Here is a 57,310-nt window from a genome sequence, read left to right as displayed (position 1 = left end):
GGTGCTCGAAAATGGTCAGGTGTCTCTCAACTGGACCCGCACGAACCTCAACACGGTGATCGGTCGCGCAGTGCAGGCGGCGGGGCAGGCCGGCGATGCGCCGATGCTGACCATTCGTCGCAACGAGGTGGGAGAACATATTGCCATTGAAACAGATGCGGATCGATTGGCGCAGGTGTTCATCAACCTGATCGCAAATGCGCGCAAATACTGTGACGCCGAGGCGCCGGTTTTGACCATCACCGCGCGGCGTTTGGGCAATGACGCGGTCCAGATTGATTTCATCGACAACGGTGCAGGCATCCCGCGCGACAAACAGGCGATGATTTTCGAAAAATTTTCGCGCCTGACGGACCACGCCAAGGCGGGTGGCGCGGGCTTGGGCCTCGCGATTTGCCGCGAGATCATGACCAACCTTTCGGGGTCGATTTCCTATCTCCCCGGACAGGGCGGGACGGCTTTCCGTATCGACATGCCGCGTAAACGTCTGCGCACGCGCACGAAGTAGGTTCGAAATCCTTCTTTCTAAAGGGTTTATTTACCTACACGGGGCAGGATCAGGTCAATCGATCCGCCATAAGAGACCAATAGGACGACAGGCATGTCCGACGAAGCCGTCATTACAGCGCTCAGACGCAAGGCAGGGGTCGGTCGCGCCCCGCCAGAGGTGCAGCCGATGTCTGCGCCCAAAGCGCTGCGTTTGGCGGTTGCGCGTGCGGCCGAGGACACAATCGGCCTCATCGCGCAGGTCACCGGCGTGGCCGAGGACCGTAGCGCGATTTCGCGATTGGCGGGTCAAATGCCCGAAAGTGGACTTTTGTTCCTATTGGAGGGGCCGGGCGGGGCGACCGGTCTGGCCGCATTCGATCCCTTTGCGGTGGCGGCAATGGTCGAACAGCAAACCACAGGTGATGTCCTCAAACGTGCGCCGGAGGTACGTGAACCTACCGCTACCGATGCCATGATGTGCACGGACATCACGCAACAGATACTCGAACTTTTTGCAGACTGCCTCACAGAGGCGGAAAATCCCCCCGATGTCGCGGGCTATAGCGTGTCGAGCCAATTGAGCGAAGCCCGCTCTATCGGGTTGGCTTTTGAAGATGTGCCCTATCGGCTCTATCGCGTTTCACTGTCGCTCGGCCACGTTGCACGTGAGGGGGAGATGATCCTCGTGTTTCCGTATCAGGCACCTCAGGAAAACGCCAAAGCACGTGAATCAGATGTCTGGGAGACGGCTTTTGAAACGGCGGTTCTGGGCAGTGCGGCGCGTCTTGACGGTGTTCTCCATCGCTTTGAATTGCCGCTAACCGCCGTGATGGAACTAGAGGCGGGGATGCTGTTGGGGCTCCCTGCCGCAGCGCTCGGTCGCGTTGAAGTTCTCGCGGACGATCGTGTCGTCGCCTGCGCGCGTTTGGGGCAGATGAACGGGCATCGTGCGCTGCGCCTATGCCCTGCGCCTACTGATGATGATGAGGCTCCCGCGCTGGTGGGGTCCGCATTGCACGCCGATGCGCGCGTCCCATCGTCGATTGGCGCGCGCGGTCAGTTGGATACGCCAGATGCAGCGTGGGACGGGGCGCAGACCGCAGGTGGCGAAGCCGACGCCATGGTTGGGTTGGATGAACTGCCAAGCATCGGGGCCGATGCGCCGTCTGCTGACGCCAATGAGCTCGGGGAATTGCCCGAAATTGGGGACCTGCCTGCAATGGGCGACCTCCCACCTCTCGATGATTTCCCGCCAATGGGCGATTTGCCTGACATTGGTGATTTTCCGCCGATGGGCGATCTTCCCGATATCGAATAAAGTGGCTTCTTGACCTAAGGGAAGTTGTCCGATTGACTTGGGTCAAGGCCTTCAGCCCGCGTGGGCGCGATGCTCGTTCGACATCACGAGGAGATGGCGATGACCGACCACACACATAGGCATTCCCAATTGGTGGCACGCCTTGCCGAATTGCGGGCGCGTCTGGTGGAAATTGATGAAGAGCTGGACTCACATCAGTCAAAAGATTGGACCGAACTGGCGACCGAACGTGAGTCTGACGAAATGCTCGAAAGCATGGGGCAGGCGGGTCAGCAGGAGATCGCGAAAATCGAAGCCGCGCTGGTCCGTTTTGATCGGGGGGATTACGGCATCTGCCAGAAGTGTGGCGATCAGATCAGCGACGCCCGCCTGGATGTATTGCCCTACACGCCGCTGTGCAAATCCTGTGCGGCCGCGAGCGCAGACCAACGTAAGTAAATTGTGAAATTTTTGGAGGAAGTCATGAAACGAAAATCTGACACTGAAATCGACGACATCGTAGACGAATTGGTGGACAATGAATCGACGGCCAAGGCGTTGAAGAAAAAGCTTCACAATACGTTCGACGAAGACGCCGCCCGCTATCAGTCGGCAAAAGCAAAGAATGCGGACGACGACGACCTTTGGGATAATATGCCAGTCTAGCGGCATAGTTGCGCGATAGGGCCCGTGATAATGGGCGCTTGATTTCCCGGCGGTGCCGACGCCATTATGGCGCAACAAATGAACAAGCGCGGAATAGATGATGAGCGCGGCAGGGCAGGTCGAAGTTACAAGGCAAGGGCAGGTGACGGTGGTTCGTATGGCCGATCCGCCTTCCAATGTGTTGTCACGCGCGATGCGACACTCACTGCGCGCCGCCATAGAGGCGGCGGAAGCGGACGAGGCCTGCAAGGCGATTGTTCTGGGCGGTGTCGGGGCCTCATTTTCAACGGGAAGCGATCCGACCGCGCCTGACACCATGGCGGACGACGAGGATTTGGTCGCGCTATGCGCGCGTATCGAGGCCTGCAGTAAACCTGTTGTGTGTGCGTTGCACGGCCTCACATTGGAGGCGGGTCTGGGGGTCGCTCTTGCGTGCCACCATCGTGTCATGTCGGCCGGCGCGCAGATCGGGGCACCCGATATCACCATCGGCATGGTTGCAGGCTGCGCGACAACGCAGCGATTGCCGCGTCTCGTGGGGGCGGCAGCTGCGCTCGATCTACTCTTTGTCGGGCGTCCGATTGACGCCGCAACGGCCAAAAAGATCGGATTGGTGGATGCGGTTGCTAAATCACGCGCTGGCGAGGCGGCGATTGCGGCGGCCTTGGCCCTGATCGCAAAAGGTGGTGCGCCGCGCCGGACCAGCGAGATTTCCACTGGTTTAACGGATGGCGCCGGGTATCTGAAAGAAACCGCAAAGCGGCGCGCCGGAGCCCCGATCCATCAACGGGAAACCTTCGTCCAAATTGTCGAATGCGTTGAAGCTGCACTGTTGATGCCGTTCGAGGCGGGGGTAGCGCGCGAAACGCTCGCCCGTGCGCAATGCCGCGATAGCAGTAAAACCAAGGCGCTCAAATATGCGCTCGCAGCCGAGCGAATGACCCTATCGCCGGAGGGACTCGATCCTTCGCTAGCGGTTGTGGTGGACCGGGTCGGGATTATAGGGGCGACCCCCGTGGCTTTGGGGATCACGCTCGCGGCGTTGGACAATGGGCTACAGGTCCGTCTGGCGGCTGCAGATGCCGAGCGCACGCGGAAAATCAAGGCGCAGGTGGTTGACGCCTATGCACGCGCCGAAGAGCGCGGCCAGATCACGCCAAAGGTGCATGCTGCGCGCATTGCGTCGTTTTTTGCCGAACCGGGATTGGAAGATTTCAATACCGCGCAGGTGGTTATCGAGGCCACGGCTCTTCCAACGGATCAGCGGGCGCAACTCCTCGCCACGATTGAAAAGCGGATCGAGGATGAAACCGTCCTCGCCACGGTTACTGATGGCGGTTTTGACACGCTGATCAAAGGTTTGGCGCACCCGTCGCGTTTCGTCGGTCTGCATTTCTTTGCGCCGGTTCAGGCGTTGCGGGCGCTCGAACTGGTCCATCACCAAAATACCTCGGCGGAGGCGTTTGCAACGGCGCATGAATTTGCCCGTCAACTCGGCAAACTGCCCGTGGTCACAGCGCCTAGTGAAGGCCTCGTGGCCAACCGGATCGAACGTGCCGTCTGGGCGGCAATGGATGTGACCTTGCTGCTCGGTGCGCGGCCTTTGGACGTTGATCGTGCGATGCGGGCCTTGGGGTTTCCCATCGGGCCCTGTGCAGCCGTTGATATGCTCGGGCTGTCCTATGTGGGCGGGGCGGTTGCGAACTATCTCGCAGAGGCGGGGCGGACGGGACGTGCGGCGCGGGCGGGGTTCTTTGACTATAGCGACGATGGCGACGCCCGATTGCCCGGGCAGGACGATGACGCGGCGGTTGCCTTGATTGCGCAATTGCGTGAGAGCGCAGAAATCCCCGAACACCGGCTATCGCAGGAGGATATTCAGGACCGGTTGCTATTGGCTATGGCCAACACGGGTGCGCAGCTGTTGAGCGAGGGCGTTGTTGACCGACCCGCCGAGATCGACGTGGCGATGTTAATGGCCAAGGCGTTTCCGCGCTGGTTGGGTGGGCCGATGGAAGTGGCCGATCTCATGGGGTTGGCGACGGCTGAGCGTAAACTGCGCGGCTTTGCGGATATGGCCCCCGAAATCTGGACGCCCGCGCCATTGTGGCGCGAGTTGATCAAGAACGGTGCCAAGTTCTCGGACCTGAACGATATCTGATGGTTGTGTCGCATTCTTGAGGTCATTTTGGGCCGCGAGAACACCACTCTTTCGCTGAGCGGACTAATTCCTTTCAACCCCTTGATCGAGATCAAGGAATCACCGCTCCCCGCGGGCTATTCCAGTTATTGAGTGCAGCGGTCCGTGTCAGCAGTCAGGCCAGCATCGTTGCAATCCTCCCGCGGGCACCCTTCCGATCGTCCGCGCCGTATCCTGCCCTTTGTGCGTGGGTAGAATACCAGACTGGCGTCGTGGGATTTGCGTTTCTCCCTCGACGCCATTTTTCTTTTTGGGAGTACTGCGTGCCATCTTGGGAACCAGGCGTTCCAAGGGATGAGAGACTGTTCAAGGTGTCGGTTGGTTCCGATGCCCCTTTTGCGTGTTGAACAGAAGCTGACGCAGTGATCTTACGCTTCGCCCGTTGGGTGCACATACAGAAAGGGCGGGCGCTCCTTTCCCGACACATTGCCTTTTTGCGACCGCGGGTTTGCGCATTGGTGCGATGGACACGGCACCGCGCCACGCTAAACTGGGGCCGAAGAAGAGCAGGAGCCTATGGTGCAGTTTGATCCCGATGCGATTGGCGAAATTGCCCTGAAATGGCACCGCGAGGGGCGCGGAGCGGTGTTGGCAACTGTTGTCCAGACATGGGGCAGTGCGCCGCGACCTGTGGGCAGTCAGTTGGCCGTGTCCGGCGCGGGCGAAATCGCGGGGTCTGTGTCAGGTGGATGCGTCGAAGGCGCGGTTGTCGTCGAGGCGTTGGAGCTGTTGGAAAATCCGTCTGCCAAGATGCTCGAATTCGGGGTTTCTGACGAAGACGCCTTTGCCGTCGGTCTGGCCTGCGGCGGCACGATCCGTGTGTTTCTCGAACCCGTCGGGTCGGTCCTTTCTGAGGAAATTCTTGGAGCGATTGTGTCAGCGCAGGCTGTGCGCCGCCCCGTGGCCTATGTGGTCAATACTGCGTCGGGGGAGGGCCATGTGGCAGGGCGGGACGCATTTCCCGACCGCTTTTTGCGCGATCAATCGGGGTTTGAGGACGACGGTGAGACCTTTGTCGCCGTGCATAATCCGCCGCCGCGTTTGGTTGTCGTCGGTGCGGTTCACATCGCGCAAAACCTGCTGCCGATGGCCCGTGGCGCAGGGTTCGATGTCACATTGATCGACCCGCGCGATGCCTTTGCGTCCCGGAGCCGTTTTCCCGATGAGGCGATTAGCGACGCGTGGCCTGATGAGGCCCTGAACGCGCTCGCTCTGGATGCACGCACGGCTGTTGTCACCTTGACCCATGATCCAAAGCTCGACGATCCGGCGTTGATGGTCGCGCTGACCTCTTCGGCCTTTTATGTGGGATCGCTCGGATCCATGCGCACCCATGCGAAACGCGTTGAGCGGTTGTCAAAGGCCGGTCTCACGCAGGCGCAGATCGCGCGGCTACATGCGCCAGTGGGATTGGATATCAAGGCCCGCTCTCCCGGCGAGATTGCGGTATCGATCCTCGCAGAGGTGATTGCGGTCATGCGCGGTGCAGCGGAATGATTTTCTCAGAGCGCGCGGTTGGCGCATCTATCGGAACGATCCTTGGCCATTCTGTGCGTCTGCCTGACGGCGGGCGAATTGGAAAAGGCACGTTGATCGACGTGGAGCAGATCGATGCGTTGCAGAGGGCGGGAATACTGCATGTGACTGTGGCCGAATTGGAGCCGATGGATGTGGGCGAAGATCAGGCCGCCGAGGCGGTGGCCCGCGCGATCGTTCCCGCGCCCAAGGATGCGAACCTGAAATTGACCCGCGCGCATTCGGGGCGTGTGAACCTCGTGGCGACGGCACCTGGTATTGTGGGGTTGGATGCGGCTGCCCTGACCGAGCTCAACGCTCTGGATGAGAGCGTGACGGTCGCGACTCTGCCTCAATATCAACGTGTTATGGCGGGTGATCTTGCCGCCACGATCAAAATTATCCCATTTGCGGTCACCCGCAGTATTCTGTCGCATGCCTGTGAAATCGCACGCGGTAGCCTGCGTGTGCGCGGTGTGAAGGTGCGCACGGCGAGCCTGTTTGAAACGGTTATTGATGGCGATGTGCGCGGCAATAAAGGCGAGGCGGCGACGCGGGAGAGGCTTGCGCGGCTCGGAATGGATCTTATCCAAACCGAACTCGTGCCGCATGATGCAGAGGCGCTGGCCGAGGCGCTGGTCGCGGCGCAGGGTGATATCATCCTCATTCTGACCGCATCCGCGACGGTTGATCGCGCGGATACCGCGCCGCGGGCGTTGGAGATGGCAGGCGGTGAGGTGACGCGTTTTGGTATTCCGGTTGACCCGGGAAATTTGTTGTTTGCGGGGCATATGGGGGCGGCGCCTGTCATCGGTTTGCCAGGATGCGCGCGCTCTCCTGCCCTGAACGGGGCGGATTGGGTTTTGGAGCGTCTGGTGTGTGGCGTGCCGATTACGGATCGTGATATCGCGATGATGGGTGTCGGAGGCCTGTTGAAAGACGTCGTTGCGCGTGGTGCGCCGCGTCGCATCGACTAAGGTTCAAAAGACGTCTGCGCACACAGGCGGGTGTCGAAAATCGTGCTACACAATCGCCACAGGCTGTGGTGGAGTGGCGGCACGAATTAGGGAGATCGCAATGGAAAACCTCACGCTGAGTGTGAATGGCGCGCCGATTTCGGGCGATGTGGAGGGGCGGACCCTTTTAGTTGAGTTTTTGCGCGCTCAGGGCCTGACCGGCACGCATGTGGGCTGTGAAACCAGCCAATGTGGCGCCTGTGTTGTCCATCTCGACGGTGCACCTGTGAAAGCCTGTTCGATTTTCGCCCTTGAGGCCGAGGGCAAAGCCGTTTCCACGATCGAGGGTGTGGCAGATGGCGAGACGCTCGACCCTGTTCAGGCCGCGTTTCGCGAACACCACGGGTTGCAATGCGGGTTCTGCACGCCCGGAATGGTGATGACGACAAAGGCGCTTTTGGCCGAGACGCCCAAACCCACTGTCGAAGAGGTTCGCGCGGCCTTGGAAGGCAACCTGTGTCGCTGTACCGGCTACCATAATATTGTCAAAGCTGTCCTTGCCGCCTCTGGTCAGGACGTCAGCGATATCGCGGCGGAGTAGAGCGACATGTATAATTTTGACCTGATCCGCCCCAAATCGCTCGACGAAGCTTTATCCGCCCTCGCGGGGGAAGAAGCTCAGGCGCTGGGGGGAGGGCAGACGCTGATCCCGACGCTCAAGGCGCGGTTGGCGATGCCTGAAACGCTGGTGTGTTTGCTTGGCGTGCCCGAAATAACCGGGATTTGTGATGGCGACGACGGGCGGTTGTGCATCGGTGGGGCGACGACCCATGCCGCGGTTGCGCAGAACGACCGCTTTGCGGCGCTCGCTGCGCTGGCAGGGGATATTGGCGATCCAGCCGTGCGCACGCGCGGCACGATCGGCGGGTCGGTTGCCAACAATGACCCCTCCGCCTGCTATCCGGCGGCTGTTCTGGCCTGCGGGGCGGATGTGTGCACACAACATCGCGCCATCCCTGCGGATGACTTTTTCACCGGCCTCTTCGAGACGGCGCTTGAGGAGGACGAGATCATCACAGAGGTCCGTTTTCCCGTTCCCGATCGCGCAGCCTATGTGAAGTTTGAACAAACCGCCTCTCGCTTTGCGCTAGTTGGCGTTTTTGTTGCCGATTTCGGCGGAGATGTTCGGGTGGCGATCACCGGTGCGTCCGGGGAAGGCGTGTTCCGTTGGGGCGACGCCGAAGCCGCGCTTTCGGCGGATTTCCGGCCAGAGGCGCTGGACGGGTTGGAAATCGACGGTGAAGACATGCTCTCCGATAGTCACGGTTCCGCCGTTTACCGCGCCCATCTGTGCGGTGTCATTGCCAAACGGGCGGTGAAGGCGGCGCTTGGCTAAAACGCGGCCAAACAACGACAGCAAATTTTGAGCTACAGGTGACATGGGCCTGACCGTGCGCGTGGCCATTGTTGCCGCTACCTATGGCTGCGACGCATGGGCGGTTTTGCTCTGCAATGGACGCAAACCTGCCATGAGAGTCGCCGTGGTTTGATCCATCTCAGATATTTTGCGTCCGCGTCAGGGCAATGTCGCCGCATAGACAGGCACAAGGAGCCGTTCGAATGTCTCTCCCGCTTTCCGATGCTGCTCTCACCACGCTCGCCCTCGCGCTGGCCGGCACGCTGGGTCTCCTTTTTGGCAAGCTTCAGGTCCGAAAGGTGGGACTGGGGATTGGCGGGGTGCTGTTCTCCGGCATTCTCATCGGTGACTTGGCCGCACGAGCGGGGATCGGGTTCGACGAGCACGTCCTGCATTTCATACGGGAATTCGGGTTGATCCTTTTTGTATATACAATCGGGATTCAGGTCGGTCCTTCCTTCTTTTCGTCTTTTGCGAAGTCGGGATTGAAATTCAATCTGGCCGCCATGGGAATTGTGTTCACCGGCGTTGCTGTCACCTTGGCGATTTTTGCGATCACGGACCTGCCGTTGCCGGTTCTGGTCGGTATCATGTCGGGGGCGGTCACGAACACGCCCGGATTGGGCGCCGCCCAGCAGGCGCTTTCCGATGTGGGCCTGTCCGCGGATGAAATTGGTCTCACGGGCATGGGCTACGCGATGGCCTATCCTTTCGGCATTCTGGGCATTCTTATCACCATGTTCACGGTGCGCTTTGTGTTGGGAATTCGCATCGAGGCGGAAGAGGCGGCGTATCGTGCCGAAAGTGAGACCGGAGAGGCTTCGTTGCCGGCGATCAATGTGGAGGTCACCAATGCGAACTTTGATGGTGTGCCGCTCGGGTCTGTGCCCGACCTCTTCGACGCGGGCGTGATTGCATCGCGCATGAAAAAACGCGGCGAGTTGGTCGTGCCGACGCGCGAGCAGGTCGTTCACCTCGGCGATAGCCTGCACATTGTCGGGCCCGCTGAAAAACTGGCCGCGATGGTGATGATTCTCGGTCGGAAAACCGATCAGGCCCTCACTACCAAGGGATCGCGACTGACGTGGCAGCGACTGGTTGTTACCAAACAGAAGGTGCTGGGGCGGTCGCTGAGGGAACTGGCGTTGGTTGAGCGAAACGGCGTGACGATTTCGCGGATCAACCGGGCGGGCGTCGAATTGCCTGCGCAGGCAGGGGCCACATTGGCCTTTGGCGATATCGTGACGGTCGTCGGGACACCGCAGGAAATCGAAACTGTGCGCGAACGTTTGGGGGACGAAAAGGCCCGCCTCGACGAGGTGAATTTCCCCGCGCTTTTCTTTGGAATTTCGCTCGGGGTTCTGCTCGGGTCGATTCCCTTGGCCATTCCCGGACTGCCTGCGCCCTTGAAGCTCGGGTTGGCGGGGGGGCCGCTGATGGCCGCGATTATCCTCGGTCGGATGGGGCATCTCGGCCCGTTCACATTTGCGATGCCACCGACGGCCAACCATGCGTTGCGCGAATTCGGGATCGTTCTGTTTCTGGCTGTGGTCGGGATCGTCGCCGGTGACCGGTTCCTCGACACAATCCTGAACGGCGACGGGTTGTCGTGGATGGGCTATGGCGTTGCGATCACGGCGATACCGCTATTGGTTGTCGGTTTCGTGGCGCGGGTGTTCGCCAAGTTCAATTATCTGTCGCTATGTGGCGTGCTCGCCGGATCGATGACGGACCCGCCTGCGTTGGCCTTCGCGGTGTCGATGAGCAACTCTGGCGCGGCCTCGGTGGGATATGTGTCGGTTTATCCGCTGGTTATGTTCCTGCGTATCATGATGGCGCAGGTGCTCGTTCTCTTGCTCTCCGGCGTGGCCATGTGATCGCCACCACAGGGCGTGCGCAAAGAAAAACCCCCGCTCCGAAAAGGGCGGGGGTGATCATTTTCGCAAAGGTCGATGTGGTAGCGTCAGCCTTTGGCAGGCAACGGGCCAACCATCATGACCATCTGGCGGCCTTCCATCTTCGGCATGTTTTCGATCTTGCCGATTTCCTTCACGTCGTCTGCAACACGTTCAAGAAGCTGACGTCCCAGATCCTGGTGCGCCATTTCACGGCCACGGAAACGCAGGGTCACTTTGACCTTGTCGCCGTTTTCAAGGAACTTGAAGACGTTGCGCATCTTCACGTCATAGTCGTGCACATCGGTACCAGGCCGGAATTTGACCTCTTTGATCTCGATGATCTTCTGTTTTTTGCGGGCCTCGGATTCGCGCTTTTGCTGTTCGTATTTGAACTTTCCGAAATCCATGATCTTGCAAACTGGCGGCTCGGCGTTCGGCGAGATTTCGACGAGATCGAGACCGGCAATTTCGGCAAGTTCCATGGCGCGCGTGGGGGTCACCACGCCGTGGTTTTCACCCTCGGCTCCGATAAGACGAATTTCCGGCGAGCGAATGCGATCATTGATGCGCGGTCCGGTGTCTCTGGTCGGCGGGGCGTTGTGGGGTCTACGGGCTATGGTGGGCTCCTATTGGTTGTTTCTGTAATTCTGCGCGAAAATAGGGCGAAAGCCCCGTGCTTTCAACTGCCTTTTGAGCCGCATTCCGCAAGGGGGAAGCGGGCAGGGTATATCCCCTTTTCTTTGGCAGCGCAGCATGCCATATCGCTGGCTAGGGAAACACGATTTTTCCCAAAGAAAAACGAGGAAAAGTCTATGCAAAAACGAATTCTTGCTGGTGCCGTAATCACTGGTCTCGCGCTTAGCCTTGCAGCTTGCAAAGAAGAAGAAACAGCCGCCGAAACTGGCAATGCAGCCGCAACTGCGGTTGAAGAAGCCAGCGAAGGTGTGGCCGGTGTTCTTGAAAGCGCAACCGACGCTGTGACCGATGCCGCCGAAGGCGCCGTTGAAGCAGCCGGTGATGCTGTTGAAGCCGCTGGTGAAGCCGTTGAAAATGCAGCTGACGCTGTGACCGTAACCGCAGGCGATGCCGCTGCTGCTGCAACCGAAGCAGCTGGTGACGCGCTTGAAACCGCGGGTGACATGGCTGACACAGCTGCCGAAGCTGCAGGCGATGCCGTTGACGCTGCGGGTGATGTTGCGGGCGGTGCAGCCGATGCTGCCGCAGATATGGCAACCGATGCCGCAGATGCCGCGTCCGATGCAGTTGATGCTGCTGCGGGTGCTGTCGATGCAGCCGGTGACGCCGTTGCCGAAAAAGCAGGCGACGCAATGGAAGCTGCTGGCGATATGGCCGAAGGTGCTGCAGATGCGGCTGGTGATGCGGTCGACGCGACTGTGGATGCCGCTGGCGATGCAGCCGACGCTGTAACCGATGCCGCGACCGACGCAACTGAAGGCGCAGGCGACATGGCTGCCGACGCGACCGCGATGTCTTTTGATCCAGCTGCTGCTGCGGAAGTGTTCTCTGCCGAAGGTTTCGACCTCGACAAAGCCAAAGCGATGCTCGAAGTGTCCCCGCTGGACGACAAATCCAAAACCACGATTTCTACTGCGCTTGAGCGCGCGTCGGGCCACCCCGATCTGCTCAACGCCGTTCTGGAACGTGTACGTTCGCTTCTGAGCCTCTAAGAGAGCTTTCAGACACCTAACGAAAAGCCCCGCCAAATCGGCGGGGCTTTTTGCATTCCTAGTCAGTGATTTATGGCGTTTAGTTAATCTACGAACGCCTTCTCAACGACGTATTCCTTGGGTTCCGAATTCGCGCCCTCGCGCAGACCAAAACCATCAAGGATGGCCATGATGTCTTTGTTGAAGGCGAGGTTGCCGCAGACCATGCCGCGGTCAGTTTCAGGGTTGATCGGGTCGATGCCGAGATCTTTGAACACCTTGCCCGAGCTGAGATTGTCCGTGACGCGCCCCATGTGGTGGAACTCTTCACGGGTCGTTGTCGGGTAATAGCGCAGCTTGCCCTGTTCGATTTCCGACAGCATCTCGTCGGACTTAATCGTTTCGACCAATTGGCGCCCGTATTCCAGCTCGCTCACCTCACGGCAGGTGTGCATCAGAATGACTTCGTCGAACTTCTCGAACACTTCGGGGTCGCGCATCAGAGAGGCAAAAGGGGCAATGCCCGTTCCAGTGGCAAAGAACCACAGACGCTTGCCCGGCAAAAGCGCATCGACGACCAGCGTGCCGACCGGTTTGGGACGCAGAATGATCTGGTCGCCCGGCTGGATGTGCTGGAGGCGCGATGTCAGGGGGCCATCCTGCACCTTGATCGAGTAGAATTCGAGGTGGTCTTCCCATGACGGCGAGGCAATGGAGTAGGCGCGCAGGAGCGGTTTCGGTTTCCCCGTCTTCGGGTTCACATCGCCCATGAGTCCGATCATCACAAATTCACCGGAGCGAAAGCGCAGGGTTTGAGGGCGCGCGACGGTGAATGAGAACAGGCGGTCGTTCCAGTGTTTTACCTCGAGTACCTCGGCGGCATCGGGCAATGTGGGAACGGGTTTGGATTTCATTTCGGTCACGGCGGTTTGCTCGGTCATTGCGGAATTGGACCTCTCTTAAAGGGTGTGTTCAATGCATCTTTGATTTGCATCAGACGAAAGAGGCCACAGTGTCGCGGCCCTTTTGGCGTGTCAGGCGGTGTTGCGCAAGCGGGCGCGGTAGTCATGCGACGCCCAGTCCGCGCGAAATTGCCATTGCTCTTGGGGTTGGCGGGCCGCGAGGTCGTCCGAAATTTCCACTTCGTCAAACCCGGACCGGCGCGCCATTGCGTATTGATCGGCGATCACATGGCCACGTGCGCGCAGGCGACCGGTAAAACCGTATGTGCGCAAGAGCCGGGCGAGCGTGAAGCCGCGGCCATCCGAAAAGGAGGGGAAATCGATGCGGATCGCATCTGCCGAAAGGTGGGCCGACAAGTCCTCGGGCGCAGTATCCGATGGCAAATCGAGCCATTGTGCGCCGAAATCGTCGGCGACGAAGCCATTGTCTGTAACGATGACACTCATGCGGCGTCTCCTTTTGCGTCTGCGGGCATTGGGCCGCGCACGATTTTGCCATCCACAAAGTGAATGCCGCACTCCGATTTTTCCGACCCGCGCCAGCGACCCGCACGGGGGTCTTCTCCGGCGGCGACCGGCGATGTGCAGGGCGCACAGCCGATGGACGGATACCCCTTCGCTACCAAGGGGTGGCGGGGCAGGCGGTTGTTGATGATGTAGTCCTGAACGTCTTCGGGGCCCCAATGGGCGAGCGGGTTCACCTTGATGCGGGCATCAAGTTCATTCTCGAAAAAATCGAGCGTGACGCGGTTGCCGCCCTGAAACCGTTTGCGCCCGGTGATCCAGGCGTCAAAGCCGGAAAGGGCGCCGTGCAGGGGCCGTGTTTTGCGCAGATCACAGCAGGCATCCGTGTCCGTGCGGTGCAAAAGCCCCTCTGGATCATGCGCTGCAAGGCTCGCAGGTGCGGGCCGGATGCGCCGGATATCGCGCAGGTCGAGGCGCGAGATCAGATCGAGTTGATACTCCACCGTTTCGGGAAACAGCATTTCGGTGTCGATGAAAATGACCGGCGTGTCCGGCTTCATCACCGAAATCATGTGCAGCAGGACCACAGATTCCGCGCCAAAGGACGAAACGAGCGCGATGCGCCCCAGTTCTCGGTCACGCAGCGCCAGTTCCAGCACCGAAGTGGCGGAGTGGTTGGCGTACCGGTCATTCAGGCGCTCGACCCGCGTCTGAACGGTGCCGAATTCTTCGCGCAGGAGCGCTGCGTTATGCGGCATCGGCTTTGGCCTCTTCCTTAGGCGGGTATAGCGCACCTTTGAATGGCTCCATGCCGAGGCGACGATAGGTCTGCAGGAATGTCTCCTCGTCACTTTCACGCAGGTCGAGGTAGGCATAGATCAACCGCTCAATCGCGGGCACGATTTCGTCATAGGCAAAGCCCGGTCCGGTGCGTTCGCCGATCACGGTCGTTTCCGTACCGTCGCCGCCGAGCGTGATCTGGTAGTTCTCCACACCTGCGCGGTCGAGACCAAGGATGCCGATGTGCCCGACGTGGTGGTGACCACAGGCGTTGATGCAACCGGAGATTTTGATCTTTAGCGCGCCGACTTCGTGCTCCAGTTTGAGTTCGTCAAACCGGGTCGCAATTTGTTGGGCAACCGGAATAGAACGCGCGGTCGCCAAGGCGCAGTAATCCATGCCCGGGCAGGCGATGATGTCGGAGGCCAGCCCGATGTTCGCCGTTGCCAGATCGACCGATTTCAACGCCGCATGCAACGCCGGAAGGTTCGATTTGTGCACATGGGGCAGGATCACGTTCTGTTCGTGCGAGATGCGCAATTCGTCATGGCCCCAGTCGCGGGCAGCCTGTGCCAATGCGCGCATCTGCGCAGATGTTGCATCGCCAGGTGTTTGACCATGTGCCTTTGTCGAGACTGTTACGATCGCATAGTCATCGTTTTTGTGCGCGCTCAGGTTCGTGTCGACCCAAGAGCGATAGACAGGGTCGCAAGCGTAGGCGTCGTCGTGGGCCTTTGTTGATCCCTCGATGAATTCAGGCAAGGCAAAGAATTGTTCGATCCGTGCAAGCTCATCCAATGCCGCATTGTTGAATTGCGGGCGGATGAGCGCATAGCGTTCGGCGACGCGGGCGCGGATGTCGTCAATGCCATGCTCGTGCACCGTGATCTTGATGCGCGCCTTGTATTTGTTGTCGCGCCGCCCGAGCAGGTTCCACACGGACACCACCGCCTCGACGTAGGGCAGAAGGTCCACGATTGGCACAAAGTCGGCCAGCACCTTTCCGACCATCGGTGTGCGCCCGAGGCCGCCACCCACAATCACCTCGGCGCCGAGCACGCCGTCTTGCGACTTCAGTACGAGGCCGATGTCATGGGCGCGCACGACGGCGCGGTCCGCTTTGGCGCCCGTGACGGCGAACTTGAATTTGCGGGGCAGAAACTGGAACTCCGGGTGGTCGGTGGACCATTGGCGGATCAGTTCGGCAACAGGGCGCGGGTCGACCGTTTCATCCGCAGCGGCACCGGCAAAGTGGTCTGCCGTGACGTTTCGGATCGTATTCCCGGAGGTCTGGATCGCATGCATTTCGACGTCCGCGAGATCGGACAGGATCGCGGGAACATCGGGAAGTTTCGGCCAGTTGAACTGGATATTCTGGCGGGTCGTAAAATGGCCATAGCCGCGATCATAGGTGTCGGCGATATGGGCGAACTGGTCCATCTGGGCGCTCGAAAGGGTGCCGTAGGGAACCGCGACGCGCAGCATGTAGGCGTGCAATTGCAGATAAAGCCCGTTCATCAGGCGAAGCGGGCGGAACTCTTCCTCGGTTAGCGAGCCGTCGATGCGACGTGCGACCTGTGCGGAGAATTGTGCGACGCGTTCGCGCACGAAGGCGGTGTCAAAGTCGTTATAGGCGTACATGTGTTAAAGCTCCGCCTGTTTGCCATGGAAATAATTCGAAGGTCCGGTGCGGCGGAATTCTTCGCGAAAGTGCGCAGGCTCCGGTCCGCTCGCACCTTTCGTTGCATCGGCAAGATAGGGTCCAACGATCATCTGGTTCGCGCCAGCCGCGACCAATGTGGCCTCGGCGGTTTCGGCGTCCTCGAATAGGCGCGCGTGCTCAAGGCGACGCACCCAGGCGCCGTCCTCTGCGAGATAGACGACGTCACCTTCGAGAAGGGCGTTTGCGGTAATGACTTTGGGCGTAAAGGGACGGGCCATGGCTCTTTTCCGACTTGCGATTTCTCCTGTCTAATTTAGAACATTATCCCAAGAATGCGCCATGGGTGCGGGCGAATAAGGATGTTTGTTCCACGCTGGCGGGAATGGTGGACACAGGTTCCACAGATGAAGGGAATGCCGAAATGTCAGTCCAGATAGATGCGATGGACCGGAAAATCCTAGGTGAGCTTCAGCGCGATGCAGGACAGTCCTTGGATGAAATTGCGCGAAAAGTGGGGTCTTCGAAGACGCCGGTGTGGAACCGGATCAAGAAAATGCGTGAGGGCGGGGTGATCGGTCAGCAAACCGTGATCCTTGATCCCGAGAGTCTCGGGCTGGAGGCATGTTTCTTCGTTCTTGTTCGCACGAACGCGCATGAAGCAGGGTGGCAGGAGAAATTTCTGCAGGTGCTAAAGCGGCGGCCCGAAGTTTTGGAGGCCCATCGGTTGGCGGGTGAAATCGACTACATTTTGAAGGTGCGGGTGCGCAACGCAAAGGCCTATGACGAGTTCTATCAGGCGCTGATCGGCGAAGTGTCGATTTACAACGTCACCGCGCTTCTCTCCATGCAGGAAATCAAGTCTACGACCCAGATCCCGTTGTAAGAAAGGGTTCGAGGTCGCCAAAGCTGGTGTAGCGCCGTTCAAACCCAAGGCCGAGCCGTTCTGCCGCATCGCGCGCTTTGGCGGTCAGGTCGGCGTTTTCGGTTTGGGCGAGATAAACGAGCGTTTCGTAATTGCCGAAATAGGCGTCGCGCAAATCAGGGTAGCGGGCGAGGCCGAGAGGTTCCCACACAAAGGCGTCGAATTGGCGTGCGAGGAAGTCGGTCAGGTAAAAGCTGGTGACTTCGCCACGCTGCGCGAAGGTCTTTGTTCCGTCAAAAAAGGCATAGCAATGGGGGGCATCGATCATGGTCACGCCGAGGCGATCGCACAGGCTCTGCAACTGTCCGCCTGTGCCGCAATCGCCATAGGCAATTAGGATTTCGTCGTAGTCTTCTTTGTGCTTATACACTGCATTTTCAATGGCTTGCGGTATCTTCCTTGGGTCGTTGTGCAGGATAGCAGGAAGGCAGGTCAGCGTGAGATGCGTCAGCCCATTCATGTCGATCAGGGCGATGATTTCCCGCGCCAGAGCACCACAGGCAATAACGAGTGTGCGCCCCGCACCGATGGGTGCGAGGCCTGTGTCGCGTAGGTCTGTGTCCGCTGGGATCACGCCGGATTTAGCCGCTCTTGGATCATTCGTTTCGCGGTTTCCACGGCAATCGCGGCATCGTCACAATAGGCGTCTGCGCCGATCGCACGGCCGAATTCTTCGTTGAGGGGAGCACCGCCACACAGCACGATGTATTTGTCGCGCAGGCCCTGATCCTTCAGGTTCTCGATCACGGTTTTCATATAGGGCATGGTGGTCGTGAGCAGGGCGGACATCCCGATAATGTCGGCGCCTTCGCGCTCTGCGGTCTCGATGTATTCGCTGGCTTCGGTATTGATGCCGAGGTCAATGATCTCGAAACCCGCACCCTCCATCATCATCGCGACGAGGTTTTTGCCGATGTCATGGATGTCGCCTTTGACGGTCCCGATCACCATTTTGCCCATCTTGGGCGCGCCGGTTTCGATCAGGAGCGGTTTGAGGATCGACATTCCGCCCTTCATGGCCTGCGCGGCGCGCAGCACTTCGGGTACGAATAGAATGCCGTCGCGAAAATCGTCGCCCACGATCTGCATGCCGCTGACAAGCGCCTTGGTGAGGATGTCGTATGGGGTCCATTTCCGCTCGAGCAGAATGCCCACGGCTTCCTCGATTTCCGGTTTCATGCCGTCATAGAGGTCGTCCATCATCTGTTCGACCAATTCGCCGTCATCGAGGTCCGCGAGGACCAGATCATTTTCTTCGTCAGACATGGGCATATTCCTTTGCCAGCCAACATGGGGCGCAATTGCCCCGTTGGCAAATGTTCTTACTTTGTTCTATCTTCGCGGCATGACAGCCGACTCGACATTGCACCTTGGTCAAAAAGCCCGCGCGCGCGGCGTCACGTCGAATGCGGCGGGGCGCTTTGAGGCGCATGGGCGCCTCGCGTTTGACGATGGATGGGATATTCCCCATGCAGAGGCGCTTTTGCGCACCGAGGTCGCAACCGAGCGGCCGCGCAAAGTCATTTCGCGCAATGACAGTCCCGATATTCCCTTTGATCGCTCGATCAATCCGTATCGTGGTTGCGAGCACGGGTGCAGTTACTGCTTTGCGCGCCCCACGCATGCCTATCTGGGCCTCTCTGCGGGGCTCGATTTTGAAACCCGTTTGACGCGAAAGGTTGGCGTGCGCGCGGTGGTGGAGCGGGAGCTGGCGGCAAAATCCTATAGCGTGGCGCCCATCGCCATTGGGACCAACACCGATCCCTATCAACCGATCGAACAATCCGCGCGGGTCATGCGGGATGTGTTGAAGGTGCTCAGTGAACACAACCACCCCGTCACGATTACGACCAAAGGCACTTTGATCGAGCGCGATATTGATATTCTCGTGCCAATGGCGGCCAAAGGATTGGTTCAGGTTGGCATCTCTCTGACGACGCTCGGCGCGCGCCTGTCGCGACAGTTGGAACCGCGCGCACCGGTTCCGGTGCGCCGTCTCAAGACCATTAAAACGCTGTCCGAGGCCGGAATTTCGGTGCGCGTCATGCTTGCGCCGGTCATTCCCGCACTGACCGATCACGAAATGGAGGCGATCATGGCCGCAGCAAGCGGTCATGGTGCGCGGGCTGCGAGCTATATCGCGCTGCGGTTGCCGCGCGAGGTGGCGCCGCTGTTTCGCGAATGGCTGTCCACGCATGTGCCTGATCGGGCAGAACGCGTGATGGCGCGGGTTCGCGAAATGCATGGTGGGCAGGACTATGACCCCGAGTGGGGAAAGCGCATGACCGGGGAGGGCCCGTGGGCCGACCTTCTGGCGCAGCGTTTCGCGATTGCCCTGCGCAAAACAGGGCTGAGCCGTGAATTGCCGCCCCTCGACAGGACGCGTTTTTGCGTCCCGCCCCGAACGGGCGATCAATTGTCGCTGTTCTGAGAATGCGGCCATGAGGTCTGGATCAGTCGCGGCGGCGGCGTCGGTTCGTGCGGTCGCGTTTGGGACCGGAATCGTCGGTGCCATCCGAGGCCGATGAGAATGCGCCGAGCGTTTCAACGATCTTCTCGAGGCTGGGACGCTCACCACGCGGGCGGGTTTCGAGAGCTTCTTTCATTGCGCGCAGGTGTTCCGGCGTGGTGCCACAACAGCCACCAATGATGGTTGCACCGGCGTCGCGTGCCAAGACAGCGTAATCGCCCATGAGAGCTGGTGTGCCGTCGTAGTGGATATGTCCCTCCACATAGCGCGGAATGCCCGCGTTGCCTTTGGCGATGATGGGGCGCTCGGTACCGTGCGCCGAGAACCCCAACACGGTGCGCAGCAGGTCGGATGCCCCAACGCCGCAGTTCGCGCCAAAGGCCAGCGGGGGATTTTCCAGTTTTTCGACCATGTCGACCATTTGTGCGGAGGTGACGCCCATCATGGTGCGACCGGCGGTGTCAAACGACATGGTTCCGACCCATGGCAGGCCTGCGAGCGTGGCTCCTTCGGCGGCGGCACGGTATTCTTCAGGGGCGGAGATGGTTTCAATCCACGCCACGTCTGCCCCGCCTGCTTTCAGGCCGTCGGCCTGTTCGTGGAACATCTCAACGGCGGCGGCATAGGATAGCGCCCCCATGGGTTCCATGATTTCACCGGTCGGCCCCATAGAACCTGCCACGACGACGATGCGGCCTTCGCGATCGGCAACTTCGCGGCCGATCTCGGCCGCGGCACGGTTCAATTCGCCCACGCGGGTATGGGCATTGTGCAATTTGAGGCGTGCGGCGGTGCCGCCAAAAGAGTTGGTCAGGAAAATGTCCGACCCCGCGTCTACGGCCCCTTTGTAGAGCTGTGTGATGTTGGCAGGTTTGTCGGTGTTCCAAAGTTCAGGCGCATCGCCGGACTCAAGGCCCATGTTGAACAACGTGGTGCCGGTCGCGCCGTCTGCCATCAGCCAGTCACGGGTTTCGAGCAGTTTTGAGAGGGCATTGGTCATTGATCTATCCGGGTGAAGGCCGCACGGGCGGGCAGGAACATGGGCGCGGGTTCGAGGGAGCCCAACGCATTCAGCCGCTCATGTGCCACGCTTGCGCGGGATTTTCAAATCGAATGCAGTCATAAAGAATATGAGCCAGCCGGTTCGGCGCGATTTCGTTGATGGCCGAGTGGCCTGCGTGATCCTGCGCCAGATGTCGATACTGGATAGTACCAGGCCCAGACGGGTAGGGGCCGCGATGTAGAGAGGCTCCCAATTTGGGGCGAAGGCGGATTTGAACCGGCGAAGGCCCTCTGTGCTGTTCTGGGTGAGGGCATGGCGACGTAGGCGTTCGGGGATCGTGGTGTCCCCTGTTCCGCCCCATGGGACCGCTGCCAGTGAAAAGCGTGCACAGCCTTGTTCACGCGCCGCGTCAATCGCGGCCACGATAAGAGCCTGCATCGTACCGCACGGCACATCCGAGGTATGGCGCATGAGGTCGAGCGTCATTTCATTGTGGGTTTCGTGAAATGTCGCAAAGCCGACAAGCTGCCCACCACAGTAGGCGAGCAGGATCCGTTGGCATTGCACGTAGTCGCGAGAATATGTGCCCATTGAAAACCCGCGTTCCCCACCGTGAGCTTGCGCCCAATTCGCGGCAACGCGGTCCATGTCACGCAGTGGCAGATGGGACTGGCCGTGACGGATTTCGACGCCTGCCTCCTGCGCCTTGCGGAGCACGCGGCGCAATTGTCGCCGCTTGGGGGTGTCGAGACAAAACTCGTTTGGGGCAATCCATGCTTCGTCGGCGGTGCGTTTCACGTGCCAACCAGCTGTGCGCGCGCACTTGGCAAATCGGGCGCCGCATTTGTAGATCGCGGGTATCCTATGGGTGGTTCGCGCAACCTGCGTCAGGGTTTGAAGGACACGTCCATGATCGGCGTTGCTTTGCAGGGGGTCGGACAACATGACGAGAGCCTGTCCCGTGCGCGCCACAAGGCCCAGAGGACGCCCATTAGGGGCCGATAGTATCGAAAAGTGACCTGTCCGCAGGAGGAATGCCTCGGCGCGCGGGGCATCTTTGAGTTGCCATTCCACAAGGGGGGCGAGGATAGGTGTTAGGGGCGGCTCTGAAATACATGCCACCACAGCGTCATCAATTGAGCGTGGCCCGCGGATCGCAAACCCCGCCGCGATGATCGCGGGCAGGAGGTAATACACCAACCGGAACGCGAGAACGGTTGCGATCAGCGGTTCCAGAGGTCCCTTAGGCAGAACATGCACGAGGGTTGCCTCAAATGGCCCCAAACCGGCAGGCGTTGTCCCGAGGATGCCTGCGCCGAGGGCGAGGATATAGCCGGTGATTGTCTCAAACAGACCCGCGCTAACTGATGCGGGCAGGAGCACAAAGAAGGCGATCCCTGCCAGAACGGTATCAAGGCCCGTGTAAAATAGGATGGTTGCGATCGTTTTCAGACTAGGCCAAGTGCGTCGCAACATGGATTTCGGCGGGAATACACAAAGCCAGATCGCCAGGGAGGCCAAGCCAAGTGTGCAAAAGGCCAGAGTGCGCAGCCAAGGGATGTCCAGACCGGAGACCAGAACCACGAGGGACGCGATGACTGCCCAGCCCGCCAGAAAAGACAGGGTGACGGTGGCCGTTAGGCGGACCGACTGTTTGAACGACAGGCTCGGCAGCATCCGCCACCGCACGATGGTCCCGAAGACCGCGCCAAATCCCAAAGTCTGCGACAGGGCGATGGCAATCATGCCGGTGCGGGCGGCATATCGTGGCGCGATTCCGGTTCCCAGTTGTGCATGGACCACACGATCATATTGCCCGACGGCCCAAAAACTACCCGCAGAGGCGATCGCGGCCATGAACCAGCGGCTCCATGGGGTTTGCGCCATTTCTGAAGAGATTGCCGCCATATTCAGAGACCCGATACGGTCCCACATCAGGTAGACGATGGATGCCACGAAGAGGAGAGAGGCGGATTGGCGTAGAAAGAAAGCCCGTTTGTCGAATACCGCGCCTGTTGGTTCGGGGTGAGCTACCGCGGTAGCCGTCGTTGTGTCGACTGGTAATGGAAACATTGGCGCAGACTTTCAAAGCAACAGGTAAGGCGGCAAAACCGGACCTCATGCTAAAGAAGTATTCGCCAAGATTCGCTTAACTGCGTAAACTTTGGGTGCCAAGCTGTTCGCCCGGAACGAAAAAAGCCGACGCAGGTGCGCCGGCCTTTTCACAGATTTCAATGTCGGTACGGTGATTCAGTCCGCAGCGATCTCGGCTTTGACTTCGCGCACGAAACCGACACGCATGGTCGCAATCGCTTCACGGGTCGCAATGCCTTCGAGGTCGGCGGCGACTTTGTCGATAACGTCATCATCGCCCGGCTCCTTGAGGTCCGAGGCCACGACAGTCGCAGCATAGGCAGTCGCTTCCTCACCGCTAAGACCGAGTTTCTCGGCGGCCCAGAGGCCAAGACGTTTGTTTGCACGCGCGTCAGCTTTGAACTGCATGACGGAATCATGGGCGAATTTGGCTTCGAATGCGGCTTCGCGATCGTCGAATGTGGACATGGCGGGGTCTCCTCCAAAAAACTCGTTCCTGTTCCATATGCCCGCCCCGCGTAATGGCTGCAAGTCCCCTAAAGGCCGTTAGCGCATGAACATTGCGTGTCACAGCGCCGCGAAGGCCGTCGGATTCCTTGCTTGCGCCGCTGCCTTGTCCTAAAGAGCGGCGATACAGGGGCGATGCTTTGATTCCCGCCCCATGCATTGGAGGCCACATGGCGCGCCGCAAGAAAATCTACGAAGGCAAGGCAAAAACGCTTTATGAGGGTCCCGAACCGGGCACTCTCGTTCAGTATTTCAAGGACGACGCAACCGCGTTCAACGCCGAAAAGAAGGCGACGATCGAGGGTAAAGGCGTGCTGAACAACCGCCTGTCAGAATTTTTCATGACCGGCCTGACCAATCTCGGCATCCCGAACCACTTCATTAAGCGCCTCAATATGCGTGAGCAGTTGATCCGCCAGTGCGAGATTGTTCCGCTCGAAGTGATTGTGCGCAATTTCGCTGCCGGTTCGATGTCCAAACGCCTCGGGATCGAGGAGGGCACACGCCTGCCGCGCCCGATTATCGAATTTTCCTACAAAGATGACGCGCTGGGCGATCCCTTGGTGCCTGAAGAGTACATCATCGCGTTTGGATGGGCCTCACAGCAGGACATGGACGATATTGTGGCTCTGGCACTGCGCGTGAACGACTACATGTCTGGTGTGATGTATGGTGTCGGTATCAAACTGGTCGATTTCAAAATTGAAATCGGACGGGTTTGGGACGGTGATTTCATGCGTCTTATCGTGGCCGACGAAATCAGCCCGGATAGCTGCCGTTTGTGGGATATCGAGTCGGGGCAAAAGCTCGACAAAGATGTCTTCCGCCGTGATTTGGGCAGCCTGACCGATGCCTATACCGAGGTTGCGCGCCGTCTTGGCGTTTTGCCGACCAACGGTCCGGCGCAGATGAAACCGACCCTGATCAATTAATCGATCCTACCGCTCTGAGGAGACTTGCCGAATGAAAGCCCGCGTCACTGTCATGTTGAAAAACGGTGTTCTGGATCCCCAAGGCGAGGCGGTGCGTCATGCTCTGGGTGCGCTCGGGTTTGACGGCGTCGAAGGCGTACGGCAAGGCAAGGTGATCGAGCTCGACTTGGTTCAGGGCACGTCACAGGCCACGGTGAAGGAGATGTGTGACAAGCTCCTCGCCAATGCGGTGATCGAAAGCTACACCATAGAGATGGCGTGAGGGCGGATTGATGAAAGCTGCCGTTCTCCAGTTTCCCGGATCCAACTGCGATCGCGATATGGCCGTGGCCCTGCGCACATCCGGCGTCGATGTCACAATGGTCTGGCACAAAGAGACTGCGTTGCCTGACGGCATCGACGTGGTTGGCGTGCCGGGCGGGTTTTCCTACGGGGATTACCTGCGTTGTGGCGCGATTGCGGCCACCTCTCCGATCTCTGGCGCGCTGAAGGCGCATGTGGCACGCGGCGGCTATGCCTTTGGCATCTGCAACGGGTTTCAGGTTCTGACCGAAAGCCACATCCTGCCCGGTGCCTTGTTGCGAAACGCAGGGCTGAAATACATCTGCCGCACCACGCCTTTGGCCGTCGAGACCACCGATAGCCCCTATACGCGTGGCTATTCGCAGGGCCAACATATCGCCATTCCGATCGCGCACCACGATGGCAACTACACCGCCGACGTCGACACGCTCGACCGGTTGGAGGGGGAGGGCCTTGTGGCGTTCCGCTATCTCGACAACCCCAACGGCTCGGCGCGCAATATCGCCGGAATCCTGAGCGAGAATCGTCGCGTGCTCGGCATGATGCCCCACCCCGAGCGGGCTTTTGAGGCCGCGCATGGCAACGAAGATGGCCGTCACTTCTTCTCCGGCCTGGTTGATGCGCTCGTCTCTGCGTGAGGCGCACAGGCGAAAAGCCGCTTAAAAAGGATGGGATAGGGGGGGACGCTTTGGCAGCGCCCCTTGCTCTTGGGCGCATGGCGGGCGTAACTTCACCCCATGGCTGAAGCGACACCGCATGGCGACCCGGAGGCACCGCGCACGCTGACCTGGACGGGTCGGTTGGCGTTGTTGTTGTTTGTTGGCGTGGCCATCGTGGTGATTTGGTTCACCAACGTCTTTTTGACCGAACGCTACACGATCCTGACGCGAAATCGCGCAGAGGTGCGACAAGCGCTCTATGCGGGCAACCTTTTGTCTGAGTTGCAGCGTAACTCCATCGTGCCATTGCTGTTGTCACGTGATCCGGTTCTTGCGGGTGCGCTTTCGGGCGACGACTTTTCCCAGACATCGCAACACCTGATCTCCTACGTCGATGAAATCGGCGCGGCGGGGATCAAGCTTTTGGATGAAACCGGTCGTGTTGTGGCAGCCACCAATCGCCAGTTGCTCGGCGCCAATGATCGGCAGGCACCGTATTTCGTTGATGCGCTGCGTTCCAACGACACCATTTTCAAAGCGACGCCGCAGGACAGTGGTGCCTTTCGGTTTACCTATTCGCGCCGCATCGAGATCGGGACGAGCCTCGCCGGTGTGATCGTGGTCGAGGTAGATTTGGCCAAATTCGAGGTCGCGTGGTCAGGCATTTCGGATGCGGTGATCGTGGTGAACTCCGAGGGCACCATCATTCTGTCCACCGAGCCACGTTGGCGATCGCGCACGGAAGAAGAGGCCCTTTCCCTGCGCAATGCGCCAACCGCAATCGAACGGGCAATCCGTGCGACGACGGACTGGGCGGATACGTCGACGGAGGTCTATCTGGCGGGTGAGGCGGTGATGCGTCTGGAAAGCCGGATGCCGTTTCGCGGCTGGCGGATCACATCCTTTACTACCTACTCCAGCGTGCGCGAGCGGGTGAACGGATTTCTGGCGCTCGAAATCATGGGGTTTGCGATCCTGCTGTCGGGTATCTTTTACCTGACCTCCCGTCGCGCGGTCTCTCGTGCGGGGCTGTTTCAGCGCGAAAGCGAACAGTTGCGCCAACTCAACGCCGCTCTGCAACGCGAGGTCGCGGAACGTAAACGGGCCGAAAAGAGCCTTGAAGTGGCAGAGCAAACCATTGCCCAGTCGTCAAAGCTGGCGGTGCTGGGGGAAATGTCTGCCGCCGTTAGTCATGAGCTCAATCAACCTCTGGCCGCGATGAAGACCTATCTGGCAGGGGCAAAATTGCTGATCCGTCGCAAAAGACCGGAGGAAGCCTTGGCGTCCTTTGGGCGCATCGACGATCTGATCGAACGCATGAGCGCGATCACCAAGCAGCTCAAATCCTACGCCCGAAAAGGTACCGGTCGGCTCGATCCGATTGATCTGCGCGACTGCGTGAATTCCGCATTGTCGATGATGGAACCGCAGATGAAACAGCGCGCCGTCGCTCTGACGCGGACATTGCCGCCCGAACCTGTCATGGTTGAAGGGGATCGCGTTCGCCTCGAGCAGGTGTTGGTCAACCTGTTGCGTAACGCGTTTGACGCCGTGAAAGGGGTCGGGGATCCTGTGATTGACGTCATGGTTGCGGGCGGGCCACACGCGACTGTGTCCGTGCGTGACAACGGATCGGGCATCGAAGACCTCGACACTCTGTTCGAACCTTTCTACACGACCAAGGCGCCGGGTGACGGGGTCGGGCTGGGGCTCGCGATTTCTTCGGGGATTGTCACGGAGCTCGGGGGCCGCCTGACCGCCCGCAATCGCCCCGCTGGAGGCGCGGCATTCGAGATGACCCTTCCGATCGCTTTGGACGCGGTCGATGCAGCGGAATAACGACGCCCGTGCGATGTTGTGCGCGCGGCGGAAAGGACGGAGGACGCCTTTATGGCGACAGCTATGAAAATCGCAATTGTTGACGACGAACAGGACATGCGCCAATCGATCAGCCAGTGGCTGGCGCTTTCGGGATTTGACACCGAGACATTTCCTTCCGCCATAGAGGCGTTGAAGGTGGTGGGCGCGGATTACCCCGGTGTGGTGATTTCGGATATTAAAATGCCGGGCATCGACGGGATGCAGTTCCTCAAAAAGCTCATGAGTCTGGATAGCGGATTGCCGGTGATCATGATTACCGGCCACGGGGATGTGCCGATGGCGGTGGATGCCATGCGTGTCGGTGCCTTTGATTTCCTCGAAAAGCCATTCGATCCCGACCGCATGACGGAGCTCGCAAAAAAGGCGACCAATGCGCGCCGCGTCACGCTCGACAGTCGCGCGTTGCGCCGCGAGTTGGGCGACGGCACGGGCATCATGAAGAAACTTATCGGTGCGTCGCCCGTCATGGAGCGGTTGCGCGAGGATATTCTCGATCTCGGGCAGGCGGACGGTCATGTGCTGATCGACGGCGAAACGGGGACGGGGAAGACCCTCATCGCCCACGCGCTCCATGCCGTCGGTGCGCGCGCCACGAAGAAGTTCGTCACCTTTGCCTGTGCGGGCCGAGAAGAGCCGGAGTTGGCCAAGCGTCTGTTTGGCCCTGACCCCGACGGTCAGATCATGCCGCTTATCGAAGAGGCGCGGGGGGGCACATTGGTTCTGGAAGACGTCGAGGCATTGCCAATGGCTCTGCAGGCGCGTCTGCTGACCTGGATCAACGATCAGGGCATGCCCGCCGAAACGCGGGTGATCGCCATCTGCAACCTGCAGGAACAGGGCAAAACCTGTGAGAGCGCTCTGCGCCCCGACCTCTATTTCCGGCTCGCGGCGATGAAAATCACCACGCCGCCGTTGCGCGCGCGCGGAGAAGACATCCTGACGCTTTTCACACGTCTAAGCCAACAGTTCTCCGAAGAATACGGCTGCGATGCGCCAGAGATCACCGCACAGGAAGCCGCGCAGTTGCTGCAGGCACCTTGGCCGGGCAATATCCGACAACTTATCAATGTGGCCGAGCGCGCAGTGATGCAGAACCGGCGCGGGTCGGGCTCAATTGCTTCGCTTCTTTTGGCCGAAGATGATGGTCCCGATGCGCAAACCATGACCACCGAGGGCAAGCCGCTCAAGGAATATGTGGAAGCCTTTGAGCGGATGCTGATCGACAACACGATGCGTCGCCACAAAGGGTCGATTGTCGCGGTGATGGACGAATTGTGCCTGCCGCGCCGCACGCTCAATGAAAAGATGGCGAAATACGGGCTTCAGCGCTCGGACTACCTTTAAACCTATGCGCGCATGGGCGCCTTGAGGGGAAGGCTGCCGGTTGTCCCGAGGCGGCTTGCGAAATTGCAGGTTGTAATCGTGTGTTTGCGCCATTACTGATTTTAGATGCACGCTCCCATCCGCAAATGCGGGTAAGCGTGTTGACAAGATTCGCTGCCCTCAGGCGTCGCGCTGGCCCCGTATTATTCGTGAAAAGCCGCCCGTCTCCGGTGCAGACCGATAGCGCCGGTCGGCATGACAAAACCACCGGCATATGTACGTCCCGATAGCCTTTTATGTGAGGCACGGGAAGAAAATGGGCGCGGGCCGCATTGCGGGTACGCGCCGGAGAAGCAACGCGATGACGCGCGCACAGGCAAGATCTAGACTGGAACAGGGCGTAAGTGCCCTTTCAGCATTGTCCGCTGTGTGCCTCGCCCCCAACAATCATCCACATCACTCTCTCGCGCCGATTGGTGCGAGGCGAAGCGTGTCGGGTGACGGAAGAACCATACAATGGCAAAAAAAATGCTCATCGACGCCACCCACGCGGAAGAGACCCGCGTCGTGGTGGTGGACGGCAACAAGGTCGAAGAATTTGACTTTGAGTCCGAAAACAAACGCCAGCTCGCTGGCAATATCTATCTAGCAAAAATTACTCGGGTCGAACCGTCGCTTCAGGCGGCCTTTGTCGATTACGGCGGAAACCGTCACGGTTTCCTCGCCTTTTCGGAAATCCACCCCGATTACTACCAAATTCCGGTTGCTGATCGCGAAGCGCTCATGGCCGAAGAACTGGCCTTTGCGCAGGCTCAGGAAGAAGAAGAAGACAAACCCAAACGGTCCCGCCGCCGGTCGCGGTCGCGCTCCAAGGCCGAAGATGTTAAAACCGATGACGCCGTGGAGACCAAAGAGGTCTCCGGCCTCGAAGTCGTAGAGACCGAAGATCAGGATGGCGATCAGGCGGTTGCTGGCGACGAAGCCGGTGCTGCGTCCGCAGAAGAGGGGCTTTCGCCCGCTTTCACGGTTGCCGACACACCCGTTGAAGAGCCCGAAGAAGATCAGGCCGACGCCGCTGAGGCAGAGGATGCGTCCGACGATCAAGACGATGGCGACAGCGACGGGGACGACGCCGACAAAGATCCCTCGATCGAAAGCGTTGCCGACGATGACTCTCCTGAGGACATCCGTCCCGTGCGCAAACCCCGCGCGCGTAAATACAAGATTCAGGAAGTCGTCAAAGTTCGCCAGATCATGCTGGTTCAGGTCGTCAAAGAGGAGCGCGGCAACAAAGGCGCGGCTCTCACGACCTATCTCTCACTGGCCGGTCGTTATTGCGTTCTGATGCCAAACACCGCCCGTGGTGGTGGTATTTCGCGCAAAATCACCAACGCCGTCGACCGCAAGAAGCTCAAAGAAATCGCCTCCGAGATGGACGTGCCAAAGGGCGCGGGTCTCATCGTGCGCACGGCGGGTTCGCAGCGCACCAAGACCGAGATCAAGCGTGACTACGATTATCTCAAGCGGATGTGGGAACAGATCCGTGAATTGACGCTCAAATCCGGTGCGCCCGCTAAAATCTACGAAGAGGGCGACCTGATCAAACGGTCGATCCGTGATCTCTATTCCAAAGAGATTGACGAGGTGATCGTCGAAGGCGAGGCCGGATATCGGACCGCCAAAGACTTTATGAAGATGATCATGCCGTCGCACGCCAAAAACGTGAAAAACTACGGTGACCAGCTGCCGCTTTTCGCCCGCTACCAAGTGGAAAGCTATCTGAGTTCGATGTTCAACCCGACGGTTCAGCTCCGCTCGGGCGGCTATATCGTCATCGATGTTACCGAAGCGCTTGTCGCGGTCGATGTGAACTCCGGTCGTGCCACGAAAGAGGGTTCGATCGAGGAAACCGCGCTCAAAACCAACCTGGAGGCGGCCGAAGAGGTTGCACGTCAGGCCCGTCTGCGCGATCTCGCCGGTCTCATCGTCATCGATTTCATCGATATGGAAGAGCGCCGTAATAACGCGGCCGTTGAAAAGCGTCTCAAAGACAAACTGAAAACCGATCGCGCCCGCATTCAGGTCGGTCGTATTTCCGGTTTTGGTCTGTTGGAAATGTCGCGCCAGCGCTTGCGCCCGGGGATGTTGGAGGCCACGACACAGCCCTGCGCCCATTGCCACGGCACGGGTCTCATTCGCTCGGACGACAACATGGCGCTCACGATTTTGCGTCAGCTCGAAGAAGAGGGCACCCGCAAGCGGTCGCGTGAAGTTCTATTGTGTGCGCCAGTGGCCATCGTCAACTATCTGGTGAACGTCAAGCGCGAACACATCGCCCAGATCGAAGCCCGTTACGGTATGGCCGTGCGGATCGAGGCCGATCCGTCGATGATCTCGCCCGACTTCACAATCGAAAAATTCAAGACCGCGACGCGTGTGATTGCGACTGAAAGCGCGCCCGTGATCTCTGCCTCGTCTGCGCTGATGGATGACATCGACAACGAAGGTGATGTGGATACAGAAGAGGTCGACGTCGAAAAGCAGGAAGCTGCTTCCCAGTCCGCACCACAGGGCGAGACCGGGGATGACGAAGACAAACCGAAGAAGCGCCGTCGTCGTCGTCGTCGTCGCGGTCGCGGCAAGTCGGGTGAAAACGGCGAGAATGGCGAGAATGGCGAAAACGGTGACAATGCTCAGGCCGACGGTGCCGCCGATGCAGATTCTGGTGCAGTGACGGCTGAAAAGTCCGAGCCGGTAGAAGACGCAGCCGAGGCTGCTGAGGAACCCGCGCCGAAACCCAAACGCACCCGTACCCGGTCGCGCAAACCAAAAGCAGATGCGGTTCAGGAAGAGGCCGCAGCCGAGGTAGCCGTTGCTGCAGAGGCACCGGCCGAGGACGCGCCCGCCGAAGAAGCGGTTGCACCCAAGCCTAAACGCACACGGAGCCGTAAAAAGGCAGCGGTAGAGCCGACCGAGGAGGCCGTGGAAGCACCCGAAGTGGCAGTGGAAGCTGCCGAGCCTGCGCCAAAGCCAAAGCCGAAGCGCACGCGTAGCCGCAAACCCGCCGCAGACACAGTCGCAGCTGTTGTAGAAACCGCAGATGCGGAAACCACGGCAGAGGTTGCCCCGCCTGCGGAGCCTGAACCGGTTGCGAAAAAGGTGGAAGTTGCCGAGGCGGTGCCGGCCGCAGCGCCCGAACCAGAAGCGGCCAAAAAGGAAGATGAGCCGTCGAGCGGGCCCAAGCGGCGCGGTTGGTGGAGCATGGGTCGCTAAGGAGCGCCATAGAGATTAAAAAGGGCCCGCCATTGCGCGGGCCTTTTTCTTTTGTGGATGGCACCTTACGCGAAAGTGAGTGGCTGCGACACAACAGGTTCTGGTCAGGTGCGCCCGCGTGTGGCAAGAGCACTCCTATGTTCGGGATCGATCTCTTTGATGCAACGCTGCTGCCGGCGATGCTTGTCGCGTTGGCGGCGGGCTTTGCGTCCTTTATCAGCCCCTGCGTCCTGCCGATTGTGCCGCCCTATCTGGCCTATATGTCGGGCATTTCTATGGGCGAATTGTCTGAAAAGGGCGGGAGCCGTCGCGCGATCGTGCCCGCACTCATGTTCGTGCTCGGGCTTTCAACGGTGTTTCTGTTCCTCGGGTTCACGGCATCGGTGTTCGGCGCGTTCTTTTTGCAGAACCAGGTCCTGTTTGGCCGGATATCTGGGGTCGTCATCATTGCGTTGGGGCTGCATTTTCTATCCGTTTACCGGATCGGGATCCTTGATCGTGAGGCGCGCTTGGATGCGGGTGATCAGGGAGGGACCGCATTTGGGGCCTATATCCTCGGTCTCGCGTTTGCGTTCGGATGGACGCCCTGCATCGGCCCGCAGCTCGGCGCAATCCTGTCCATCGCCGCACAAGAAGGCTCGGTAAGCCGCGGCACCACGCTCTTGGCCACCTATGCAGTCGGGCTGGGATTGCCGTTCCTGTTATCGGCCATCTTTATCACCCGCGCGATGGGCGTCATGAACCGCCTCAAACGCCATATGGGGATAATCGAGAAGGTGATGGGCGCGATGTTGGTGTTGGTAGGACTGATGCTGGTCACAGGCGCGTTCTCGCGTTTCTCCTATTGGCTGCTCGAAACTTTTCCGGCTCTCGCGACAGTCGGCTAGGGGCTTATCAAGGTCACGCTGGTGGGCTAGGCTTGTCTCAAAACAGGCGGGCGCGCGAGAATGGGCGATCAGAATACGGGGCAGGTGAGACGGCGGCGGGTGTTTTACATCCCCGGCTACGACCCGATGCCACCGCGCCGCTATCGCGAGCTGTATCGCACAGAAGGCGAAAAGCAGGCGAAAATATCGGATTTCACGTTCGACCTTACCCGCCGCGAAGGTGCCCGGTTCGGGTGGTCGGTTGAGGCCGAGATCGAAGGTCAGACAACGCATACTGAATTCGAGATTCTCGAATGGGCCGACATCGTTCAGGACAGCATGCGGGCAGGGGTGTTTGGCACCTATGCGATCCTGCTGCGCACGGCGTGGATTTACATTTCCACGGGCACTTTATTTGATCTGATGAAACTGCGCAGGGGGCCAGTTATCGCCGCGCTCTACCCAGTCGCCATCCTGACAATCCAACTGTTGCTCGCACTCGCATTGTTCGGGGTTGTCTACGCGATTGGTGCGGGCATTGGCGGCGCAGCGCGCGGTCTCGCCGCTGTCTTGGGCCTAGGTGCGGCCTACGCTTTATTGGTCTGGTTCAAAAGGATCGATGGTAAGTTTTTTGCCTATTATCTGATGCATGATTACGGGTTTTCCGCGCGTTGGCGAGGGGCAAATCCACCAGCCCTGCGCGAGCGGATGGATGCGTTTCGCCACGATATCGCAGAGGCGCTTTCGCAACCTTTTGATGAGGTTCTTGTGGTGGGCCATTCGTCTGGCGCGCATCTCGGGATAGAAATTCTCGCGGACCTGATCCGGCGCGAAGAGGTCGGGGAGGGCGCTGCGCAATTGTCGTTCCTGACGCTCGGTCAGGTCGTTCCAATGGTGTCTTTCCTGCCTCAAGCGTATGAAATCCGTCGGGATTTGCGCTATCTTTCGCAGACAGAGAACCTGTTCTGGGTTGATGTTACTGCTCCGGGGGACCCGTGTTCGTTTGCGCTATGTGATCCGGTTCAGACCACTGGTGTTGCCGGTAAAAACCAGCGCCATCCATTGATCCTGTCTGCGGCTTTCTCACAGACGCTGTCTTCGGAATCGCTCGCCGCTATGAAGCACCGGTTTTTCAGGCTGCATTTCCAGTACCTCTGCGCCTTCGATCATCCGCAGTCCTACGACTACTTTCGCGTGACGGCGGGACCGCAGACGCTTGCGTCACGGTTTGAGGGCGAGGTGGCGAGCCCGAGCCGGATTACCCGTCCGGTCAATCGCCACAGGACGATGGCCCAATGACCGGTCGTCTCACCCCGCCAAAGCCGCGTGCGCGCCCCGACAAGGTCGGGCTTTTTGCCTATTTGCGATTGTTCCGGCGCGATATTTTGTCTGCGCAACCAGCGAAGCTCTACCGTGCGTGGATGGCCGAATTCCGCACACCGTTCTTTCGCTCCTATCTGGTGAACCAGCCCTCACTTGTGAAAACCGTGTTGAACGAACGGCCTATGGATTTTCCCAAATCGGATCGGGTGGCCGAGGGCCTGCGTCCTCTGTTGGGCGACAGCGTGTTTTTGACCAATGGCGAGACGTGGAAGCGGCAGCGGCGTATCATCGATCCGGCGTTCGAGGGCGGGCGTCTGCGCGATACTTTCCCTGCGATGTTCGCCGCCGCGCAGGAGGCCGTTGAACGCCTGTCTAAAGAAGAGGGGGCGTTTGATGTCGAGCCACAGACCTCACATGCCGCCGCGGACGTCATTTTCCGCACGCTTTTTTCCATCCCGATTACCCATGGCACGGCGCGCGCCGTTTTCGAGCAATTCCAGACCTATCAGCGCGCGCAACCCATTCTGAATATTGCGGCCTTTTTGCCTTTGCCGCGTTGGATGCCGCGTCTTCACGGTGCCAGAACCCGCAAGAGTGCGCGCGAAATCCGCCGCTTGATCACAGAGATGACCGCGACGCGTGCGCGCGAAATCGCGGCGGGTACCGCGCCTGACGATCTGGCGACCAAGATCATGACGACCGTCGATCCTGAAACCGGCGCGACCTTTGACGATGGCGAGATGGTGGATCAGGTCGCGATCTTTTTCCTCGCAGGTCACGAAACCTCGGCGTCTGCACTGGCTTGGGCACTATGGCTGCTCGCCGCCGACCCAGATGCGCAGGAACGGGTTGCGGCGGAGGGCGCGCAATTGGGCGATGCGCCCGCGTTTTCGGATCTGTCCAAACTGCGGTTCACGCGGGACGTGTTTCGCGAAACGTTGCGTCTCTATCCGCCCGTGCCGATGATGGTACGTGAGGCGTCGTGCCCTGTCCGGTTTCGCGAACGTGACGTGCCCAAAGGGGCGCAGATCGTGTTGTCACCGTGGCACTTGGGGCGACATGAACGGTTTTGGGATGATCCCGATGTGTTTGATCCCGACCGGTTTGGCACAGAAAACGGCAAACAGTGCCTTCGCGACGCTTTCATACCGTTCTCTTCCGGTCCCCGCGTGTGCACAGGTGCCGGCTTTGCGATGGTTGAAGGACCGCTTTTAATCGCGATGATTGCGCGTGCCTTCCGAATTTCCATTGTGGCGGGGCGTGAACCGGTGCCGGTCGCACATCTAACCGTCCGTTCGCGAGATGGCATTTGGATTCGGTTGGAAAAGCGGCAATGATGGCTTTATCGCGGATCACAGCCTCGCAGCACGTTTGTTCGCCTTTGTCGCCAAAGCGCCGGACATTGTCCCTCAGTTATCTCGGCTCCCTTGAGTTCGCGAAACCTGCGTTCTACACATTCAGCGAAGACAGAATAACAGGAGCCCTAGGCCCATGCGTGTAAATCGCGATTTGATCGAGACAATCGGGAACACTCCCCTGATCCGCCTCAAGGGGCCATCAGAGGCGACCGGCTGCGATATTTTTGGCAAAGCGGAGTTCATGAACCCCGGTCAGTCGGTAAAGGATCGCGCGGCGCTCTACATCATCCGTGATGCGGTTGCCAAAGGCCTTTTGAAGCCGGGCGGCACGATTGTCGAAGGGACCGCGGGTAATACCGGCATTGGTCTCGCGCTTGTGGGGGCTGCAATGGGGTTCAAAACCGTCATTGTGATTCCCGAGACACAGTCCCAAGAGAAGAAGGACATGATCCGCTTGGCAGGGGCCGAGTTGGTTCAGGTGCCAGCTGCGCCCTATCGCAATCCAAACAACTACGTGCGCTATTCCGGTCGTCTGGCCGAGGAACTGGCCAAGACGGAGCCTAATGGCGCGATTTGGGCGAACCAGTTCGACAATACGGCCAACCGGCAGGCCCACGTCGAGGGCACCGGTCCGGAAATATGGGATCAGCTTGACGGCAACGTCGACGGGTTCATCTGTGCGGTGGGCTCCGGTGGTACGCTTGCGGGTGTGGGTATGGCGCTACAGCCAAAAGGCGTGAAAATCGGTCTTGCCGATCCGATGGGTGCCGCGCTCTATAATTTCTACACGAATGGTGAGCTGAAATCCGAGGGTGGTTCGATCACCGAAGGGATCGGGCAGGGTCGGATCACCGCCAACCTCGAAGGCTTTACGCCCGACATGGCCTATCAGGTCCCCGATGAAGAGGCCTTGCCGGTTGTGTTTGATCTTTTGGCCAAGGAGGGTCTGTGTCTTGGCGGCTCGTCGGGCATCAATGTTGCCGGCGCCATGCACATGGCGCGCGAAATGGGGCCGGGCCACACCATCGTGACGATCCTGTGCGACTACGGCACGCGGTATCAATCGAAACTCTTCAATCCCGAGTTTCTGCGCGAAAAAGGGTTGCCGGTGCCCGAATGGCTGGCGCGTGACCCGCTCGACCTGCCAGACGTATACGCATCGTGATGCGTCGGTTCTTCGCAGGTTGGCTGCTGTGTCTGGCTCTGTTTCTGGGCCCGACGCTCGGCTCTGCGCAGGACGCGGTTGTGCCCAATTACACCGGATGGGAGGTTGTGGCCTCCGAAGTGGAAAGCCAGCTCGACCTCGCCCAGACATCTGACACCACGCTAGAGTCGTTCCGTAAAACCCTTACGGATTGGCGCGCGGAATTTTTGGAGGCCCAGAGCACCAACGCCGCGCGGATTTCGACCCTGCAGGCGCAGATCGCCGCGCTTGGGCCCGTTCCAGAAGATGCCACGAGTGAATCCGACGAGGTGGCGGCGCGCCGCGAAGCTTTGCAGGTTCGCCTTGACGAGGCACTCGCGCCGGTGCGCACGGCAGAAGAGGCCTATGCGCGTGCAGATGCGCTCATCACCGAAATCGACACGACACTTCTGGCGCATCAGGCGGATATGCTGACGCAGCGCGCGCCATCGCCCCTTTTGCCGTCTCTTTGGGGTGGGGCACTCAGCGCGCTCGGCGGCACCTTGTCCAAAGCCTGGGCCACCGTGCGCGATAATGCGGCCAGCGACAGTGCGCGCGAAACCTTGTCCAGAAACGGCCTGATGATTGCCTTTTATCTCGCTGTGGCGATGGTACTTGTGGCGCGCGGGCGGCAGTGGACCGAACGTTTTACCCAATCGATGCGTGAACGCGTGCGCGGTGCGGCGGGGCAGGGCGTGACAGGGTTTGTGACCTCTCTTAGCCAGATTGCGGTGCCGGTTCTGGGTCTATTCGCCTTTGCGGAGGCCGCGAAGTCTTCAGGCCTTCTGGGCCAGCGTGCGGAGTTGTTGGTGCAGGCTGTGCCGCAGATCGGTATGGCCTATTTCGTGGCCCGCTGGGTCATGGGGCGTCTGTTCTTTGGCACGGGGTCTGGGGATGCTGTGCTCGACATGACGCCAAAAGCGCGGCGTGAATTTGTAGGTCAGGCAACGCTGGCAGGCACATTGTGGGCGCTGCAGAACGTCATCACCCAACTTTCGACCATTGATTTGTATGACATCGGGACCGAAGCGGCGTTGACGTTCCCGCTAATCCTTCTGGGGGCCTTTGCGCTCTACCGGATTGCGGTCCTCTTGGGCCGGGCGGCACGGTTGCCCGATCCGATGCCTTTGGACGAGGACGCGCCACCGCAACTTGAGCCATCGACCGGACAGGGCTTTGTGCCCTTGATCGCGCGCACGGTCGCGCGGGCTTTGTTGGTTGGGTCGCTCCTCGCGGTTCTTTTGGGGGCGCTCGGGTATATGACGGCCGCCAAGGCGATTATCTTTCCGGCGATCCTGTCGCTCGGGTTGATCGGTCTCCTCGTGGTCCTGTCCCGTTTGCTCGGGGATATTTACGGGCTGATTACAGGGCAACCCGATCGGGCGCGCGATGCGCTCATGCCGGTGCTATTGTCCTTCGCGCTGCTGCTGGTCTCGCTGCCCGCCTTTGCTTTGATTTGGGGGGTGCGGGAGGAACGATTGTGGGAACTCTGGGCGCGCATGCGCGAAGGGGTCGCGATAGGTGAGGCGCGTGTTTCGGTCACCGATTTTCTGACTTTCGTTGTCGTTTTCGCGCTGGGACTTGCGGTGACGCGGCTGTTCAAAACGGCGCTGAAAACCGCTGTTTTGCCCAAAACCAGTCTCGATAAGGGTGGCCAGAACGCGATGGTCGCGGGGGCGGGCTACATTGGCGTGTTCCTCTCTGCGATTGTGGCAATCACTGCAGCGGGTATTGACCTGTCGGCTCTCGCCATTGTCGCGGGCGCGCTCTCCGTGGGGATCGGTTTTGGCCTACAGAACATCGTCCAGAACTTTGTCTCGGGGATCATCCTGTTGATCGAGCGCCCGATTTCAGAGGGCGATTGGATCGAAGTCGGCGGCCAGATGGGGTTTGTGCGCGATATTTCGGTGAGGTCCACACGGGTCGAAACCTTTGACCGCACAGACGTGATTGTTCCCAACGCCGACCTCATTTCGGGGCAGGTGACCAACTATACGCGCGGCAATTTGATCGGGCGCGTTACCGTGCCGGTCGGGGTGGCATATGGCACGGACACGCGACGGGTCGAAGGCATCCTGATGGAGATTGCCCGCGCGCATCCGATGGTAACCCTGAACCCCGAGCCGCAGGTTCACTTCATCGGTTTTGGGGCGGATTCTCTGGACTTTGAAATTCGCGCCATTTTGAGGAATGTAACGTTCGTGATGTCGGTCAAAAGCGATCTGAACCACGAGATCGCCAGCCGCTTTGCCGCGGAAAACATCGAGATCCCCTTTGCGCAGCGTGATGTCTGGCTGCGCAATCCAGAAGCCTTGCGCGCCCCGCCACAGGGAGACCCACAAACATGAGTGCGTTTTTGTTTCGCGATGATCCGTACCTGACCGAAGCCCCTGCAAAGGTGCTTACCGTGACGCAGGAGGGGGGCATCGTGCTGGATCGCGCTCTGTTCTACCCGACCGGCGGTGGCCAGCCCGGGGACAGCGGGCGCATCACTTGGGCTGGTGGCACGATGAATATTGCGACCGCCGTGAAGGGGCCGACGGGCCATGTCGTCCTTGTCCCGTCCGAACCCGGGACCCTGCCTGAGCGCGGCGTGGACGTCATGCAATACCTCGACTGGGACCGCCGACACCGCCACATGCGGGTGCACACCGCGCTCCACCTCCTGTCGGTCGTCATTCCATTGCCGGTGACGGGCGGTGCGATCGGGACTGAAAAAGGTCGGCTGGATTTCGACATGGAAGAGCCCCCCGCAGATCGTGACGGGATTGAAAGTGCGTTGAACCGTTTGATCGAACAGGATTTGCGGGTCACGGAAAGCTGGATCACGGATCAGGAATTGTTGGCGAATCCTTCCATTGTGAAGACCATGTCCGTGATGCCGCCCACCGGCGAAGGGCGTGTTCGCCTCATTCGGATCGGGGAAGGGGCAGGGCAGGTGGATCTGCAGCCCTGTGGCGGGACGCATGTCGCGCGAACCTCAGAAATCGGACGTATTCGCCTCGGAAAGATCGAAAACAAAGGGCGTCAGAACCGCCGCGTTTCGATCCATCTCGACTAAGCCATTTCTGCGCGTCACATGAGCGTCAGAAAACCTTCACCTTCGTGTCGATGCGGGGTTGCATCCTCCCCATCCGTTTCTTATAGACGCCGGCGGAGAGGTGGCCGAGTGGTCGAAGGCGCACGCCTGGAAAGTGTGTAGGCGGGGAACCGTCTCGAGGGTTCGAATCCCTTCCTCTCCGCCACCATACAGTTTTGGTCGGTTTGAATGGGTCGCCTTTGGCGGCCTTTTTCTGTTGCTCCCTTGGGTTCGCCGCAACTGCCGGTTTGGTCGCATGTTGCCGGGGTTTTCGGTCTGCGTTCGATTGCGGGTACGAAACATGGCGGCGCTGAGCGGGAAGCTAACAAAGAAGCTCGTCGAGAATCCGGGGCCGGAGTCACCAACCTTGTAATTCGCACGCCGATAGACTAGGTGTGTGTTACGAAAGTTGCGGTTCTCTGCGGCATAGGCGCATCAGCCTGCAAGAGTGAACCACAACCCTCCATCATGAAAATTCAGCTGTCACGCCCTGTAGTAGGGATCTGATGTTTGGGAAGGTTGCCGATGTCATCGCGCACGACCACGTCAGGTGTGACATTTCTTCAGCCGTTTGTGGTCGCAGGATACACTGATGAACCGCCTGCGGGCGACTGCGAAGTGTTGGCAGACGACGACATACTGAGCCACAGCTGCGAGGCATAGAGACAGACAGCGACGTTTCTATTGATCAAGATGGCCCGCTGGAAAGTCGAAGTGCGCGCAGTGGAGCAGCGAGGCCTGGAGTTGGCATTGGCGCAGGATCAGGCCGACGCAACGACAAACGAAGTCAAAAATAGTGCGGCGGCGCTTTCTCCGTCAAAGGATCGAAAATGACATTTCCCGAATGGACGAAACCCGGCGTTTACGGAGCCTTGGTTGGCGCAGTTGCTGTCTCAATTCTTGGCTTCACGTGGGGAGGCTGGACGACTGAAGGTGGCGCGGAAGAAATGGCTGATAGCTTTGCCTCAGAGCAAGTCACTCTGGCGATGGTGCCGGTTTGTTTAGATCTTTCAGAAGCTGATGCAGAACGCACCGCAAAACTGGAGACACTTCAGGAAGCGTCAAGCTATCAGCGACGCAATGCGATGATGGAAACAGGATGGGCCACATTGCCGGGCACTGAAGACCCGAACCGTGATCTGGCCGACGCATGTCTTGCGAAGCTTGCCTTAGATGGATCGTAAATCACAACTCACAGAGCCTTGCGGTCCACATCCAATCGTGGCCTTCGTCCCTACGCTAATTCCAACAGTCATGGCCCTATTTGTCGGTTCAATTTTCGCGGTCATGCCTTCTATTCTACCTGCCTTTGCCCAACCCGACGCACAGCCAATTTCCGAGAGCGCCAGCGCCAAAAATTACGGTGATGGATGGGATTGCAACGTTGGCTACCGGCCGAACGAAAATGCCTACGTAGGTTTGGTCGCGCCGCAAAACGCATATGCCACGAACCGGTCCAACGGTCCCGGATTGGAGAGCCTGCATGGGTTTCGCAAAACCGATGGCCCATGTCAGGAAATCGTACTGCCAACGAGTGCGTATTGGGCAGATACCTCAGATGGCTCCGGCTCGACGTGCGAACGCGGGTTTGAACGAACCGGCGACCAGTGGAGGCCCTTTTGGTTCCGGCCAACGCCTTTCTGAACAGATCAGGAAACGGGCCGCATTGAACATATGGGCCGCCTGTTGTTCCTGAAAACGCGCATCTGGACAGATCGGGCCACCGCCGGGACTGCGACAGGAATTTTCAAAAATCAAAGGGGCAGTGCGAGCTGAACCAATAGGCGCGAGCCACGGCACCTATTCACTCCAAAATGCGCAGGTGCAGACGCTTCTGGCCTCCGTGCCACCGTATCAAGGGAAATCAAAATGGAAACCAAATCTGACACTGTCGATACCATCCGCTGCCCCACAAAAAGGGCGCAAGCGCCACCAATAACACAGATCAAACCCGCAAGCCTGACGTCTGGCAGGCAGGTCCCAGACTCACCGACGGCAGTCGTCTACTGCGAAGGGAATTTCGCGCAAATTGATGGCAAGACTGCGAACGGCCTTGTCCGCCATTCACAAGCGTATCGCATCCTTTCTGTCATCGACAGCACCTATCGCGGACAAGACAGCGGATCCGTTCTCGACGATAGGATGAACCAAATACCGATCTTTGGTCATCTGGAGGCGGCGGTCGCCCATGAAGCCGTCACTCCCGATACGCTGATCTATGGGATGGCCCCCTCGACAGGGCGTCTCTCGACTGCGGACCGAGGCGTTATTCTAAAAGCGATTGAGCTTGGCATGAACATCGTAAGCGGGCTGCATGAGTATCTGAGCGATGACAGCGAAATAGCCAATGCTGCTTTGGGGCGAAATGTCACGATCCGCGACATCCGCAAGCCGAAACCCAGCAAGGACATGCGCCTGTTTGACGGCAGCGTCGCACGTGTCAAAGCACTACGGATTGCGGTTCTTGGAACCGATTGCGCGATCGGGAAGCGAACAACGGCAACTGTTTTGGCGCGGGCCCTGAATGCAGAGGGTATTAAGACAGTGCTTGTCGGCACGGGTCAGACTGGCCTGATGCAGGGCGCAAAATACGGGATCGCAATGGATGCCGTACCGCCTCAATTCTGCTGCGGCGAACTTGAAGGCGCGATTGTTGCGGCTTCTGAAGCGGAACAACCCGATGTTATTTTGATCGAAGGCCAGGGCGCATTGAGCCATCCCGCGTTTTGTACATCCGCCTTTATCTTGCGGGGGAGCCAACCGGATGCTGTCATCCTTCAGCACGCGCCGAAACGTGCTCATCGCTGTGACTTTCCCAATATGCCGATGCCATCTGCATCAAGTGAAATTGAACTAATCGAAGCCTTTGCCGATACACAGGTCATAGGTATCACTCTCAATCACGAGGGGATGTCTGATGCTGAAATCACCGACACCATTGCGGCGCAGTCGCAGAAACTTGGACTGCCGGTAACAGATGCATTGGCCCGACCGACTGCACATTTGCTTGCGATGGTCGTCGCCACATACCCCGGCTTGGCACAAATGCCGTCTATGGCCGCGATATGAGCTGCCCGCGCATCGAGGTGGATCTCAGCAAGATACGTCGCAATACGCAGACCCTGGTCAAGCGTCTAGGCCCGTGTGGGGTCGGCGTCACTGGCGTGACCAAAGCGGTCTGTGGGCATCCTGCGATCGCTCAAGCCATGCTCGATGGCGGGGCAGTGGGGCTTGCCGATGCGCGGATCAGCAATGTTCAAAGGTTGCGTGCGGCAGGCATGACAGGCCCCATCACTCTGATCCGTTCGCCGATGTTAAGTCAGGCCGACCAGGTCGTTCAGTCCTGCGAAGAGAGCTATAACACAGAGATCTTGGTCATTTCAGCGTTGGCTGCCGCCGCGATCCGCAATGGCTCCGTCCACGGTATTGTCCTGATGGTCGAAATGGGTGACCTTCGCGACGGAATATCACCCGAGAACCTTGCAGATGTTGCCAAGCAAGTCGTGCAATTGTCCGGGGTCGCGTTGAAAGGGATAGGCGCGAACTTTGCCTGTTTGAACGGGCTTGGCCCGACTGCTTTGCAAATGGCCACTTTTTGCGACCTTGCGAATGAGATCGAGAGTAAATGCGGCCCAATCCTCAAGGTGGTGTCTGGAGGCAACTCAGCCAACTTGCCTTGGGCGCTTGGTGAACGCGCGACGGGTCGTGTCAACGACCTCCGCCTGGGCGAGGCGATCCTTCTGGGTGTGGAGCCAGTTTCTGGTGACCGGATCGGCGGGATGCACGCGGACGCCTTCACCCTTGTTGCCGAAGTTATCGAGACGGGTGCAAAACCCATGCCTTCGCCTAGTGCCCGCATCGATCCAACTACAGAACGACTTCGCATTGTGAAGACCGGTGCTGCCTCTGCGCGCATGATCCTCGCGATGGGGTATCAGGACACCGACATTCCGGGGCTTTCAATGCCTGTTGGAAGCACATTGATCGGTGCTACCAGCGACCATCTTGTAATTGGAACACCCCGAACCCCGCCAAAGGTCGGTTCCGAGGTGAGGTTCCAGATGAACTACACTGCGTTGATGCACGCCATGGCCGCTCCGGACATCGAAGTAGAATTCATGTGCAATCCACACACACAACCAACACGGCACTCCCAAGGTAAGATCGACACCCTAGCGCTGGTTTGAAAGACCTCGCTTGGTCCAGCCGACGCTAAACCACAAAGGAAACTGAAGAATGACGAAACTCACAAAGAACACTCTATTCAAAGCATATGACTCCAAACCCGAAACCCCGATGGATAAGACGACGCGTGTCGTCAGACAAATGGTCGATGAAGAAACGGAACAGCGTGACGCCAGGATTTCCCGACTGCGCAACGCTCGCCTTGAAAGAGAAGCGAACAAGCCAGCTGGAGGCAAAGCTTCCGAAGCGTCCAAATCGCGTCGCTCGAAAGCCGCTTCAACGCGGTAGTTGAACTTCGGCTGTTTTGTGTGCGTTAAGTGCTCCGCCGGGAAACAGGCACCTCAATCAGACTGAAATCGGCCAAGGCTGTTGCGAGACCTTCCAATTGTTCCAGCCGATCACAAGGATCCACCCATGACAGACGCAGACCGTTCCTCAGAAAAAATCCACTATATCTGCCAGACTTATGTTGGAACCAAGGCTGGAACCAATGGGCAGGCAGGCCTGAAAATTGGCAAGCAGTTTGAATATTCCACAGCGTCAGAGGCAATAAGCAGAGCCGAACGCGAGGCTCTATCCGAGGATTGCGCAGGCGCCGACGCCTACATGATTACCGAAGATCCAGCCAGCGGAGAAGTCGGCGACCCAAGTTTCCTTGTAAGGCTAGGCAATGTCCCGGAGTTGGCCGACTTTTAGGATCCCGAATACCCGCGCCCTTTCCGGAGTTCGTATCCCTCAAACGTGACAAAGCACTGGTTAGTGGTAGATTTGAAGGCGAGGCACCTCCTCGATCCAAGCTGTGCAAACCAAAACGCAGCCATTCCATAACCCGCCGCCAACGGCAGCTATGTTCCGCTTAGCTGACCTACATGACAATTGCAGCGAAGCTCTGGTTTGAGCCCAGAGTGACGGATGCTGCAACACGCTTGAATGTCTCTTATGGGGATTTTGAAGTACGCGGTAAGACTTCGAAACTGCCTGCCTCACCGAAGATCACTTCCCCATCTGCAATTGTACGATGGGGAATGCCGTTCTTCATGAAGAAGTCCTTGGCTACATTTGCCGCTTCAGACTCAGGGTGATCGGACTGGAAATGCGGAACTATCGAAAAATCAATCCACTTCATCCCGCTCCAAACCACTTCTTTTTGGTAGCCGTTAGGCACTGCCTCAGGGTCGTCCATTAGGTCGATCCCGCTGAGTGATGGAGAGGCGACAACTGCTCCGGCACTGAAACCACCATAGGCGATGTTGCCGGTTTTAAGGTGTTGGGTCGCAGCAGTATCGAAACCTGACAAAGCCATAGCTCTCCGTAAAACGAAAGAATTCCCGCCAAGCGCCCAAACAAGATCACATTCCAATAGATGTTTGGCTAAGTCATCTTGCTGTCCAAAGTATTGCCTTAGGTCTAAGTCAGTTACCTGGCAACCGTAGTCCTCAAGCTCTCGATTTGGGTCGTAGACTTCAGCTTTATGTTTCAATCTAGATGCCGCTGGGAAAACATCTAAAGCGTTCGCGACGACAAAGACCCTTGGCGTTTTGGGCAGGGCTGAAAGTAGTTTTTCGAAGTGATCACCGAGACGATAGGAAGACAAATATAGCATAAACAAACATGCCTTAAGCCAGCTTAAATTACCAGCGGACTGAACAAACCGGACATAGAAGAGTCAATGTTAAAAGTCCGCTCCGTCCCGCAGTTCAGACATCTACGGCCTCTGGAATCGAGCAAACGCAGCGAACGGGTGCTTCGGCGGGCCGCACTGTGGAGATGATAGCAATTGGTCAATGTCCGGTATGGGGTGGCACCTGCCATTCGCGCAGCGTTTCGAAAATGTCAGCAATTGGCCGAATGCGGAAGTTGACTGCAAGTGGGAGGCCACCGGTCATCCTTGCAAAATGTGGACACTGCCCATGCAGGTCCATTGCAAAGGCAGCGAAGAATGGGATTTAGCAGATGCCACACATCGTTCGTTACGCAGAACTGTTCCCTAACGGATTTGATCGGTGGTCGGCTGCACGGGTATCTTGAAACTGAATGTCGTCACGTTGTTTTCGCAGGCGACCTCGATCCGGCCGTTGTGTGCTGTGGCGATGGACGACACGATGTAGAGCCCAAGTCCGAGCCCTTCTCCCGCGGCGTGATTGCCGCGCCGGAACGGGTTGAACAGTTCCTGCCGCAATTCCTCAGGCACGGCGGGACCATTGTTTGCCACGCAGATCTCGATGCCGTCGTTGCCGATGAACCCATGGACGCGGATGGGCGTGCCGGGGGTGCTGTATCGCACAGCGTTGGATAGAAGATTTGAAATTGCTTGCGCCACGCGCGGGGCATCGCAACTCACGGGTTGGTCGAGTCTCAGGTCAAGCTCGATCTCATGCTCGGGCGTTGCGGCCACGGCTTCCTCAACCACCTGCGCAATGGCCTCGGCAAGTGGGGCATTGGTCTGGGCCGAAATGCGGATGCCGCCACCCAAGCGCGCCTTGGCGTGGAGCATAATGTTTTCAATCAAATCATTCATGCGGCGTAGCGAAGAACGCATCATCGGAAGAATGGTCTGCGCCTTTTCGGTCATGGGTTCGGTGCTCAGCTGCCTGAAGCCAGCATCAAGTGCGGCAACGGGGTTTCGCAGGTCGTGACCCAAAACCGCAACGAACTCTTCTTGGATACGGCTCAGCTTTCGCTCGTGGGCGAGCATGTCCTCATGTGCTTCCAGGCGTTCTTCTGTTTCGAGGCTTTGACCTATAATTTCGGCAAACATCTCCAGCATCGCTATTGATCGCGGCTGCTTTACGTCCCGCGGTTCTGGGTCAATCGCGCAAAGCGTGCCAAAGAATGTCCCGTCACTGCGAAGAATTGGGATCGAGGCGTAACTCACGATGCCGAATTTGGCCGCAATCGGATGGTTCCGATAAACTTCATCCGTCGCCGTGTCGTTGAAAACGACTTTGTTCGATGTCTCGCGAACAGATTTACAAAAGGTCGACTGGATCTCGATTTCGTCGCCCGGGTTCAAACCAAAGTTGACCTCGTCAACGGTGCGACAGGCGACCCAATGATTGTCGGTCACCCGCGCGACGGCAGCAAATCGCATGTTCGTGGCCAGCATGATGGTTTCTAGAATGGTACCGATCAAAGCGCTATCGGCCAGCATCTCGATGTCATTCTGGAACTTGTGCGTCCCTTCCAAATAGGCAGCGTGATCCTGGATGGTCGCTTGCCGCTCGGTTAGATCATTCACTCTGATTTCCTCACCCTTGGTCCTGTAACCGGACGCGCGTGCGAACTCATAACGATACAAGGCTTACCCAAAAGCCACGATAGTTGGATTTACGAGGCACAGGCAAGACACCAGAGCGATACATTTCGCGCACCATGCTTGAATTAATGCATCGAATTGTAAGGGAACTCGCGGACGTTACTGACGTTTTATGAACCCTGATTATTGGGTGCGTCATGCACATTGAGATCGCTCGCTGCTTCGCTTGTTGCGCCGCTGGTATGGTTCAGGACCCGGAAAGGGCCGCGCGTGCCGTTGTCGTGGAGTTGCCGCTGCGTGTCGCGGCAGTCGGCTCTGAGCTCTCTGCGCTGGTTCAAGCCATTGCATTTATTGCGATTCAATGTCTCAACTGCCATTTGGGGCGGCACAAACAACTCACGCTCGGCAATTGCGCAATATCGCCGGTAGCGCATAAGCTCGGTCGGGGTAGGGTAGTACCTTCAACTCGACCCAAATGAGACGCCGGTTCAAATGACGAATGCGAGACTACCGAGTGAGTGACGAATATCTATGCGCGATCGAAGACTACGGCCAACAGTCATCCGAATTCCTGGGGGTCTTTGACGCGGAATTGAAGCGGCTGCACACGCTGCGGCCGTTTGGTTCCAGTGGAATAAGAAAGGCGCAGCCGGTTGATGGGGTGATCTATACCTTCCCCCACCTCGCGAACAGCGTAAAGGACGGTACACCAATCGCGCTGATCGACGCTGAATCCGGTCGGGAACTCGCCCGCGAACGCAGTTTCGTTCTGCCCGAACAGATCGTTCACCTCCCGCGAAACGGTATGATCGCGGTCATTGGCGGGCTGGCCGAGGTTGAGTTTCGCGACGCGCGCACACTCACGCTGGTCTGGACCTGCCGACCTAGAGTGGTAATTGACCCGTCCGGTACGATCGAACCCGTGCCGAATGATTGCATCGTCTCGAAAGCCCCCAGAGGCGCAATCAAACCGCTGCACTCTCTGGCCGAGGGTCCAGACGGTATCGTGCGCATGCCGCTCACTTCGCCGCACATAACAGGCGTTTTTGAAATCAACCTTGCGACGCGCAGATTCCAATTGGTGCCGCTTGATCCGGGCCCGGACGATTTGGGGTTTAATGGCGGTTTTACCTCGATTAGCCCCGATGGCCGCTGGGGAATTCGGGAAAGCGTAAAGTTACAGCTCGAACCCTACGAGCGCCCACAAAGCAAGTATGGCAAATGGTTTCTGGTCAGCCGCTTTTTCGAGATCTGGGATCTGCTTGGCCACCGCAAACAGGCGGACATAACGACTGCCCCTCAGCCGGTTCTGGTTTACGATCGGTCGCGTGAGGAAGCACTGTCCTACTACGGCTCTTTGCGCTCTGGCGACGGGCCACGCGGGCTCTGGGGGCTGATTGGGATAAGTCGCAAGAAAAAGCTGCGGCACGGTGACGAAGACAACCGCCACAAACAGCGCAAGACCCTGATCGGTGAGAGACAACGATTTCATTGGGAGCCCGATAGCAAAGGGGTCTGGCTGGTGCGACGCTACTCAATGATGCGCGTGGATTTGGATGGGGCCGCCGGACCGCTGATCTTTCCGGACCACGGTTTGGGCGATGCGCAGCGCGCGGCGTTGCAGGGGCGGCAGGAGGGCGTTGATCTAGGAGTAGGCGAAGTGCACCACCACGGCACGGGCTGCGAACTGATCCGAAGCGTGACCAAGCCGCGACCAGATATGGTGCGCTTTGATTTCTACAACAGAATTCAGGACCTGCCTTTGCCGTATAGCCATAGCGACGCCAACGGCCCCGTCCACAGTTTCCCAAAACTGAAAGCGCGCGACATCGAGGCGCAATTGCGCGCGTTGATCCCCGTGAAAGGCTGGACACAAAGTGGTGTTGATGACGCGCTTGTCGACCTCGAGGCGCGTATCAATGCCGGTTTGGAAAACCTTGCGTCGGGCAATGGGCTTACCTTCATTTTCAAGCTGCGCGGCACGTTTCTGGATGAGTGGACCTTTTTCGAAAGGCTCAACAAAAAGGGCCTGGTGAATGTCTCGTTACTGCGCGACCTCGTGACCGCGTGGTGTGACGCGCAGGGCGACAAACAATGGTATTTTACCAGCGACGAAACCCGCGCTGCTGGTCCGATGTCGGGGGCATTGGCGTGCTTGGCCCAAAACGATGACAGGTGCCACGATCTTCTTCGCCGCTACTGCCTAACCCGCGACGGAGAGCATGAAATCTATGCCCGCGACACGGTCCTGCTAGGCTTCATCAAAAGAAGTAGGCTTACCGATCTCGACACGTTGCGGTTGGCGATCTTCTTTGTGTTGCTGCGCGAACAGGACGGACAATTTTCGGTCGAGAACGGAAAGGTTGTTTATCCGTGGGGCGAACTGGGCATTCTTCCAGCCGCCCGTTCTTTCATGAAGCCCGACGATTTTGCAAAGGTCGTCACCGATGAGGCGGCACATTGGGGAAGGCGCGCGGAGGTAATTGTGTCTGAAATCAATGGGTTGGTTGACATGCTCAATGTGTCCGACCCGTGGGATGCCAAGGTTCATTCCGCCCTTCGCAGCTAGCTAGCGATCATTGCCACGGTTATGTTCCTGCGTTAACAGCGCGCATAGTGTCTTGGCGGCTGACACTCGCCTCGGGGCCCTGCAGTGGCCAGCTTTGCATCAACCCCTCGATAATAAACGAAATTTCGCATTCGCGCCCTTTTTAACCCTGAACGGCCGGCTGCGGCGCGAAGGCCATTTCACCTTTATAACGCCCCAAGGCGTTCGCGGTACCGCACCGGTGGAACACCCATGGTTTTGCGAAATTCGCGCCGGAACGTTTCTGCGGAGCCAAATCCGCAGGATTCCCAGACATCGGGCAATGGAATTGACCCGTTTTCCAGCAACTCTGCCGCGCGCGAAATCCGCTCACCCTTGAGCCAGGTCAACGGGGTTGTGCCGGCCTCTTCATGGAAACGGCGTGCAAGGGTGCGACCGCTCGTGGCGGCGGTGCTTGCCATGCGCTCGATCGACCAGTCCTCATTCAGCGAGGCACGGATTTGGTCCTGAAGGGCCGCCAAACCAGAGCCGACGCGGGCCTTTGGTTCGGGGCGGGGCACAAACTGGCGTTGGCCGCCGTCTCTCTGAGCCGGCAGTACGAGGCGGCGCGCCACAGAGGCCGCCACCTGTGCCCCGTAGTCCTGCCGTATGATGTGGAGGCCTAGATCCAACCCCGCCGCTGAACCAGCGGAGGTGAACACGCGATCATTTTCGACAAACAGCACGTCTGGATCAACCGTCAGGTCAGGGTAGAGATCGGCGAGCTTGTCCGTGTAGCGCCAATGCGTTGTAGCGCGTTTCCCGCTAAGCAATCCCGCCGCGGCCAGAACAAACACGCCTGAACAGATCGACGCGACGCGCGCGCCGTTGTTGTATGCGGCGCGCAGGGCGGCGCAGAGCGGCTCGGGCACAGGCGCATCTGCCCCGCGCCAGCCGGGGACGATAATCAGGCTGGCCTCCTGCAGAAGGTCAAGGTTGTCGTCTGCATCCAAAGTGATGCCGCCGAGCGCGCGGATCGGTCCCGGTTCGGCCTTTACGGTGGCAAATCGATACCAGTTTTCGAATTCGGGTCGTGGCAGGGCAAAAAGCTCAACCGCAATTCCGAATTCGAACGTGCACAAACCATCATAGGCAATAGCGCAAACCAATGGGTGTTTCGCAGCGCGAGGGGCGGGCTCTGACATCTTGGCAGTATCTGACCGTATATTGTCTATTCTGCCAGTATCGCGAATTTTCGATTGATGACAAGTCTGTCCTGGCAACGCAAAACGGAGACCTGACCATGTTGAACCAAACGGAACTATTGACCGCGATAGAGGCCTATTTCGACGCGATCCATGGCTGCGACACGGCAAAGCTGAACGCGGTATTCCACCCCCAGTCCAGTCTTTTTGATGCGGACAATGGGACGGTTTTTGTCGAGCCGATTGACAGTTTCAGCCGTGATGTGGGCACCCGTGTGTCACCTGCGAGCACAGGTCAGAAACGCGACGCCGAGGTATTGATGATCGACTATCTCTCGCCGGTGAGTGCCGCGGTCAAAATCCGAATTCGGGCCCACCAGAGTATATTTGTCGATCACCTCGGCTTTGTAAAAGGCGCGGATGGTTGGCAAATCGTTTCCAAAATCTGGCACCTCGAAAGCACCATCGATAGCTAACGGGCCGCAAAATAATCCCAATTCACACGCGTATTTAAAATGGGTGAAATATGATGAACCGTACCCCCGTCAATCCATGGAACTGGTCTTTGAACCTCGGTTATAATCAGGGCGAGATTATTGAGGGCAGCACACGCCACCTTATCGTTTCCGGCCAAACTTCAGTGGACACAGAAGGCGCACCGCAACATGTCGGCGACATGCGCGCCCAGATCGACCTTTCTCTGAATAACCTCGAAGCAGTCTTGAAAAGCGCTGGAATGGATTTGGGCAACATTATCCGGCTCGGCGTGTTTGCGACCGACGTCGATGAAGCCCTGAAGAATTTCGACCTTTTTGGCATGCGCTTTGGTCCAATTCAGTGTTCCCCGCCGATGACGCTCCTTGGCGTCACTCGGCTCGCGATACCGGACCTCCTATTCGAAATCGAAGCGACCGCCGCGGCGTGAGAGGGGTGATTCATGGACGCCATTCAGCAGAGACAGCTGAATGGCGACTGTCATGCGCGAGGAGGGTGTGAGCGGCTCAAAATCAGGCGCAAATTTTCGTACGGGGAGTGTGGACCAACTGGTACAGGTGGGCTGCATGAAGTTTTTGTAACGGCGCGGGTTCGCGATTGCGGGCTTTAGTATTTCTGATATCCATGAAATATGGAAACATTGATTCCCTCCCGACTATCTACTCTCGGTCATCCGCAGCGGTTGGCGATTTTTCGGCTGCTCGTGCGGCGCTATCCCGACAGGGTACCCGCAGGTGAATTGGCGGATGCGCTGGGGCTGAAGGCATCCACGCTGTCGGCCTACCTGTCCACATTGATGCAGGTGGGGCTGGTGACCCAGGAGAGGGTCGCGACCTCCCTTCGCTATTCGGTTGATATGACGGAGGTACGACAGACTTTTGATTATCTGCTCCTCGACTGCTGCCGCGGTCGACCTGATCTTTGCGCTCCCGCTTCAATGCCAAATTCGTCGGAACCCCAGCCCATGTTAGATCGCAAATACAATGTCCTGTTCATCTGCACCGGCAATTCGGCCAGATCGATCTTTGCCGAGTCGATCCTGCGCAAAACTGCCGGTGACAAATTCAATGCCTATTCGGCGGGGACCCGTCCCGGGTCTCAGTTAAATCCCTTTGCCGTTCAGGTTCTTAAGGACAAAGGCCATGATATTTCGGTGCTGCGATCCAAGGATGTGTCGGAGTTTTCCGGCCCGCAGGCCCCGCAATTCGACTTTGTCTTTACCGTCTGCAATCAGGCCGCCAATGAAGAATGCCCGGCATGGGATGGTCAGCCTGTCACCGGCCATTGGGGCATGCCCGATCCGGTCAAAGCCGAGGGCAACGACGCGCAAAAAGCGCTCGCCTTTCAGGAGGCCTACGGTGCTTTGAAGCAACGTATCGACCTGTTCACCGCGCTTGGTATCAGATCCCTGGACCGTCTCACGTTGCAGGGGCGGATTGACGACATTTCGCGCAGCCCATCGGAGGAAACGTCATGACGACCTATGCTCTGAACGGACTTGGTCGCATCGGCAAGCTCGCCCTGAAGCCCCTGTTGGAACGCGGGGTCAATATCGCGTGGATCAACGATGCTGTTGGCGATCCGCAGATGCATGCGCATTTGTTGGAGTTCGACACCGTCCATGGCCGATGGGACGCCAGTTTCGACCATGATGAGGGCAGTGTGACTATCGATGGCACGCGGTTGCCCTTCATCGGCACTCGGGACCTGTCGGCGCTGCCTCTGGATGGTGTCGACGTGGTGATCGATTGCACCGGTTCTTTCAAATCAGAGGCCGCTCTGGCGCCCTATTTCGAGGCGGGTGTGAAGAAGGTGGTCGTCTCCGCACCAGTTAAAGACGGCGGTGCGGCAAACGTGGTCTATGGCGTGAACCACGACATTTACGACCCCGCCACACACCGGATCGTCACGGCGGCGAGTTGCACCACGAACTGTCTCGCGCCGGTGGTCAAAGTGATCCATGAGGCGATCGGCATCCGCCATGGCTCGATCACCACAATCCACGACGTAACGAACACCCAGACCATTGTTGACCGGCCTGCAAAGGACCTGCGCCGCGCGCGTTCGGCGCTCAATTCACTGATCCCGACGACCACCGGGTCGGCGAGCGCGATTACATTGATCTACCCCGAACTCAAAGGCCGGCTGAACGGCCATGCGGTCCGCGTGCCACTGCTGAACGCATCGATCACCGATTGTGTTTTCGAAGTCGAGAGGCCGACAACCGTCGAAGAGGTGAATGCGCTGTTCAAATCGGCGGCCGAGGGGCCACTGGCAGGGATCCTCGGCTATGAGGAGCGGCCGCTTGTGTCGGCTGATTACACCAACGACACGCGATCAAGCATTGTTGATGCGCCCTCCACCATGGTGGTCAACGGCACGCAGGTGAAGATCTATGCGTGGTACGACAACGAGATGGGCTATGCGCATCGTCTGGTCGATGTCGCGCTAATGGTGGGGGCTTCGGTTTGAGCACCCAGCCGTCGCCCGCGCGACAGGACGGCCTATCCGCCTATGTGGCGGTCACTGCGGCCTATTGGGCATTCATGCTTACCGATGGGGCGCTCAGGATGCTGGTCCTGCTGCATTTCCACACGCTGGGATTTAGTCCTGTCCAACTGGCCTACCTGTTCGTGCTCTACGAGATTGCGGGCATGGTCACCAATCTTTCCGCAGGCTGGATCGCGGCGCGGTTCGGGTTGACCTCGACACTCTATGCCGGCCTCGCAATTCAGGTGTTGGCCCTGATCGCATTGGCCGGGCTCGATCCGGAGTGGGCCCTTGCGACATCGGTTGTTTTTGTCATGCTCGTACAGGGTGCGAGCGGGGTGGCCAAGGACCTTGCCAAGATGTCGTCGAAGTCGGCGGTGAAGGTATTGGCGCCTCAGGAAGATGGCGGCCTCTTTCGCTGGGTCGCGTTGCTCACGGGGTCGAAAAATGCGGTGAAGGGTCTCGGGTTCCTGCTGGGCGCGGCGCTATTGGCGGGACTCGGCTTTGTCTGGGCGGTGTTGGTGATGGCGGCGGTGCTGGCGGTGGTTCTCGTCGCTGTTCTGATCGCCATGCCCGCGGGGCTTCCCAAGGGCAGCAAGGGGGCGAAGTTTTCGCATGTCTTTTCGACCTCGACCAATGTGAACTGGCTCAGCGCCGCGCGCGTGTTCCTGTTCGGTGCACGCGATGTGTGGTTCGTGGTCGGCATACCGATCTATTTCTACGCCGTATTGTCCGACGGCACGGAGGAGGGGAACCGCGCGGCTTTCTTCATGATCGGGGTATTCATGGCGTTCTGGATCATCCTCTATGGCGCGGTTCAAGCATCCGCTCCTCGTGTTTTACGGGCCGCGACGCGCGGCGAGGCGGATCTGGTCCGTGCCGCAAAGGGGTGGGCATGGGCCCTGGCCGTCGTCCCCGCCGTGCTGACCGGCGCGGCTTTACTGTCAGACAGCCCGCAGACTTGGCTGACGGTCACGCTTGTGGGCGGGCTTTTGGCCTTTGGTGCGATCTTTGCGGTCAACTCGGCGCTGCATTCCTACCTGATCCTCGTATTTACAAAGGCGGAGCGGGTCACGATGGATGTGGGTTTTTACTACATGGCGAATGCTGGTGGGCGCTTGATGGGCACTGTCTTGTCGGGCTTGACCTATCAGCTCGGCGGGCTCACGCTCATGCTTGCTACGGCGGCTTTGATGGTGGCGGTGTCGGCGCTGGTTGTGGGTCGTCTTGACCCGAATTCCTCTGGGGAGATCATGCCTTGAGCCTGTTTGAGCGTTATCTCTCCCTCTGGATCGCCCTCGCCATAGTGGCGGGGATCGTCATTGGCAATGCCGCACCCGCCCTCGTCGGGGCAATCGCCGCGGCCGAGGTGGCCAACGTCAATCTCGTCGTCGCGGTGCTGGTCTGGGCCATGGTCTATCCCATGATGGTGGGCGTCGATCCCGGTAGCTTGCGGGGCGTCCTCAAGCAGCCAAAGGGCCTTGCGATCACCCTGATTGTGAACTGGCTAGTCAAACCCTTTTCCATGGCCGCGCTCGGTGTCCTGTTTTTCGAAGTGGTGTTTGCTGACCTGATTGCCCCCCAAGATGCACAGCAGTATCTGGCCGGTCTCATCCTGCTTGGGGCGGCGCCCTGCACGGCGATGGTGTTCGTCTGGTCGCAACTGACCAAGGGCGACGAGAGTTACACGCTCTTGCAGGTGTCGGTGAATGACGTCGTGATGGTGTTTGCCTTTGCGCCCATCGTCGCCTTTCTCCTCGGGGTGACGAACATTTTGGTGCCGTGGGAAACACTGGTCCTGTCCGTGGGCCTCTTCGTGGTGCTGCCCTTTGCGGCCGGCTATGCTACGCGGCTTCGATTGGGCAGTGCCGAGCGGATCGACGCCTTCCGCAGTCGGGTGAAACCATGGTCTGTCATCGGGCTGATCGCGACGGTGGTGATCCTCTTCGGTCTTCAGGGGCAGGTGATCCTCGACAAACCGCAGGTCATCGCGCTGATTGCGGTCCCGATTCTGATCCAGTCCTATGGCATCTTCGCGATTGCCTATGCCGCTGCATATGCATGGGGTGTGCCTCATCGGATCGCGGCGCCCTGCGCGTTGATCGGCACGTCGAATTTCTTCGAACTGGCGGTCGCGGTCGCGATCAGTCTCTTTGGCCTGAACTCCGGTGCTGCGCTGGCGACGGTCGTGGGGGTGTTGGTCGAAGTGCCGGTGATGTTGTCGCTCGTGGCCTTTGCCAACCGCACGCGGGCAAAGTTTTCCTGACCCGCATTCTGGGTTTGATCACACAACCTTACGGGCTCTTGCTCTTCATCGTGTCGAGCATCACCCGCCAACCCGTAGGGCGCATCGTTCGCGAGGTATGGCCGTTTAAAATCGCCTTGCTCGTCGCGCTCGGGATTATCACCTTTGTCCCTGACTTCGAGCTCTGGTTCCCGCGTTTGTTGGGGTATCAGGGGTAAAGATCGGCCAGATTACGGGGCGTCGGTGTATTGTTCTTGGAGCCTCGCAAGCCTGTCGCGCGCTTTTAGCCGGTAGGAAGAGGGGGGCGCGCCCATGTATTGTTTGAACATCCGTGAGAAGAAATAGACATCTCGGTAGCCAACGTCCGCGGCGACTTCTTTGACGGACCGGCCAAATAGCAGACCGTGTTTGGCGGCCTCCATCTTTTTCAGTTCGAGAAACTTCTGCGGCGTGAACCCGAGGCGGTCGCGAAAGGCGCGTCTGAAATAGTCGCCATTATAGGGAACCGCCGCCAGTGCGGTGTCGAGCGTTGTCTCACCAATCGGGTCACCGGACAGTTTCGCCGCGCAGAGCATGATGTGCAGCGATAGGGCGTCACGGCCGTCCATGGCGCCAACAGCATGATCGCGCCAGCCCAAGAAGGCATCCTGCAGAAATGATAGGAGGATGGTCATGAAGTAGTGGTGCTGCGTCAGTGTCGTTGACCACCGTGGCACTGTGGCGTGATAATTGTGGATGAGCGGGGCGAGATAGTCCCATCCGGACAGAGTAACTTTTGGCGCCAGATCCATTTGCGACACCATGTCGACGTGGCCGAAAAGGTCGAGCGAGAAGTGCTGCGCGATACCTGTGTAGAGCGGCCCTCCGCCATGTTGCCCGCAGAAACGAGTGCCCGCAGGGATGAGCAAAGCGTCACCCGGGTGCAGGGTATGGGTCTGGTCCGCGATGTCGTAGATCGCCGACCCCGTGAGGCAGATGACGAGGTCATGGTCGGGATTCGATTTATCCACGCGCCAGTTTTCGGAATGGGACATTTTGATTGTCGAGCGCGCCAATCGGACCCGCAACGCGTCTGCGGGGATGCCATCGAAGGGGCCAGTTACGATTTCGTCCATGTTTTTGTCTTCTTCCCTTCATTTCACCGCCCGACGCCGCGTGCATAATGAACGCAAGGACGGTGTTGAGCAGTTTAGAAACAAGAAGGCCAACACCACAAGGGAGGAGACGTGCTGATCAGCATGGAAAAACGGCGGAATTCGCCGCGGGACAACTGGTTGGCGCTACACAATATGCACTTTATCGAAACTGATCATTTCAGCGGCGCGAAAGCCGTATCGGTGCGCCATGGGTGGTGAGAGCCGTTTCATGGGGCTCGCGTATGTGATGCCTTATCTGGTGGGCCTGTTGATTTTCACGGCCTTCCCGTTTTTGTATTCATTTTATCTGTCGTTCACCGATTACTCGTTGATGAGTGAACCGACGTGGGTCGGGGCGAAGAACTACGAAAAACTCTTCACGCGCGACCGGACCTTCGACAAGTCTCTCAAAGTGACGCTGATCTACGTGTTCACGACAGTGCCTCTCAAGCTGGTGTTCGCGCTGTTTATTGCGGTGATCCTGAATTACCGCCTGAAGATGATCGGGTTTTTTCGCACGGCCTACTATGTGCCGTCGATCCTGGGCGGTTCGATCGCGATTGCGGTGCTGTGGCGCTACATTTTCGCCGATACCGGACTGGTGAACATGTTTGTCACCG

At 58.7% G+C, this 57,310-nt stretch carries 54 protein-coding genes and 1 tRNA gene (2 of these 55 running past the window's edge); 40 read left to right on the top strand and 15 right to left on the bottom strand.

What is annotated here, in order from left to right:
* From ABD815_RS15020 to ABD815_RS14975, 10 genes are all read left to right on the top strand, one after another.
* Window positions 1-508: the 3' end of an ATP-binding protein gene (locus ABD815_RS15020; RefSeq protein ID WP_344848553.1), read on the top strand. The gene continues 2,201 nt to the left of window position 1, outside the view; the window shows 508 of its 2,709 coding nt (coding positions 2,202-2,709); its start codon lies beyond the left edge, outside the window; it ends in the stop codon at window positions 506-508.
* 93 nt (window positions 509-601) lie between these two features.
* A complete protein-coding gene (locus tag ABD815_RS15015) occupies window positions 602-1,807 on the top strand; it encodes a FliM/FliN family flagellar motor switch protein (protein ID WP_344848551.1) in 1,206 nt (401 codons plus the stop codon).
* Window positions 1,808-1,906: 99 nt separating this feature from the next.
* Window positions 1,907-2,245 (top strand): TraR/DksA family transcriptional regulator, encoded by a 339-nt coding sequence (locus ABD815_RS15010; RefSeq protein ID WP_344848549.1) that lies wholly within the window; start codon window positions 1,907-1,909, stop codon window positions 2,243-2,245.
* A 24-nt stretch (window positions 2,246-2,269) separates the two neighbouring features.
* The gene (locus ABD815_RS15005; protein WP_344848547.1) at window positions 2,270-2,452 is read left to right on the top strand and encodes a hypothetical protein; all 183 of its coding nucleotides are present in this window, start codon (window positions 2,270-2,272) and stop codon (window positions 2,450-2,452) included.
* A gap of 97 nt (window positions 2,453-2,549) precedes the next feature.
* A complete protein-coding gene (locus tag ABD815_RS15000; RefSeq protein ID WP_344848544.1) occupies window positions 2,550-4,613 on the top strand; it encodes a 3-hydroxyacyl-CoA dehydrogenase NAD-binding domain-containing protein in 2,064 nt (687 codons plus the stop codon).
* A gap of 555 nt (window positions 4,614-5,168) precedes the next feature.
* Window positions 5,169-6,149, top strand: coding sequence for an XdhC family protein (locus tag ABD815_RS14995; RefSeq protein WP_344848542.1), 981 nt, complete (start codon window positions 5,169-5,171; stop codon window positions 6,147-6,149).
* Entirely contained in the window at window positions 6,146-7,144 is a 999-nt protein-coding gene (locus ABD815_RS14990) for a molybdopterin-binding protein (RefSeq protein WP_344848539.1), read from the top strand. Before ABD815_RS14995 ends, ABD815_RS14990 begins: the two co-directional genes overlap by 4 nt.
* Window positions 7,145-7,244: 100 nt before the next feature.
* On the top strand, window positions 7,245-7,724 hold the full coding sequence (locus ABD815_RS14985) for a (2Fe-2S)-binding protein (RefSeq protein ID WP_344848536.1): 480 nt from the start codon (window positions 7,245-7,247) through the stop codon (window positions 7,722-7,724).
* 6 nt (window positions 7,725-7,730) lie between these two features.
* Window positions 7,731-8,519, top strand: a complete 789-nt coding sequence (locus ABD815_RS14980) for an FAD binding domain-containing protein (protein WP_344848533.1) — start codon at window positions 7,731-7,733, stop codon at window positions 8,517-8,519.
* Window positions 8,520-8,743: 224 nt separating this feature from the next.
* A complete protein-coding gene (locus ABD815_RS14975) occupies window positions 8,744-10,417 on the top strand; it encodes a putative transporter (RefSeq protein WP_344848530.1) in 1,674 nt (557 codons plus the stop codon).
* A gap of 86 nt (window positions 10,418-10,503) precedes the next feature.
* Here the strand turns inward: ABD815_RS14975 and infC are convergent, their stop codons facing one another.
* Window positions 10,504-11,004, bottom strand: coding sequence for a translation initiation factor IF-3 (infC, locus tag ABD815_RS14970; RefSeq protein ID WP_425549874.1), 501 nt, complete (start codon window positions 11,002-11,004; stop codon window positions 10,504-10,506).
* A 246-nt stretch (window positions 11,005-11,250) separates the two neighbouring features.
* Here infC and ABD815_RS14965 point away from each other — a divergent pair, with 246 nt between their 5' ends.
* Window positions 11,251-12,126, top strand: a complete 876-nt coding sequence (locus ABD815_RS14965) for a hypothetical protein (RefSeq protein WP_344848524.1) — start codon at window positions 11,251-11,253, stop codon at window positions 12,124-12,126.
* Between the two features lie 83 nt (window positions 12,127-12,209).
* On the opposite strand, the gene ABD815_RS14960 is transcribed toward ABD815_RS14965, so the two are convergent.
* The 5 genes from ABD815_RS14960 to ABD815_RS14940 all read right to left on the bottom strand — a co-directional run bounded on the left by ABD815_RS14960 (window position 12,210) and on the right by ABD815_RS14940 (window position 16,253).
* A complete protein-coding gene (locus ABD815_RS14960; protein ID WP_344848520.1) occupies window positions 12,210-13,046 on the bottom strand; it encodes a ferredoxin--NADP reductase in 837 nt (278 codons plus the stop codon).
* A 93-nt stretch (window positions 13,047-13,139) separates the two neighbouring features.
* Complete coding sequence (locus ABD815_RS14955) at window positions 13,140-13,514, bottom strand: DUF934 domain-containing protein (protein WP_344848515.1); 375 nt, start codon at window positions 13,512-13,514, stop codon at window positions 13,140-13,142.
* Window positions 13,511-14,290 carry a phosphoadenylyl-sulfate reductase gene (locus ABD815_RS14950; RefSeq protein WP_344848509.1) on the bottom strand — a complete coding sequence of 260 codons (780 nt, stop codon included), beginning with the start codon at window positions 14,288-14,290 and terminating at the stop codon, window positions 13,511-13,513. Before ABD815_RS14950 ends, ABD815_RS14955 begins: the two co-directional genes overlap by 4 nt.
* Window positions 14,280-15,953: a nitrite/sulfite reductase gene (locus ABD815_RS14945; protein WP_344848505.1), complete on the bottom strand. Its 1,674-nt coding sequence runs from the start codon at window positions 15,951-15,953 to the stop codon at window positions 14,280-14,282. Before ABD815_RS14945 ends, ABD815_RS14950 begins: the two co-directional genes overlap by 11 nt.
* A 3-nt stretch (window positions 15,954-15,956) precedes the next feature.
* Window positions 15,957-16,253, bottom strand: coding sequence for a DUF2849 domain-containing protein (locus ABD815_RS14940; RefSeq protein ID WP_344848502.1), 297 nt, complete (start codon window positions 16,251-16,253; stop codon window positions 15,957-15,959).
* Window positions 16,254-16,396: 143 nt separating this feature from the next.
* Between ABD815_RS14940 and ABD815_RS14935 the strand changes: the two genes are divergently transcribed.
* Entirely contained in the window at window positions 16,397-16,858 is a 462-nt protein-coding gene (locus ABD815_RS14935) for an Lrp/AsnC family transcriptional regulator (protein ID WP_344848499.1), read from the top strand.
* Here ABD815_RS14935 and ABD815_RS14930 read toward each other — a convergent pair.
* Together ABD815_RS14930 and ABD815_RS14925 are read right to left on the bottom strand one after the other, a co-directional pair.
* On the bottom strand, window positions 16,836-17,471 hold the full coding sequence (locus tag ABD815_RS14930) for a DUF1638 domain-containing protein (protein WP_425549865.1): 636 nt from the start codon (window positions 17,469-17,471) through the stop codon (window positions 16,836-16,838). The two genes, ABD815_RS14935 and ABD815_RS14930, sit on opposite strands and share 23 nt — an antisense overlap.
* Entirely contained in the window at window positions 17,468-18,163 is a 696-nt protein-coding gene (locus ABD815_RS14925; protein ID WP_344848497.1) for a corrinoid protein, read from the bottom strand. The genes ABD815_RS14930 and ABD815_RS14925 overlap by 4 nt, the downstream gene beginning before the upstream one ends.
* A 79-nt stretch (window positions 18,164-18,242) precedes the next feature.
* On the opposite strand from ABD815_RS14925, the gene ABD815_RS14920 reads away from it, so the two are divergent.
* Entirely contained in the window at window positions 18,243-19,328 is a 1,086-nt protein-coding gene (locus ABD815_RS14920) for a PA0069 family radical SAM protein (RefSeq protein ID WP_344848668.1), read from the top strand.
* Between the two features lie 22 nt (window positions 19,329-19,350).
* On the opposite strand, the gene bmt is transcribed toward ABD815_RS14920, so the two are convergent.
* The 3 genes from bmt to ABD815_RS14905 form a co-directional block, all read right to left on the bottom strand.
* Complete coding sequence (gene bmt, locus ABD815_RS14915; RefSeq protein WP_344848494.1) at window positions 19,351-20,367, bottom strand: betaine--homocysteine S-methyltransferase; 1,017 nt, start codon at window positions 20,365-20,367, stop codon at window positions 19,351-19,353.
* Between the two features lie 78 nt (window positions 20,368-20,445).
* Complete coding sequence (locus tag ABD815_RS14910) at window positions 20,446-22,443, bottom strand: phosphatidylglycerol lysyltransferase domain-containing protein (protein ID WP_344848492.1); 1,998 nt, start codon at window positions 22,441-22,443, stop codon at window positions 20,446-20,448.
* 177 nt (window positions 22,444-22,620) lie between these two features.
* The gene (locus tag ABD815_RS14905; protein ID WP_344848490.1) at window positions 22,621-22,932 is read right to left on the bottom strand and encodes a DUF1476 domain-containing protein; all 312 of its coding nucleotides are present in this window, start codon (window positions 22,930-22,932) and stop codon (window positions 22,621-22,623) included.
* Between the two features lie 209 nt (window positions 22,933-23,141).
* Here ABD815_RS14905 and purC point away from each other — a divergent pair, with 209 nt between their 5' ends.
* The 18 genes from purC (at window position 23,142) to ABD815_RS14815 (ending at window position 44,032) form a co-directional block, all read left to right on the top strand.
* Window positions 23,142-23,903, top strand: coding sequence for a phosphoribosylaminoimidazolesuccinocarboxamide synthase (gene purC, locus ABD815_RS14900; RefSeq protein ID WP_344848487.1), 762 nt, complete (start codon window positions 23,142-23,144; stop codon window positions 23,901-23,903).
* 31 nt (window positions 23,904-23,934) lie between these two features.
* Window positions 23,935-24,165, top strand: a complete 231-nt coding sequence (gene purS, locus ABD815_RS14895; protein WP_344848484.1) for a phosphoribosylformylglycinamidine synthase subunit PurS — start codon at window positions 23,935-23,937, stop codon at window positions 24,163-24,165.
* A gap of 10 nt (window positions 24,166-24,175) precedes the next feature.
* Window positions 24,176-24,844: a phosphoribosylformylglycinamidine synthase subunit PurQ gene (purQ, locus tag ABD815_RS14890; protein ID WP_344848481.1), complete on the top strand. Its 669-nt coding sequence runs from the start codon at window positions 24,176-24,178 to the stop codon at window positions 24,842-24,844.
* Window positions 24,845-24,943: 99 nt separating this feature from the next.
* On the top strand, window positions 24,944-26,704 hold the full coding sequence (locus ABD815_RS14885; RefSeq protein ID WP_344848478.1) for a sensor histidine kinase: 1,761 nt from the start codon (window positions 24,944-24,946) through the stop codon (window positions 26,702-26,704).
* Between the two features lie 51 nt (window positions 26,705-26,755).
* Window positions 26,756-28,090 carry a sigma-54-dependent transcriptional regulator gene (locus ABD815_RS14880; RefSeq protein ID WP_344848475.1) on the top strand — a complete coding sequence of 445 codons (1,335 nt, stop codon included), beginning with the start codon at window positions 26,756-26,758 and terminating at the stop codon, window positions 28,088-28,090.
* A 495-nt stretch (window positions 28,091-28,585) separates the two neighbouring features.
* On the top strand, window positions 28,586-31,342 hold the full coding sequence (locus tag ABD815_RS14875) for an Rne/Rng family ribonuclease (protein WP_344848472.1): 2,757 nt from the start codon (window positions 28,586-28,588) through the stop codon (window positions 31,340-31,342).
* A gap of 137 nt (window positions 31,343-31,479) precedes the next feature.
* Entirely contained in the window at window positions 31,480-32,229 is a 750-nt protein-coding gene (locus tag ABD815_RS14870) for a cytochrome c biogenesis CcdA family protein (protein WP_344848469.1), read from the top strand.
* Between the two features lie 60 nt (window positions 32,230-32,289).
* Entirely contained in the window at window positions 32,290-33,507 is a 1,218-nt protein-coding gene (locus ABD815_RS14865; RefSeq protein ID WP_344848466.1) for a hypothetical protein, read from the top strand.
* Window positions 33,504-34,868 (top strand): cytochrome P450, encoded by a 1,365-nt coding sequence (locus ABD815_RS14860; protein WP_344848463.1) that lies wholly within the window; start codon window positions 33,504-33,506, stop codon window positions 34,866-34,868. The genes ABD815_RS14865 and ABD815_RS14860 overlap by 4 nt, the downstream gene beginning before the upstream one ends.
* 154 nt (window positions 34,869-35,022) lie before the next feature.
* Entirely contained in the window at window positions 35,023-36,054 is a 1,032-nt protein-coding gene (locus tag ABD815_RS14855) for a cysteine synthase A (protein ID WP_344848459.1), read from the top strand.
* The gene (locus ABD815_RS14850) at window positions 36,054-38,420 is read left to right on the top strand and encodes a DUF3772 domain-containing protein (protein ID WP_344848456.1); all 2,367 of its coding nucleotides are present in this window, start codon (window positions 36,054-36,056) and stop codon (window positions 38,418-38,420) included. Before ABD815_RS14855 ends, ABD815_RS14850 begins: the two co-directional genes overlap by 1 nt.
* Window positions 38,417-39,133, top strand: a complete 717-nt coding sequence (locus ABD815_RS14845) for an alanyl-tRNA editing protein (RefSeq protein ID WP_344848452.1) — start codon at window positions 38,417-38,419, stop codon at window positions 39,131-39,133. Before ABD815_RS14850 ends, ABD815_RS14845 begins: the two co-directional genes overlap by 4 nt.
* A 94-nt stretch (window positions 39,134-39,227) precedes the next feature.
* Window positions 39,228-39,317 (top strand) — tRNA-Ser (locus ABD815_RS14840).
* A 664-nt stretch (window positions 39,318-39,981) separates the two neighbouring features.
* Complete coding sequence (locus ABD815_RS14835; RefSeq protein ID WP_344848449.1) at window positions 39,982-40,335, top strand: hypothetical protein; 354 nt, start codon at window positions 39,982-39,984, stop codon at window positions 40,333-40,335.
* Window positions 40,336-41,020: 685 nt separating this feature from the next.
* Complete coding sequence (locus ABD815_RS14830) at window positions 41,021-42,220, top strand: N-acetyltransferase DgcN family protein (protein WP_344848447.1); 1,200 nt, start codon at window positions 41,021-41,023, stop codon at window positions 42,218-42,220.
* Window positions 42,217-43,338 carry an alanine/ornithine racemase family PLP-dependent enzyme gene (locus tag ABD815_RS14825; RefSeq protein ID WP_344848444.1) on the top strand — a complete coding sequence of 374 codons (1,122 nt, stop codon included), beginning with the start codon at window positions 42,217-42,219 and terminating at the stop codon, window positions 43,336-43,338. The genes ABD815_RS14830 and ABD815_RS14825 overlap by 4 nt, the downstream gene beginning before the upstream one ends.
* A gap of 49 nt (window positions 43,339-43,387) precedes the next feature.
* A complete protein-coding gene (locus ABD815_RS14820; protein ID WP_344848442.1) occupies window positions 43,388-43,624 on the top strand; it encodes a hypothetical protein in 237 nt (78 codons plus the stop codon).
* A gap of 126 nt (window positions 43,625-43,750) precedes the next feature.
* Window positions 43,751-44,032 carry a hypothetical protein gene (locus ABD815_RS14815; RefSeq protein WP_344848439.1) on the top strand — a complete coding sequence of 94 codons (282 nt, stop codon included), beginning with the start codon at window positions 43,751-43,753 and terminating at the stop codon, window positions 44,030-44,032.
* Window positions 44,033-44,273: 241 nt separating this feature from the next.
* On the opposite strand, the gene ABD815_RS14810 is transcribed toward ABD815_RS14815, so the two are convergent.
* Window positions 44,274-44,939 carry a Type 1 glutamine amidotransferase-like domain-containing protein gene (locus tag ABD815_RS14810; protein WP_344848436.1) on the bottom strand — a complete coding sequence of 222 codons (666 nt, stop codon included), beginning with the start codon at window positions 44,937-44,939 and terminating at the stop codon, window positions 44,274-44,276.
* Window positions 44,940-45,323: 384 nt separating this feature from the next.
* A complete protein-coding gene (locus ABD815_RS14805) occupies window positions 45,324-46,574 on the bottom strand; it encodes a GAF domain-containing sensor histidine kinase (protein WP_344848433.1) in 1,251 nt (416 codons plus the stop codon).
* 532 nt (window positions 46,575-47,106) lie between these two features.
* Between ABD815_RS14805 and ABD815_RS14800 the strand changes: the two genes are divergently transcribed.
* Window positions 47,107-49,161 (top strand): hypothetical protein, encoded by a 2,055-nt coding sequence (locus tag ABD815_RS14800; protein ID WP_344848431.1) that lies wholly within the window; start codon window positions 47,107-47,109, stop codon window positions 49,159-49,161.
* Between the two features lie 185 nt (window positions 49,162-49,346).
* On the opposite strand, the gene ftrA is transcribed toward ABD815_RS14800, so the two are convergent.
* Window positions 49,347-50,324 carry a transcriptional regulator FtrA gene (ftrA, locus tag ABD815_RS14795; RefSeq protein ID WP_344848429.1) on the bottom strand — a complete coding sequence of 326 codons (978 nt, stop codon included), beginning with the start codon at window positions 50,322-50,324 and terminating at the stop codon, window positions 49,347-49,349.
* A 98-nt stretch (window positions 50,325-50,422) separates the two neighbouring features.
* Here ftrA and ABD815_RS14790 point away from each other — a divergent pair, with 98 nt between their 5' ends.
* The 7 genes from ABD815_RS14790 (at window position 50,423) to ABD815_RS14760 (ending at window position 55,772) form a co-directional block, all read left to right on the top strand.
* Window positions 50,423-50,800, top strand: a complete 378-nt coding sequence (locus ABD815_RS14790; protein WP_344848426.1) for a nuclear transport factor 2 family protein — start codon at window positions 50,423-50,425, stop codon at window positions 50,798-50,800.
* A 50-nt stretch (window positions 50,801-50,850) separates the two neighbouring features.
* A complete protein-coding gene (locus ABD815_RS14785) occupies window positions 50,851-51,249 on the top strand; it encodes a RidA family protein (protein ID WP_344848423.1) in 399 nt (132 codons plus the stop codon).
* Between the two features lie 201 nt (window positions 51,250-51,450).
* A complete protein-coding gene (locus ABD815_RS14780; protein ID WP_344848420.1) occupies window positions 51,451-52,296 on the top strand; it encodes an arsenate reductase/protein-tyrosine-phosphatase family protein in 846 nt (281 codons plus the stop codon).
* On the top strand, window positions 52,293-53,291 hold the full coding sequence (locus ABD815_RS14775; RefSeq protein WP_344848417.1) for an ArsJ-associated glyceraldehyde-3-phosphate dehydrogenase: 999 nt from the start codon (window positions 52,293-52,295) through the stop codon (window positions 53,289-53,291). The genes ABD815_RS14780 and ABD815_RS14775 overlap by 4 nt, the downstream gene beginning before the upstream one ends.
* Window positions 53,288-54,571 (top strand): organoarsenical effux MFS transporter ArsJ, encoded by a 1,284-nt coding sequence (gene arsJ / locus ABD815_RS14770; protein WP_344848414.1) that lies wholly within the window; start codon window positions 53,288-53,290, stop codon window positions 54,569-54,571. The genes ABD815_RS14775 and arsJ overlap by 4 nt, the downstream gene beginning before the upstream one ends.
* The gene (arsB, locus tag ABD815_RS14765) at window positions 54,568-55,575 is read left to right on the top strand and encodes an ACR3 family arsenite efflux transporter (protein ID WP_344848411.1); all 1,008 of its coding nucleotides are present in this window, start codon (window positions 54,568-54,570) and stop codon (window positions 55,573-55,575) included. Before arsJ ends, arsB begins: the two co-directional genes overlap by 4 nt.
* 14 nt (window positions 55,576-55,589) lie before the next feature.
* Window positions 55,590-55,772, top strand: a complete 183-nt coding sequence (locus ABD815_RS14760) for a TRAP transporter large permease subunit (RefSeq protein ID WP_344848409.1) — start codon at window positions 55,590-55,592, stop codon at window positions 55,770-55,772.
* A gap of 12 nt (window positions 55,773-55,784) precedes the next feature.
* On the opposite strand, the gene ABD815_RS14755 is transcribed toward ABD815_RS14760, so the two are convergent.
* Window positions 55,785-56,669 carry a helix-turn-helix domain-containing protein gene (locus ABD815_RS14755; protein ID WP_344848407.1) on the bottom strand — a complete coding sequence of 295 codons (885 nt, stop codon included), beginning with the start codon at window positions 56,667-56,669 and terminating at the stop codon, window positions 55,785-55,787.
* Between the two features lie 250 nt (window positions 56,670-56,919).
* Here ABD815_RS14755 and ABD815_RS14750 point away from each other — a divergent pair, with 250 nt between their 5' ends.
* Window positions 56,920-57,310: the beginning of a carbohydrate ABC transporter permease gene (locus tag ABD815_RS14750; protein ID WP_344848403.1), read on the top strand. It continues 473 nt past the right edge of the window; 391 of the gene's 864 nt are visible here — the first part of the coding sequence; it begins with the start codon at window positions 56,920-56,922; the stop codon falls past the right edge of the window.

Origin of the sequence: Celeribacter arenosi (assembly GCF_039539485.1) — a bacterium.
Taxonomy (GTDB): Bacteria; Pseudomonadota; Alphaproteobacteria; order Rhodobacterales; family Rhodobacteraceae; genus Celeribacter; species Celeribacter arenosi.
Note: the sequence above shows the minus strand (reverse complement) of the source record. Positions and strands in the feature narration are given on the sequence as shown.

Bases quoted from the DNA above. Each gene is read 5' to 3' on its own strand.
- ABD815_RS14925 (WP_344848497.1), bottom strand. From the start codon at position 18,163: ATGTCTGACGAAGAAAATGATCTGGTCCTCGCGGACCTCGATGACGGC.
- ABD815_RS14835 (WP_344848449.1), top strand. From the start codon at position 39,982: ATGACATTTCCCGAATGGACGAAACCCGGCGTTTACGGAGCCTTGGTT.
- ABD815_RS14985 (WP_344848536.1), top strand. From the start codon at position 7,245: ATGGAAAACCTCACGCTGAGTGTGAATGGCGCGCCGATTTCGGGCGAT.
- ABD815_RS14965 (WP_344848524.1), top strand. From the start codon at position 11,251: ATGCAAAAACGAATTCTTGCTGGTGCCGTAATCACTGGTCTCGCGCTT.
- ABD815_RS14815 (WP_344848439.1), top strand. From the start codon at position 43,751: ATGACAGACGCAGACCGTTCCTCAGAAAAAATCCACTATATCTGCCAG.
- ABD815_RS14955 (WP_344848515.1), bottom strand. From the start codon at position 13,514: ATGAGTGTCATCGTTACAGACAATGGCTTCGTCGCCGACGATTTCGGC.
- ABD815_RS14870 (WP_344848469.1), top strand. From the start codon at position 31,480: ATGTTCGGGATCGATCTCTTTGATGCAACGCTGCTGCCGGCGATGCTT.
- ABD815_RS14875 (WP_344848472.1), top strand. From the start codon at position 28,586: ATGGCAAAAAAAATGCTCATCGACGCCACCCACGCGGAAGAGACCCGC.
- ABD815_RS14845 (WP_344848452.1), top strand. From the start codon at position 38,417: ATGAGTGCGTTTTTGTTTCGCGATGATCCGTACCTGACCGAAGCCCCT.
- ABD815_RS14830 (WP_344848447.1), top strand. From the start codon at position 41,021: ATGGAAACCAAATCTGACACTGTCGATACCATCCGCTGCCCCACAAAA.
- ABD815_RS14785 (WP_344848423.1), top strand. From the start codon at position 50,851: ATGATGAACCGTACCCCCGTCAATCCATGGAACTGGTCTTTGAACCTC.
- ABD815_RS14945 (WP_344848505.1), bottom strand. From the start codon at position 15,953: ATGTACGCCTATAACGACTTTGACACCGCCTTCGTGCGCGAACGCGTC.
- ABD815_RS14990 (WP_344848539.1), top strand. From the start codon at position 6,146: ATGATTTTCTCAGAGCGCGCGGTTGGCGCATCTATCGGAACGATCCTT.
- ABD815_RS14825 (WP_344848444.1), top strand. From the start codon at position 42,217: ATGAGCTGCCCGCGCATCGAGGTGGATCTCAGCAAGATACGTCGCAAT.
- ABD815_RS14885 (WP_344848478.1), top strand. From the start codon at position 24,944: ATGGCTGAAGCGACACCGCATGGCGACCCGGAGGCACCGCGCACGCTG.
- ABD815_RS14860 (WP_344848463.1), top strand. From the start codon at position 33,504: ATGACCGGTCGTCTCACCCCGCCAAAGCCGCGTGCGCGCCCCGACAAG.
- ABD815_RS14820 (WP_344848442.1), top strand. From the start codon at position 43,388: ATGACGAAACTCACAAAGAACACTCTATTCAAAGCATATGACTCCAAA.
- ABD815_RS14940 (WP_344848502.1), bottom strand. From the start codon at position 16,253: ATGGCCCGTCCCTTTACGCCCAAAGTCATTACCGCAAACGCCCTTCTC.
- ABD815_RS15005 (WP_344848547.1), top strand. From the start codon at position 2,270: ATGAAACGAAAATCTGACACTGAAATCGACGACATCGTAGACGAATTG.
- purQ (WP_344848481.1), top strand. From the start codon at position 24,176: ATGAAAGCTGCCGTTCTCCAGTTTCCCGGATCCAACTGCGATCGCGAT.
- bmt (WP_344848494.1), bottom strand. From the start codon at position 20,367: ATGACCAATGCCCTCTCAAAACTGCTCGAAACCCGTGACTGGCTGATG.
- ftrA (WP_344848429.1), bottom strand. From the start codon at position 50,324: ATGTCAGAGCCCGCCCCTCGCGCTGCGAAACACCCATTGGTTTGCGCT.
- ABD815_RS14910 (WP_344848492.1), bottom strand. From the start codon at position 22,443: ATGTTTCCATTACCAGTCGACACAACGACGGCTACCGCGGTAGCTCAC.
- ABD815_RS14950 (WP_344848509.1), bottom strand. From the start codon at position 14,290: ATGCCGCATAACGCAGCGCTCCTGCGCGAAGAATTCGGCACCGTTCAG.
- ABD815_RS14975 (WP_344848530.1), top strand. From the start codon at position 8,744: ATGTCTCTCCCGCTTTCCGATGCTGCTCTCACCACGCTCGCCCTCGCG.
- ABD815_RS14855 (WP_344848459.1), top strand. From the start codon at position 35,023: ATGCGTGTAAATCGCGATTTGATCGAGACAATCGGGAACACTCCCCTG.
- purC (WP_344848487.1), top strand. From the start codon at position 23,142: ATGGCGCGCCGCAAGAAAATCTACGAAGGCAAGGCAAAAACGCTTTAT.
- ABD815_RS15010 (WP_344848549.1), top strand. From the start codon at position 1,907: ATGACCGACCACACACATAGGCATTCCCAATTGGTGGCACGCCTTGCC.
- ABD815_RS15000 (WP_344848544.1), top strand. From the start codon at position 2,550: ATGATGAGCGCGGCAGGGCAGGTCGAAGTTACAAGGCAAGGGCAGGTG.
- ABD815_RS14865 (WP_344848466.1), top strand. From the start codon at position 32,290: ATGGGCGATCAGAATACGGGGCAGGTGAGACGGCGGCGGGTGTTTTAC.
- ABD815_RS14755 (WP_344848407.1), bottom strand. From the start codon at position 56,669: ATGGACGAAATCGTAACTGGCCCCTTCGATGGCATCCCCGCAGACGCG.
- ABD815_RS14810 (WP_344848436.1), bottom strand. From the start codon at position 44,939: ATGCTATATTTGTCTTCCTATCGTCTCGGTGATCACTTCGAAAAACTA.
- ABD815_RS14905 (WP_344848490.1), bottom strand. From the start codon at position 22,932: ATGTCCACATTCGACGATCGCGAAGCCGCATTCGAAGCCAAATTCGCC.
- ABD815_RS14790 (WP_344848426.1), top strand. From the start codon at position 50,423: ATGTTGAACCAAACGGAACTATTGACCGCGATAGAGGCCTATTTCGAC.
- ABD815_RS14775 (WP_344848417.1), top strand. From the start codon at position 52,293: ATGACGACCTATGCTCTGAACGGACTTGGTCGCATCGGCAAGCTCGCC.
- ABD815_RS14780 (WP_344848420.1), top strand. From the start codon at position 51,451: ATGGAAACATTGATTCCCTCCCGACTATCTACTCTCGGTCATCCGCAG.
- ABD815_RS14995 (WP_344848542.1), top strand. From the start codon at position 5,169: ATGGTGCAGTTTGATCCCGATGCGATTGGCGAAATTGCCCTGAAATGG.
- ABD815_RS14850 (WP_344848456.1), top strand. From the start codon at position 36,054: ATGCGTCGGTTCTTCGCAGGTTGGCTGCTGTGTCTGGCTCTGTTTCTG.
- ABD815_RS14935 (WP_344848499.1), top strand. From the start codon at position 16,397: ATGTCAGTCCAGATAGATGCGATGGACCGGAAAATCCTAGGTGAGCTT.
- ABD815_RS14880 (WP_344848475.1), top strand. From the start codon at position 26,756: ATGGCGACAGCTATGAAAATCGCAATTGTTGACGACGAACAGGACATG.
- ABD815_RS14980 (WP_344848533.1), top strand. From the start codon at position 7,731: ATGTATAATTTTGACCTGATCCGCCCCAAATCGCTCGACGAAGCTTTA.
- ABD815_RS14960 (WP_344848520.1), bottom strand. From the start codon at position 13,046: ATGACCGAGCAAACCGCCGTGACCGAAATGAAATCCAAACCCGTTCCC.
- purS (WP_344848484.1), top strand. From the start codon at position 23,935: ATGAAAGCCCGCGTCACTGTCATGTTGAAAAACGGTGTTCTGGATCCC.
- ABD815_RS14920 (WP_344848668.1), top strand. From the start codon at position 18,243: ATGACAGCCGACTCGACATTGCACCTTGGTCAAAAAGCCCGCGCGCGC.
- ABD815_RS15015 (WP_344848551.1), top strand. From the start codon at position 602: ATGTCCGACGAAGCCGTCATTACAGCGCTCAGACGCAAGGCAGGGGTC.